Below are 56,655 nucleotides of genomic sequence, written 5' to 3' on the forward strand. Positions count from 1 at the left end.
GTCGATGCCGAACAGGCCCATGCCGAGCCGGTGGACCTTAACGCCCTGCTCGGCAGCGTGCGCAAGGATGCCCAGCTCAGCGCACCGGAGCAGGATGTGCGCCTGGAGGCTCAGCCGGGGTTGACCTTGCAAGGTTGGCCAACGCTGATCGAGCGTGCCGTGGACAACCTGCTGCGCAACGCCCTGCGCTTCAACCCGCAGGGCCAGCCGATCGAAGTCAGCGCCGTGCGCGAGCAGGACCGTATCCTGATCAGCGTGCGTGACCATGGGCCGGGGGCGGCGTCGGAGCACCTTGCACAGTTGGGGGAACCGTTCTTCCGTGCGCCGGGGCAGGAAGCGCCGGGGCATGGGCTGGGGTTGGCGATTGCACGCAAGGCGGCGGAGCGCCATGGTGGCAGCCTGGTACTGGAGAACCATCCACAGGGGGGCTTCGTGGCGCGGCTGGAGTTGCCTGTGACTGAAGCGACAGGCAGTTGATTTGATGTAAATGCATCCGGCCTCTTCGCGGGTAAACCCGCTCCCACAGGTAACCGTGCAAGGCCTGAAACTTGCGCCACACCTGTGGGAGCGGGTTTACCCGCGAAAGGGCCGGATGCCTTGATACTGCAATCAGCTCAAGGCTGCGTTACTCGCCCCAGGCACTGACGAAATCAGCAGTTTCCAGAATCGGCGCGGTGCGCGGCTCGGTCAGCGGCGTACCCACATACAGGTAACCGATCAGCTCCTCGTTCGCGGCCAGCCCCAGGCCCTTGTGCACATGGGCATCGAAAGCCATGTCCCCGGTGCGCCATACCGCACCGATACCTTGCGCATGCGCCGCAATCAGGATGCCGTGCGCGGCACAGCCCGCCGCCAGCCGCTGTTCGGACTTGGGCACCTTGAAGTGGTCCTGCAGCTTGGCAATCACCACGATCAGCAACGGCGCCCGCAGGGGCATGGCGCGGGCCTTGTCCAGGGCTGCCTGGGTGGCATCCCCCTTGTGCTGCAGCGCTTCGGCGAACAGCTCACCCAGCTTCTCGCGGCCCTGGCCTTCGATGGTGAGAAAGCGCCACGGCCGCAGCTGGCCGTGGTCCGGGGCGCGCAGGGCGGCCTGGAACAGCGCCTCGCGCTGGGCGGCATTGGGCGCCGGGTCGGTCAGGCGTGGCACGGAAACACGGTTGAGCAATGCGTCGAGAGCCTCCATCGGCTACCCTCCTGGCAGGTAAATGTGCGGCCATTCTAGCGTTTACATCACCAGACCCATAGGTAGAATGGCGCCCTTCCGTTTAGAGTCAGAGCAGATCACATGGCGTTGCCGACCTTAAGGATCATTGGTTTCATCATCGGCATCTTCCTGATTACCCTCGCCGTCAGCATGGCCGTGCCCATGGCGACCCTGGTGATCTTCGAACGCACCCGTGACATGCCGTCGTTCCTCTGGTCGAGCCTGATCACCTTCATTGCCGGCCTGGCCCTGGTGCTTCAGGGTCGCCCCGAGCATGTGCACCTGCGCCCGCGCGACATGTACCTGCTGACCGTCAGCAGCTGGCTGGTGGTGTGCGTGTTCGCCGCCCTGCCTTTCCTGCTGACCCAGCACATCAGCTACACCGACGCCTTCTTTTCGAAAGCATGTCGGGCATCACCGCCACCGGCGCCACGGTGCTCAGCGGGCTGGACAACATGTCACCGGGCATCCTGATGTGGCGGTCGATGCTGCACTGGCTCGGCGGCATCGGCTTCATCGGCATGGCGGTAGCGATCCTGCCGCTGCTGCGCATCGGTGGCATGCGCCTGTTCCAGACCGAATCGTCCGACCGTTCGGAGAAGGTAATGCCGCGCTCGCACATGGTCGCCAAGTCGATCGTGGGGGTATACGTCGGCTTCTCGATCCTGGGCGCGCTGGGCTTCTGGTGGGCCGGCATGAGCCCGTTCGATGCGATCAACCACGCCATGTCGGCGATTTCCACTGGCGGGTTTTCCACCTCCGACCAGTCGCTTGCCAAGTGGGATATCCCGGCCGTGCACTGGGTCGCGGTGGTGGTAATGATCCTCGGCAGCCTGCCCTTCACCCTTTACGTGGCGACCCTGCGCGGCAACCGCAAGGCACTGATCCGCGACCAGCAGGTGCAGGGTTTGCTGGGCATGCTGGTGGTTACCTGGCTGGTGCTCGGCACCTGGTACTGGGCCACCACCAACCTGCACTGGCTCGACGCCCTGCGCCACGTGGCGCTGAACGTGACCTCGGTGGTCACCACCACCGGCTTCGCCCTGGGTGACTACAGCCTGTGGGGCAACTTCTCGCTGATGCTGTTCTTTTACCTGGGCTTCGTCGGCGGCTGCTCCGGCTCGACGGCTGGTGGTATCAAGATCTTCCGCTTCCAGGTCGCCTACATCCTGCTCAAGGCCAGCCTCAATCAGCTGATCCACCCACGCGCGGTGATCAAGCAGAAGTACAACGGCCACCGCCTCGACGAAGAAATCGTGCGCTCGATCCTGACCTTCTCGTTCTTCTTCGCCATCACCATCTGCGTCATGGCGCTGCTGCTGTCTTTGCTTGGTGTGGACTGGATGACCGCCCTGACCGGCGCTGCGGGTACGGTTTCGGGTGTGGGGCCGGGCCTGGGTGAAGTGATCGGCCCATCGGGCAACTACGCCACGCTGCCGGATGCTGCCAAGTGGATTCTCGCCAGCGGCATGTTGCTCGGCCGATTGGAAATCATCACCGTGCTAGTGTTGTGCATGCCGGCGTTCTGGCGCCACTGACCACCTCGGGCTCGGCGCCCAGGCGGGCGCGGTACTCGCTGGGCGTGACATGGAACCAGCGGCGAAACGCACGGTAGAAATTGCTGGGGTCGGCAAAACCCAGCAGGTAGGCGGTTTCCAGCAGGGTCATGCCCGGCTGCGCCAGGTACTGTTCGGCCAGTTCGCGGCGGGTGTCGTCAAGCAAGGTCTGGAAGCTGGTGCCCTCCTCCTGCAGCCGCCGCTGCAAGGTGCGCTGCGACAGGTGCAGGGCCTGGGCCAGGGTTTCGCGCTTGGGCTCGCCCTGCGGCAGGATGCGGCACAATACCTGGCGCACCCGGTGGGTGACCCGGCTTTCCGAGAAACGCGCCAGGTATTCGCCGGCAAAACGGTCATGCAGTATCGCCATGGCTTCATTGGCGGTGGGCAGCGGTGCCTCCATGTCGGCGCGCTCGAACACCAACGCATCGTGCGGCGCACCGAACACCAGCGGCGAATGGAACGCCACCTTGTAGGGTTCGATATTCTTTGGCTGCGGCCCCTGTACCAGCACCCGGCGCGGTTGCACCGGCCGACCGCTGAGCCAGCTGCACAGCGCCAGCGCACAGGCCAGCGATGCTTCGGCGCTGTGCCGGGTCGGTGGCAGGTGGTCGCCGTGTACGGTCAGGATCAGCGAATAGCCCTCGGGGCCGAGGACGAAGCTGAGGTCGGAGCTTTCGGCAATGATGCGCTGGTAACGCACCAGGCGCTCGAAGCCTTCGGCCAGGGTGCGGCTGGACATCAACGCATAACCCACCACATGGAACGATGCCGGGCGCACCACCCGCGCCATGTTCAGGCCTATGGCCTCGTTGCCCGACAGCTCTACCGCCAGTTGCCACAGCCGGGTCATGGAGTCCTGGGGGAAGCGCGCGTCGGGGTCGTCGAGGGCAGCGAAATCCAGCCCCAGCTGCTTGAACATGGCCCGGCAGTCCAGCCCTTCCAGTTCGAGTGCCTTCACGATCCCTGATGCCCAGCTGGCTGACGTGGTTCTTTCGCTCATGACAGGCTTCTTATGCTGACCGCTCCTGCGGTGAACCCCAAGGATATTCAATTGGCGCCTATTGTCACTGATAGGCTTCGCCAGTCACTCTAGACTCGAATCAGGCTCCACGCCGTGCATCTTGTCCAGAAGTGTTAATCCCGGAGCACAGCCATGAACCGCACAGCGCAGTTTCGCAGTTTTGCCGAGTTCTATCCTTACTACCTGGGGGAACACAGCAACCCCACCTGCCGCCGCCTGCACTTCGTCGGCACCAGCCTGGTGATTGCCCTGCTGGCCTACACCATCGGCAGTGGCAAATGGTTGCTGCTGCTGGCCTTGCCGGTATTCGGCTACGGCTTTGCCTGGGTCGGGCATTTCTTTTTCGAAAGGAACCGACCTGCGACCTTTACCCATCCGCTGTACAGCCTGATCGGGGATTTCGTGATGTTCAGGGATATCCTTCTGGGCAAGATCAGCCTGTAGATCTTTTGGGGCTGCTTTGCAGCCCCTGGGCTATCAAGCCCTACGCCGGTTCGCGCAACGCCGCTGCTGCCTTCACCTCTCGCGCCTGTGCTTCCGCCAGCCGATAAAGCTCGATCGTGCCATCCCAATGCTCGATCAGCGCCGTGCACGACTCCACCCAATCCCCGCAATTGAGGTACTCCACCTCCCCCACCTGGCGAATCTCGGCATGGTGGATATGCCCGCACACCACCCCATGAAAACCGCGGCGGGTGCACTCGTGGGCAATGGCATCTTCGAAGTCGCTGATGAAGTTCACCGCGCCTTTGACCTTGTGCTTCAGGTACGCCGACAGCGACCAATAGCCGTATCCATAGCGGGCACGCCAGTGGTTGAGCCAGCGGTTGAGCACCAGGGTGAACTCGTAGGCACGGTCACCGAGGAACGCCAGCCAGCGGTGGTAGCGGGTAATCACGTCGAACTGGTCGCCATGGATCACCAGCAGGCGGCGGCCATCGGCGGTCAGGTGCTCGGCCTCGTCCACCAGCTGGATGTTGCCGAGGATCAGCCTGGAGTAACGGCGCAGGAATTCGTCATGGTTGCCGGTGACGTAGATCACTTCGGTGCCACGCTTGCTCATGGTCAGCAGGCGGCGAATCACGTTGGTGTGGGCTTGAGGCCAGTAGATACCACCGCGCAGCTTCCAGCCATCGATGATATCGCCCACCAGGTAGATACGGTCGGCCTGGTAGCCCTTGAGGAACTGCGACAGGTGTTCGGCCTGGCAGTCGCGGGTGCCCAGATGCACATCGGAAATCCACAGAGTACGCACGCGTTGCTTGCGCGAGGGACGTGACAGTTCGGCATGGGTCATGGGCAGGCTCCGGCGCAGTTTGCTGGAGACTGGCAGGCGCGGATGACAGATCGGTGGCAAAACCGTTACGAGTGATGGACCGCGGGGAATGAGGCACAATGCGCCTCTGCTCTGCGAGGACGCCTCTCCCCATGACCGCCGGCCCGATCCTCTCGCTGCGCCATTACCGCGACAGCCTGATCGCCCACAGCCACGAACACCCACAACTGGTGTTCGGCCTGCGCGGTCGCCTGGACTTCGAGGTGCAGGGGCATGGCGCAGGGATCGATCGACAGGGGTTGATCGTGGTACCGGCGGGCGCCCATCACACCTGCGCCAGCGATGGCGGCAGCGATTGCCTGGTGCTGGATGTACCAGGGGACCATTGGTTGCGCGAGCAACTGGGCGAACATGCAGATGCCAGCCGCCGCCTGCTCGACCGCCCCGCCGCACTGGGCCTGGATGAGCGCCAGCAACAGTTGGTGGACTGGCTGGCGACCAGCCCCATGCACGACCCGCTGATTGCCCGACAAGGGGCAGCGCTGCTGCTGGCCAGCCTCAACCCCACGGCGGCCGCCAGCGTCACAACCAGCCAGCGCCTGCCCTATGCCGCCTTCGATGCACATATCGAGCGGCATGCCGCCTACCCGCTGCAAGTGGCTGACCTGGCGCGCATCGCCGGGTTGTCCAGTGCCCGCCTGCATGCGCGCTTTACTGCGGAATGCGGGATGACGCCGATGGACTACATTCGCCAGCGGCGCTTGCTCAAGGCGCGACGGCTGGTGATGCAGACCTTGCTACCGATGGGAGAGATTGCGGCGCAGGTGGGGTACAGCTCGCAGAGTGCGTTTTCGGCGGCGATGTTGCGGGCGTTCGGGTGTACGCCGTTGGCTTTGCGGCGAGAGTCTGGCGACAAACCACACTAGCCTTGCGACAGAATGCATTCTCCTGAGCCTATACACTTGGCCTGTGCCGGCCCTTTCGCGGGTAAACCCGCTCCCACAGGTACTGCGCAGGCTTCGAAAGCGGTGCAGTAGCTGTGGGAGCGGGTTTACCCGCGAAGAGGCCGACACAGCCAGTAGAGATCTTGAGCAAGGACCACCCATGAACCACCGCACCGCCCTCGGCGCCCTGCACATCGGCGCGCTGTTCTTCGGCCTCACCGGCGTCTTCGGCAAACTGGCCGCCAGCGCCAGCCCGGTGATCATCGTCTTCGGCCGCGCCGCCTTCGCCGTGCTCGCCCTGGCCCTGTTCGCCAGCCTGGCCGGCCCGGGCTGGCAACGCCTGAGCGGCCAGGACGCCCGCCGCCTGCTGCTCGGTGGCGTGCTGCTGGCCGGCCACTGGGTCAGCTTCTTCATCGCGGTAAAGGTTGCCGGTGTGGCCATCGCCACCCTCGGCTTCGCCAGCTTCCCGGCCTTTACCGTGATCCTCGAGGGCCTGCTGTTCCGCGAACGCATCCGCCGCAATGAGGCTTTGCTGGTACTGCTGGTCAGCATCGGCCTGGTACTGGTCACGCCGGCATTCGACCTGGCGAGTGAAGCCACCGGTGGCCTGCTCTGGTCATTGCTGTCGGGGCTGCTGTTCTCCCTGCTGTCACTCACCAACCGCGCCGGCTCCGGCCGCCTGCCTGCAGTGCAGGCGGCGCTGTGGCAGAACCTGGTGGTGGGCCTGTGCCTGCTGCCGTTCGCGGTGCCGGACCTGGCCGGCGTAGCCACCATGGACTGGCTGTGGATCGCCCTGCTCGGCATCTTCTGCACCGGCGTGGCGCACAGCCTGTTCGTCGCCAGCCTGTCGGTGATCAAGGCGCGCACCGCCGCCGTGGTGTTCGGCATGGAACCGGTCTACGGCATCGCCGTGGCCTGGGTGGTGTTCGCCGAAACCCCCACCCTGCGCATGCTGCTGGGCGGTGCACTGATCATCTTCGCCATCGTGCTTTCCAGCCGCCTGGCCGCCGAACAACCGCCCAGGCAGCGGCCACTGGCCGAAAGCGCCTGACTCAGCGGTCGTTGTGACCCAGGTCACGCTGCGGGTCGATCTGGTCGCGCACCCGCTGCTTCAGCACCTTGGCTTCGGGGAAGCCACCGTCGGCTTTGCGCTCCCAGATCTGCACGCCATTGCAGGTAATGCGGAAGATACCGCCGGTGCCAGGCTCCAGGGCCACTCGGCCGAGGTCGTCGGCAAAGGTGCTGAGCAGTTCCTGGGCCAGCCAGGCGGCCCTCAGCAGCCATTGGCACTGGGTGCAATACGTGATGACAATTTCCGGTTTGCTGTCGGCCATGGTGAGGCATCTCCAGATGAGGGGCCGCTTATACTAGCGGTCTTTAGCCCACGGTTTGAGACTCACGATGCGCCGTTTGCTGTTCTGTTTCCTGCTCACCCTCTCCTCCTTCACAGCATTCGCCGCCGAACCGGCCAGGCCCAAGGTTGGACTGGTGCTGTCGGGGGGCGCGGCCCGCGGCCTGGCCCATATCGGTGTGCTCAAGGCCCTGGAGGAACAGGGGGTACGCATCGACGCTATCGCAGGCACCAGCATGGGGGCGGTGATAGGCGGCCTGTATGCCTCTGGCTACAGCGTCGAAGAGCTGGAAAAGCTTGCCACCACCCTCGACTGGCAACAGGCGTTGTCCGATGCCCCGCCGCGCAAGGACGTGCCGTTCCGGCGCAAGCAGGATGACCGCGACTTTCTGGTCAAACAGAAGCTCAGCTTTCGCGACGACGGCAGCCTGGGCCTGCCGCTGGGGGTGATCCAGGGCCAGAACCTGGCACTGCTGCTGGAAAGCAAGCTGGCGCACACCGCCGACACCCGTGACTTCGACAAGCTGCCAATCCCCTTCCGCGCAGTGGCCACCGACATTGCCAGTGGCGAAAAGGTGGTGTTTCGCCGTGGCCACCTGCCCCAGGTGATCCGCGCCAGCATGTCGATCCCGGCGGTGTTCGCCCCGGTCGAGCTGGACGGCCGGCTGCTGGTGGACGGCGGCATGGTCGACAACATCCCGGTCGACGTCGCCCGCGAAATGGGTGTGGACCTGGCCATCGTGGTCGACATCGGCACGCCGCTGCGTGACCGCAAGCAGCTGGCCACGGTAGTCGACGTGCTCAACCAGTCGATCACCCTGATGACCCGGCGCAACTCGGAAGAACAACTGGCCAGCCTGCACCGTGACGACATTCTCATCCAGCCACCGCTGACCGCCTTTGGCGTCACCGACTTTGGCCGCGCCAGGGAAATGATCGAGGCCGGCTACCGCGCCACCCGCCTGCTCGACCCGCGCCTTGTCGCCCTGCGCCAGCCCGAAGGTGACAGCAGCCTGGCCGTGGCCCGCTCGCCGCGCCAACGCACGCCGACGATCACCGCGATCAGGATCGAGAACGACTCCAAGGTCAGCGTCGAGGTCATCCGCTCGTACATCCGCCAGCCGATCGGTGCGCCGCTGGAGCTAGGTCGCCTGCAGACTGACATGGGCACGCTGTACGGCCTGGACTACTTCGACCGGGTGCAGTACCGCGTGGTACACAAGGGCGACGACAACACCTTGGTGATCAACGCTCGGGGCCGACGCGGTGGCACCGACTAGCTGCGCCTGGGCCTGAACCTGTCGGACGACCTGCGCGGCGACAGCGCCTTCAATCTGGGCGCCAGCTACCGGGTAAACGGCATCAACAGCCTCGGCGCCGAATGGCTGACCCGTGGCCAGATCGGCGACCAGCAGGAGTTGTACAGCGAGTTCTACCAGCCGCTGGACGTGGGCTCGCGCTACTTCATCGCACCGTACCTGGACTTCATCTCGCAGAACATCGAAGCCACCCTGGACAACGACCCGGTGGCCGAGTACCGCCTGGAGCGTTACGGCTTTGGCCTTAACGTGGGGCGGCAGATCGGTACCAACGGTGAAGTGCGCCTGGGCGTGGGCAAGGCCTGGGGAGAGGCCGAGGTGCGCATCGGCGACCAGGACCTGCCCAAGGTCAGTTTCAACGAAGGTTTCTACGAGCTGAAGTACTCGTTCGACACCCTGGACAACGTGTACTTCCCGCACAGCGGCGAGGACATCGGCCTGACCTTGCGCAAGTATGACCAGTCGCTGGATTCCGACCAGGATTACCGGCAGTGGATGTTCAACCTGGACAAGGCCATCAGCAGCGGGCCGAACACCTTCGTGCTGGGCGGGCGCTACGGGCGCACGCTGGATGATACCGAGGTGGTGACGTCGAGCTTCGTGCTGGGTGGCGCGCGGGAGCTGTCAGGCTTCCGCCAGGACTCGGTGTCAGGGCAGAACGTGAGCCTGATGCGCATGGTCTACTACCGCCGCCTGACGCCACGGGCCTACGTACCGCTGGACTTCCCGCTGTACATCGGCGGGTCGCTGGAGCGAGGGCGGGCGTGGAACAACGACAACGAGTTCGACAGTGGGTACATCAATGCAGCGAGCATCTTCCTGGGACTGGAGACGCCGCTGGGGCCCTTGAACTTCACTTATGGTGCCAACAGTGCGCATGAGCAGGCGGTGTACCTGAACCTTGGGCATACCTTCTAGGTGCCGGACACATTGTGGGAGCGGCTTTAGCCGCGAACACCGGCAAAGCCGGTGCCATACACCGCGTTGCATTCTTCGCGGGTAAACCCGCTCCCACAAGCCGCAAAGCGGCCCCAGCCCCCCTCAGGATTTCTCCAGGTTGGCCAGAATCTTGGCATGCACCCGCATGCACACCTGCAGCTCCGCCTCATCCACCCCGGTGAACAGCTCTACCCGCAGTTGATTGGCAATGGTCTCGATCTGGTCGATCAGCGGCTTGGCCGGCGGGCACAGCACTATCTTCTTCGCCCGCCGGTCCTCCAGCACCGCCTGCCGGCGTACCAGCCCCTGCGCTTCCAGGCTATCGAGCAGGCCTGCCAGGGTTGGACCTTCGACGCCCACGCTCTGGGCCAGCTCACGCTGGGTCGGGGCCTCTTCGAAACGGGCCAGGTGCAGCAACACCAGCCAGCGCGCCTGTGAAAGGTTGAGCCCGGCCAGGCGGCGGTCCAGCTCGGCACGCCAACCCCGGGACATCTGGGCCAGCTGCATGCCGAAGCGGTGTTGGTTGTCGGTCAGGGGCATAAGCAACTCATTGAATAGATCTAATTATTAGGCAGCTAACCATGGCCCGTCCCACGAGGCAAGGCTCGGGCACTCTGGAATGTTCGATAATCGTCAAAAAACATGACAAAGGTCAGCAGATGGCAGTTCTGCCTCCGATCCTGTCACCACTTACAGCTCGAACTCGGCCGCCAGCGCAGCCCGCACGCAGTACAGCACGCCCTCCGGCACCCGTCCCCCGAACAGCGGCGCAATCGCAGACACCGGTGGCAGCTCGCCCTCGCCATCGAGGAAGGCATCCTGCACTTCCATCAACAGGTCTTGCGGGAGGTCCAGGGCCTGTTCCAGGCTCAGTTCCTGGCGCCCCAGCGCCTCGGCCAGCAGGCTGTAGACGTTCTTCTCGCTGCAGTTGAGCTGGCCGGCGATCTGCGCCGGGGTCATGCCGGCGCGTGCCAGGCTGACCAGTTCGTGGCGCAGGTCGAGCACTACTTTCGGTGCTTCGTCAGTGCCACCGCTATTGTTCAGCACCTCGAGGAAGGCCTGGCCATAACGCTCCAGCTTGCGCGCGCCCACGCCGCTGACCTGGGCCATGTCGCTGAGGCTGACCGGCTGGCTACGCAGCATCTCCAGCAGCGTCGAGTCGGGGAAGATGACATAGGGCGGCACGCTGTGCTCCTCGGCCAGCTTGCGCCGCAGGGTACGCAGTGCTTCCCACAGCTCGCGCTCTTCGGCACGCACCAGCTGGCTGGCCGGGCTGCCGCCACTGGACGACGAGGTCCTGGCGGTGGTCTGCGGCTTGAGGTCACGGCGCAGCTGCAAGGTCACCTCGCCCCGCAGCAGCGGCCGGCAGCTGTCGGACAGGCGCAGGCCACCGTAGCCTTCCAGGTCGATATCGACCAGGCCGCGCGCCACCAGCTGACGGAACAGCGAACGCCACTCGACCTCGGCCAGCCCCTTGCCGACGCCAAAAACCGAGAGTTTTTCGTGGCCGAAATTGCGCACCTTTTCGGTGTCCTTGCCCAGCAGCACGTCGACCAGGTGCCCGACGCCGTAGCGCTGGCCGGTGCGGAACACCGCCGACAGCGCCTGACGGGCAGGCTCGGTGGCATCCCAGGTCTGCACCTGGTCGACACAGTTGTCACAGTGCCCGCACGGTTGCTCGAGGGTTTCGTCGAAATAGGCCAGCAGTGACTGGCGGCGGCAGCGGGTTTCTTCGCACAGGGCCAGCATGGCGTCGAGCTTGTGCTGCTCGATGCGCTTGTGGCGCTCGTCACCTTCGGAGTTCTGCAGCATCTGCTTGAGCATGACCATGTCCTGCAGCCCGTAGGCCATCCAGGCATCGGACGGCAGCCCGTCACGGCCGGCACGGCCGGTCTCCTGGTAGTACGCCTCGAGCGACTTGGGCAGGTCAAGGTGGGCAACAAAACGCACGTTCGGCTTGTCGATGCCCATGCCGAAGGCAATGGTGGCGACCATGATCAGCCCTTCCTCGTTGAGGAAACGGTGCTGGTTGGCCGCGCGCGTCTCGGCTGCCAGGCCGGCATGATACGGCAGCGCCGGGAAGCCCTGGTCACAGAGGAAGGCAGCGGTTTCGTCGACCTTCTTGCGTGACAGGCAATAAACGATACCGGCGTTGCCGCGGCGCTCGCCGAGGAAAGCCATCAGCTGCTTGCGCGGCGCCTCCTTGGGCACGATGCGGTAGAAGATGTTGGGCCGGTCGAAACTCGACAGGAAGCGTTCGGCGCCTTGCAGGTGCAGGCGCTGGACGATCTCTTCACGGGTGCGCATGTCGGCGGTGGCGGTCAGCGCTATGCGCGGCACATGCGGGAACAGCTCGGCCAACTGGCCCAGTTGCAGGTATTCGGGGCGGAAATCGTGGCCCCATTGCGACACGCAGTGGGCCTCGTCGATGGCGAACAGCGAGATATCCAGGTCGCGCAGGAAGTCGAGCATGCGCGGCTGCACCAGGCGTTCCGGCGCCAGGTACAGCATCTTCACTTCGCCACGGCGCAGGCGCCCGGCCAGGTCACGCTGCTGCTCCGGGGTCAGCGTGGAGTTCAGCGCGGCGGCCGGCACACCCAGTTCGTCGAGCGTGGCGACCTGGTCATCCATCAGCGCGATCAGCGGCGAGACCACCACTGTCAGGCCCGGACGCAGCAGCCCCGGTACCTGGAAACACAACGACTTGCCGCCGCCGGTGGGCATCAGCACCAGGGCATCACCGCCATTGGCCACGCAGTCGATGATCGCTGCCTGGCGCCCGCGGAAACTGTCGTAGCCAAAGACGTCCTTGAGAACGCGCTGAGCCTGTTCGAGCATGTGCAACTCCACAAATCGCCGTACCATCCCGGATACAGGCTGGACGAAAAACCCGCCCCGCACACGCCAAATGCGTAAGCGGTTTTTGCCAGGCGGCCGGCAAATCCTGCCCCTGGATGAAAAATCGCGGAGTATACCGCAGCACCGCCCCGCGCAGGGCACCACGGCGATAGACGTTCCCTTTACCCCGCTGCCGTCGCAAGGTGCTAGAATTCGTTATCGTTTATTCCCCAAGGTAGCCCTGTAATGTCCTTCGCCGAGCAACTGACCCGCCTGCAAGCCTTCCTCGACGCCGACGAGCTGCACGAAGAAGCGCTGGACTATGTCGCCGCCCACGGCTACCTCACCGCCCTGTCGATCAATGCCGAGGAAGTGCCCGAGCGCGAATGGATCGACGCCCTGTTCGCCGAAGAGCCGCACTACGCCAGCGACGCTCAGCGCACCGAGATCGAGGCCACCCTGGTGGCGCTGAAAGCGCACATCGCCCGCCAGCTGGCCAGCGACGACGAATTCGAGCTGCCGTGCGACCTCGACCTGACCGAAGAGCCAGACGATTCCGACCTGCGCGGCTGGTGCATCGGCTTCATGGAAGGCGTATTCCTGCGTGAAGAGGCCTGGTTCGAGAACGCCGAGGAAGAAGTCAGCGAGATGCTGCTGCCAATCATGGTCGGCTCGGGCCTGTTCGACGAACAGCCGGAGTTCGCCGACATCGCCAGCAACGCTAACCTGCAGGACGACATGATCGTACAGATCCCCGAAGCACTGACAGCGCTGTTCCTGCTGCTGCATGCCCCTGACGAAAAGCCGGCACTGCTCAAGCCACGTCACCACTAAGTCGCCTGTGCGCTACCTGCTGCTGGCCACCGGCTGGCTCAGCGTCGCGTTGGGGGTGTTGGGGATATTCCTGCCGGTATTGCCCACCACCCCGTTCCTGCTATTGGCGGCTGCCTGCTTTGCCCGCAGCTCGCCGCGCTTTCACCACTGGCTGGTCCATCACCCCAAGCTCGGGCCATGGATCCGTGACTACCTCAGTGGTGAAGGCATCCCCCTCAAGGGCAAGGTCTACGCCATCGGCCTGATGTGGGCCAGCATCGGTCTGTCGTGCTATCTGGTGCCCCTGTTCTGGGCACGTATCTTCATGTTGTCCAGTGCCGTCCTGGTAAGCCTGTATATCCTCAGACAGAAAACCCTGCACAAGCCAAAGTGACAATATTTTGTCGCCAAATATCACTTTCGCCTAATTCGTGCTTCCCTTAGCCGAAATGATTCTGGAACTCGGTTAAAGCCCTGTATTCATTGGCCTTAATGGAGTTTTTCGCCGCCATTTCCAGTGTTCATCTGCGAGCCTGTTAGATGATTTATTTATGTTATGGCAATTTTTTATGAATAAATCTTCTTGTCTATCGCGTTGAATGTACTTAGCTGTGTTATTAAAAACCTGCAACACTATATGAAATAACTTTATCGTCATTTTTTTGGCGATTAGCAGGATCAATTCCAAGATCAGGGAGATGTACCATGCGCGTTTTGAACCCCATCACCAGTGCATTATTGTTGGCCCTGGCGAGTGCCAACGTACAGGCGATGTCGATCACAGAGGCTGTCCAGAGCGCCGTGGACTACCACCCGCAGGTCAGCTCCAACCGCAACAGCAAGCTGTCTGCCGATGAAGATGTGAAGTTTGCGCGTGGTGGCTACTACCCTTCCGTGGATCTGGTTGCCGGCTATGGCCGCCAGCGTTCTGACAACACCACGACTCGTGCCGAGGGCAACCACAACAAGGAAACCCTCAACTACACCCAGTCCGAGCTGCGCCTGCGGCAGATGATCTTCGACGGCTTCAACACCTCGAATGAAGTGGGCCGCACCGAAGCGGTCTCCACCTCCCGCGCCTACTACACCCAGGCCGTTGCCCAGGATGTCGCTCTGCGCGCAGTCGAGGTGTACCTGGAAGTGCTCAAGCGCCGTGAACTGGTGACTCTGGCCAAGAACAACCTGCAAGCCCACCTGCGCGTCAACGACCAGATCGGCTTGCGCAGCGAGCGCGGCGTCGGCAGCACCGCCGACCTTGACCAGTCCCGCGCACGTCGCGCCCTGGCGGAAAACAACCTGGACACCGCCGAAGTCGACCTGGCCGATGCCGAGGCCAACTTCTTCAGCGTCGTCGGCCGCATGCCGGACGAGCTGGAAAGCCCGCAGTCCATCAAGGGCGAGGTGCCTGGCACCCTCGATGAAGCCCGCGACGGCATGCGTCAGAACAACCCGTACATCAAGTCTGCGCAGGCTGACGTCAATGCTGCCGAGCAGCAATACGAAGTGGCCAAGTCGACCTTCTACCCACGCTTCGACGCCATTCTGGCTACCGGTGCCAACAACAACACCGGTGGCGAGAAAGGCCACAACAATAACGACTGGCAAGCCGGCGTGGAGATGAACTACAACCTGTTCCGCGGTGGCAGCGACAAGGCTCGCCTGCAGTCCGACGCGCACAAGATCAACCAGGCCCTGGACATCCGCAACAACGCCCTGCGTGAGCTGACCGAAAACCTGAGCCTGGCGTGGAACGCCATGAACAACGCCAGCAAGCAGCTGCCGACTGCGCGTGAATACGCCGAGACCACCAAGCGCGTGCGTGCCGCCTATCAGGACCAGTTCGGCCTGGGTCAGCGCACCCTGCTTGACGTGCTGGACAGTGAAAACGAGCTGTACAACGCCGATCGTCGCTACACCGAGGTGCGTTATACCGAGGAGTTCTCGCGCTACCGCGTGCTGGCGACCATGGGCGAGCTGTTGACCAAGCAACGTATTTCGCTGCCGCCGGAAGCGCTGGCTACCACCGAAGTACGCACCGAGGCGCGTTTGCCTGATATGCGTTGATCGGGTTCGAGATAGCCGGGGCCGCTTTGCGGCCCCCTGCCCTCACTCACTACCATGGTTACGCTGGAACGTCTCCAAACCCATGGCCCTGATCTGCCCCTCGATCAACGCCTCGAACGGTGCCAGCAGCGCATCGAAACAGGCAGGCTGCTCCAACGCGTTCAGCGCTCCCACCACCGCCTCGATAGTCGATAACGCCCCCGCCTCCGGCGCCTTGCGCAAGCGGTAGCGTGAAGGCGCGACAGCCCCCAGGGTGACTCGCGGCAACGCCTCCAGCAACGGGTTCAGGTAGAGCAGCTTGCGCGCCTTGCGCCAGGTGCCGTCGGGCACGATCAACAGCAAGGGTTTGTCGTCCGTCTCGCCATAGGCAACCAACTCCTGGGCGTCGCCGCCCGGGAACAGCAGGGCCGGCCGGTAACCGGAAGTCGCCAGCAATTCGTTCAAGTCCTCGAACACCTCGCCTACCCGCAACTCGGCGTTGTTCAGGCCAAGGGCGGCCAAGCGGGCGGTATTCAGGGCATGGGCGGTTTCACTGGGGTGCTGCAGCAGGATGACGCGGGTACGGCTGTCGAGCGCAGGGATCAGTGAACAGAGGCAATGGTCGAGCGGGCGCTGGCAGCGCTCGCAGCGGGGTCTGGGCATGGGGTTCTCCTTGGCGGGAACAGTTTGCCACAGAACCGGGGCCCGCTTTGCGGGCCATTCGCCGGCAAGCCAGCTCCCACAGGATCACCACAGACCTGGGCCTTGTGCAATACCTGTGGGAGCTGGCTTGCCGGCGAAAGGGCCGCAAAGCGGCCCCGGCGATCTCAACGGTTGAACCGCTCTGCCAGGCTATGCAGGTATTCCGCCATGCGTTCCAGGTCCTGGCTGATTTCCGCGCCCTGCCTGGCCTGCCCGGCACTCTGGTCGCACAGGTGAGCTATGCGCACGATCTGCTGGTTGATGTCCTCGGCCACATGGCTCTGCTGCTCCGACGCCGTCGCCATCTGCTGGCTCATGCCGGTGATGCGGCTGACCGCCTGGGCAATCCCGCTCAACGCTGCCTGCACCGCCTCTACACTGTGCACGCTGTCCCGCGAGATCTGTTCGCCGCGGCTGGCGGTGCTGACCGCGCGCTCTGCCCCGGCGCGCAACGAGGCGATGATCTGGTGGATCTCCTCGGTCGAGGCACGGGTGCGCTGGGCCAGCGAACGCACCTCGTCGGCCACCACGGCAAACCCGCGCCCCTGTTCGCCGGCACGCGCCGCCTCGATGGCTGCGTTGAGAGCCAGCAGGTTGGTCTGCTCGGCGATCGAGGTAATCACATCGACCACGCTGCCGATCGACTGGGTCTGCTCGGCCAGGGCATTGACCGCCTGGCCGATGTCGTTGACCGCATTGCTCATGCTGCCCATGGCTTGCAGGCTCTGCATCGCCAGCTCGCTGCCCTGTTGCGCCAGCTGGTCGGCATCGCCCGCTGCGTGCGCCGTGCTCTGCACGTTGTGGGTAACCTGCTGGATGGTCGCCGCCATCTGCGCGATGGCGGCGGCGGACTGGTCGGTCTCGTTGCGCTGGCGGTCGAGCATCTGTGCCTGGGCATCGGACAAGTCGGACGACTGCGCTGCCCGCGACTTCACCCCGACCCCGGCATCCACCAGGCGGGTCAAGGCCGTTTGCAGGCGTGCTTCTTCACTGATGATGGCAAGATCCAGCTGGCCTTGCAGGCCTGGGTTATCACTGTAGGTCAGTGCCACCAGCGGGCTGGTGAAGGCCTTGGGATGCTCGGCCAGCGTGCGGCGGACCGCCTGGTTCTGCCGGTGCTCGACCAGATACCAGGCCAGCAGCAGGCTGGCCATCAGCACCCCGAGCGCCGCGTAGGGCGGTAGCCACAGGTAGCCCGCCGCCGACAGCAGGCCCGCACTTATCAATGGCCAACCGTGGCCCAGGCCATGCAGCAGGCGGGCCGCCCACGGCACCGGTGTGCGGCCGGCCCGCAGGCGCGCATACAACGCCTCGGCGCGACGGATCTGCTCGCGAGTGGGCACCGAGCGCACCGACTCGTAACCACTGATGCGGCCCTGCTCATAGATGGCCGTGACGTAGGCGCTGACCCAGTAGTAATCACCGTTCTTTGCCCGGTTCTTGACGACCCCCATCCACGGTTTGCCTTGCTTGATGGTTTCCCACATGTGGCCGAACACTGCCGGCGGCATGTCCGGGTGGCGCACCAGGTTGTGGGGTTGGCCGACCAGCTCGTCGTAGGTGAACCCGCTGATCGCCACGAAAGCGTCGTTGCAGTAGGTGATGCGGCTGTTGAGGTCAGTGGTGGAAATCAGGCGTTGATCGTTGGGAAAGGTTCTTTCGTGCTCAGTGACGGGCAAATTCATGCGCATCTTGGGCAATCCTTGCAGGATGAAAGGGAGGTAGACAGCAGCACACGCAAATTTGATATATAGCAGGACGCCATTATGTTGTCGGTCGACAGCACCAACAATTTAACGGGTGCCGACGAAATACAGCATATGCCGGGCTTCAGCCCACGTTGAGCTGGCTTTTGAGGAGGTCGCGGAAGGTCTGGATCAATGGCTCGCGGCTGCGCCCGCGGCGAATGATCAGCGAGAACGGTGCCTGGTAGCCGAAGGTCGACGGCGACAGCACGCGCAAGTCGCCCTTGTCGACCCAGGCCTGGGCATAGTGCTCGGGCAGGTAGCCGATGTAGGCCCCGGACAGAATCAGGATCAACTGCGCCTCCATGCTCTCCACCGTCGCCGCGCTGTGCTTGAAGCCATGCCGGGCCAGTTCGGCCTGGCTCCAGTAGCCACGCCCGACCATGCGCTGCTGGGTCACCACCTGCTCGGGGATGCGCCGTTCGGCATACAACGGGTGGCGGCTGCTGCAGTACAGCCAGTGCTGCTCACGGTACAGCGGCTGGTAGAGCAGCCCGCTCATGCGCGAGGAGAACGCCCCGATCGCCAGGTCCAGACGGTTGTCCTGCACGCCCAGTTGCAGCTCGTAAGGGCTGGATACCGACAAGTGAAGGTGTACCGCCGGGTGTTCCTGGCTGTAGGCGCCGATGGCTTCGGCCAGCGGCAAGGCCCTGTCACCGACCGTGGAGTCGATCACCCCCAGGTTGAGGGTGCCACGCAACTCGCCCTTGAGGGCGGCGGCGTACTGTTCGAAGCCGTCCAGCTCGGCCAGCAGGCGCAGGGTTTCCTGATGGAACAGCTCGCCCTTGCTGGTCAGGCTGAAGCCACCACGGCCACGATGGCACAGCACGATCCCCAGGGCACCTTCCAGCTGGCTCATGTAGGTGCTGATGGCCGAGGTCGACAGGTTCAGCTCGCGCTGGGCATTGGCAAAGCCCTGGTGGCGCACCACGCTGACGAAGATGCGCAGCAGTTTCAGGTCGGGCAAGGTCGAGGCCATGGTGCAACGGTTCCGCAGGGGGTATTAGCGCGCAGTCTAACCGCTCTGCCGCCTTTAGTTCAGAAATTCCTGAACTAAGTATTTGCCGGTAGCGATTTTTCCCCGGCACTACCTTCAGCAGACTTGGCCGAAATGTCCCTGCCCGCCGGCAAGACCACACCTGGAAGGCGCGCGGCGGCACAGGTTCGAACAAACAGAACAATCGACCGACTGATGAGGCCCACCGTGGACAAGATCCTCCACCAACCACTGGGCGGCAACGAAATGCCGCGTTTCGGCGGCATCGCCACCATGCTCCGTCTCCCCCACCTGCAAAGTGCCCAAGGCCTGGACGCCGCCTTCATCGGCGTGCCACTGGACATCGGTACTTCGCTGCGCTCCGGCACCCGTTTCGGCCCGCGTCAGATCCGCGCCGAATCGGTGATGATCCGCCCGTACAACATGGCCACGGGAGCTGCACCGTTCGACTCGCTGTCGGTGGCCGACATCGGTGACGTGGCGATCAACACCTTCAACCTGCTGGACGCCGTGCGCATCATCGAAGAAGCGTATGACGAGATCCTCGAGCACAACATCATCCCGCTGACCCTGGGTGGCGACCACACCATCACCCTGCCGATCCTGCGCGCGCTGCACAAGAAGCACGGCAAGATCGGCCTGGTGCACATCGATGCCCACGCCGACGTCAACGATCACATGTTCGGCGAGAAGATCGCCCATGGCACCACCTTCCGTCGTGCCGTGGAAGAAGGCCTGCTCGATTGCGAGCGCGTGGTGCAGATCGGCCTGCGCGCCCAGGGCTACACCGCCGATGACTTCAACTGGAGCCGCCGCCAGGGCTTCCGTGTGGTCCAGGCCGAAGAGTGCTGGCACAAGTCGCTGGAACCGCTGATGGCCGAAGTGCGCGAAAAGGTCGGCGGTGGTCCGGTGTACCTGTCGTTCGACATCGATGGCATCGACCCGGCCTGGGCTCCCGGTACCGGCACCCCGGAAATCGGCGGCTTGACCACCATCCAGGCGATGGAGATCATTCGCGGCTGCCACGGCCTGGACCTGATCGGCTGTGACCTCGTCGAAGTCTCCCCGCCTTACGACACCACCGGCAACACCTCGCTGCTCGGTGCCAACCTGCTGTTCGAGATGCTCTGCGTGCTACCGGGCGTAGTGCGTCGTTAATACCGCTATACCCCGGCAGGAGCCATGAGGGAGGGCCACAGAGGCCCGCCAACAACACGACAAGACCGCCGGGCGCCGTGAACCCGCCCGCGTGGTCGATCTCGCCATAATAAAGATAATCGGGAGACCCCCAATGGCCTTGGACATCATTGTTGTAATGATCTATACCGCCGGCATGCTCGGGCTTGGCTGGTACGGCATGCGGCGCGCGAAAACCCATGAGGACTACCTGGTGGCCGGGCGCAACCTCGGCCCGGTCCTGTACATGGGCACCATGGCCACCACCGTACTCGGTGGCGCTTCCACCGTCGGCACCGTACGCCTGGGCTACGTCCACGGCATCTCCGGCTTCTGGCTGTGCGCAGCCCTGGGCCTGGGCATCATCGCCCTCAACCTGTTGCTGGCCAAACCCTTGCTGCGCCTGCGCATCTTCACCGTGACCCAGGTGCTGGAACAGCGCTACAACCCGGCCGCACGCCAGGCCAGCGCCGTGATCATGCTGGCCTACGCACTGATGATCGGCGTCACCTCGACCCTGGCCATGGCCACCGTATTGCAGGTGCTGCTCGACCTGCCGTTCTGGGCCTCGCTGCTGCTGGGCGGTGGTGTGGTGGTGCTGTACTCGACCATTGGTGGCATGTGGTCGCTGACGCTGACCGACATCGTCCAGTTCGTGATCAAGACAGTCGGCCTGATGTTCATCCTGCTGCCGGTGTGCCTGTACAAGGCCGGTGGCTGGGACACCTTGGTGGCCAAGCTGCCGGCGGCCAGCTTCCAGCTGACCACCATTGGCTGGGACACCATCATCACCTACTTCCTGATCTACTTCTTCGGCATCCTCATCGGCCAGGACATCTGGCAGCGGGTGTTCACTGCCCGTGATGAGAAGGTCTGCCAGCGTGCCGGCACCACCGCCGGTGTGTACTGCATACTGTACGGCCTGGCCTGCGCCGCGATCGGCATGGCTGCGCATGTGCTGATGCCCGACCTGGCCAACCCGAATAATGCCTTTGCCGAGATGATCAAGACCACGCTGCCGGATGGCATCCGTGGCCTGCTGATGGCAGCGGCGCTGGCCGCCATGATGTCCACCGCCAGCGCCGGCCTGCTGGCTGCGTCCACCACCCTGACCGAAGACCTGCTGCCCAAGCTGCGTGGCGGCAAGGCGTCGAGCCTGGGCGTCAGCCGCCTGTTCACCCTGCTCACCGGCCTGGTGGTGCTGGGCATTGCGCTGGTGGTGAACGATGTGATCAACGCCCTGACCCTGGCCTACAACCTGCTGGTCGGCGGTATGCTGATCCCGCTGATCGGGGCGATCTTCTGGAAGCGCGCTACCACCGCCGGGGCTATCGCCAGCATGTCGCTGGGCTTTGCCACCGCGCTGCTGTTCATGTTCAAGGATGGGCTGGAGGCCAATACGCCGATCTACTACAGCCTGGCAGTTGGTCTGGTCAGCTTTGTGGTGGTCAGCCTGATGTCGCGTAAATCGGTAGCGGCGGTTAAGCTGGCCTGATAGGTCCCGGTTGCCTGTACTGGCCCTTTCGCGGGTAAACCCGCTCCTACAGGAATATCACAGGCCTCGAGTGCTGTGGGTTACCTGTGGGAGCGGGCAAGCCCGCGAAGAGGCGGTACAGGCAACACACAACTGGCAGACACAAAAAGGCCGCTGCACCCACCCAGGTGCAGCGGCCTTTGTCTGTATCAGCGACGACGCGGTTGGCGTTTGCGCTGCTCTTCATCAGTCGGGATCGGCACCGGCTGCAAGGGTGGTGGAATCAGCCCCAAGGCGACAGCCAGGTCATGGAGCCAGTTGGACAGTGGTTTATTCATAATGCCCCCTTGACGGGTCAGCCTCACGGCAATTCAATCCTGCGATGTTTCATACAGATCATAGCCCTATGTCCTGTATTACGCATGCCTCTAAAGCTACAGATACGGGCCATTTTGATACGGATCAAGCCGTAACGGCGCATTCCGACGACTGGTTAATCGTTTCGCTTTGTTGCAGGTCGATCCAGGCCTGCAAATTTGCCCCGCGCATGCCCTGGGGCCACATCAACCAGGTGACCGCCTGATCGAACGGTGCCTGCAGGTGGTGCACCCGCACCCGGTCGCGCCCGAGCAGACTGTCGAGCATCGACCTGGCCATCATCGCCACACCCGCGCCGGCGATCACGCAGGCCAGCATGCTCTGGTACGACTCGATCTCCATCACCCGGCCCATGGGCGTATGGGCATGGGCATACCAGGCCTCCAGGCGCATGCGGTACGAGCAGCCCTGGCGGAAGGTGAACACCGCCTTGCCGGCCACATCCTTGGCAGTGTGTACCGCCGGGTGCTCGGGGCTGGTGATCAGCACCAACTGCTCATCGCAAAGCGGCACGCCATCCAGCCCGGCCAGGCTCGGTGGCCCATCCACCAGGGCCGCGTCCAAGGTGTGGTTGAGCAGGCCTTCCAGCAACTCACCACTGGGCGCCGCACGCACCTGCAAGTTAACCGCCGGGTAGGCCTGATGATAACGCGCCAGCAACCCCGGCAAATGGGTCGCCGCCGTGCTGTACATGGTCCCCAGCACGAAGTCCCCGGCCGGTTGGCCGCCCCGCACGGCGGCCAGCGCCTCGTCGCGCAAGGCTGACAGGCGGTTGGCGTAATCCAGCAGCACCTTGCCCGCGGGCGACAGCTGCAGGCGCTGGCGCTCGCGCAGGAACAGCTCGACACCCAGTTGCTCTTCGAGCTGGCGCAAGCGCGTCGACAGGTTCGACGGCACCCGATGCAGGCGCTCTGCGGCGCGGGTGACCGAACCTTCCTCGGCCACGGCCTGGAAGATACGCAGTTGGCTGAATTCCACGGCATTCTCCAAAACAGAACAACTTGATCATCATTATTCAATTCTATTGAAAAAGAAACCGACCTAACCTGCCAGCCATCGCTTACATCCGCGCAGGAGACTTGTCATGTCGCCACTCATTCAACTGCTGGCCAGCGCCGTGGCGCTGATGATGGCCATGGGCATCGGCCGTTTCGCCCTGACCCCGCAGCTGCCGCAACTGATCGCCGAAGGCCAGTTCGACCTGACGGTCGCCGGGCTGGTGGCCGCGGCCAACTACCTGGGTTACTTCATCGGCGCGGTCGATGCCATGTTCGCCCGCTCGCCGGGCCAGGTGCGCCTGCGCCTGCACGGTGGGCTGTGGCTGTGCGTACTGCTGACCCTGGCCTCATGGGCCGCAGACGGGTTCTGGAGCCACCTGCTGCTGCGCTTCGGCACCGGCGTGGCCAGCGCCTGGGTGCTGGTGATGATAACCAGCCTCAGCCAACAGGTGGCCAATGCCGACAACCGCCAGCGCCTGGGCGCCCTGGTGTTCGCGGGGCCCGGCCTGGGCATTGCGCTGACTGGTTTGTTGGCGCTGGTGGCGCATTTGTGGGGGCTCGGCTCGGCAGCACTGTGGCTGATCTATGCCGTGGCCGCGCTGGTGATGCTGCTGGCGGTGCGGCCTTGGCTGCCCAGGGCGCTGCAAGCCGCGCCGGTATCGCCCGCTACACACCTGGGCCCGACCCGCAGTGTCGGCATCGGTCGCCTGGGGCTGGTATATGCGCTGTATGGCGTAGGTTACATCCTGCCGGCCACCTTCCTGTCGCAGATGGCCAACCAGCAGTTCCACGGGCAGTGGCTCGCAGACCTGTTCTGGCCGGCATTCGGCCTGGCGGCGGCGCTGGGGGTTCTGCTCGTGAGCCTGCGGCGTGGCGGCCGAACCGCGACCTGGCTCACCGCCACCCTGTGGCTGCAGGGGCTGGGTGTGCTGGCCTGCCTGATGGGCGGAGGTGTCGGGCTGGCGTTGGGCGTGATGCTGTGTGGCGGGCCGTTCCTGGCCTGCATGCAGCTGGTGATGCAACGTTCGCGGGAGCTGGCGCCGCATGCCACGCAGCGCAATGCCGGGCTGCTGACAGCCTGCTTTGCCCTGGGGCAGTTGAGCGGGCCGCTGCTGGCAGCGGTCAGCAGCCATTACAGCGGCGGGCTGCAGCCGGCGCTGATGGTGGCCGCGGGTGGGTTGGTGGTGGCTGGGGGGCTGGTGCTGTTTGGCAGCGCTGCACAGCAGGCCAACGCCTGTCAGGCCAAGGCTGCATCCTGAATCGTAGCTGCCTGTGCCGGCCTCTTCGCGGGTAAACCCGCTCCCACAGGTACTGCACAGGCCTTGAAGATTGTGCGGCCCCTGTGGGAGCGGGTTTACCCGCGAAGAGGCCGTAACAGGCTAGAACTCACCCCACAAACTTACGCAACTGCTGCTTCACCCAAGGCTCGGCACTCACCAGCACCACCCCCAGCAGCACCATCAACGCGCCAACCACAAAGTTCAGGCTAAGCGGCTCATCCAGCAACAACACGCCAAAGGTCACCCCGAACAGCGGGGTGATGAACGAGAACACTGCCAGGTTCGACGCCAGGTATTTGCGCAGCAACCAGAACCAGGTCAGGTAGCTGATGAACGACACCACAATCCCCTGGAACAGCACGCTGCCCATCGCCAGCGGCGTCAGCGTCACCGCGCCGATCTGGCCGCTGAGCAAGGCAATCAGCAGCAAGCCGGCAAAGCCCACCGCCAGCTGATAGAACAGGGTCAGGGTCGCCGGTGCTTCCGACAGCCGCGAGCAGCGCACCACCACCGTAGTCGCCCCCCAGGCCAGCCCGGCGATCACGCCAAAGGCATCCCCCAGCAGAGTGCGGCCATCCATGTGCTCGAACGACATACCGCCGGCAAACGCCATGGCAATGCCGCCGAACGCCAGCAGGATCCCAAGCCATTGCAGCAGCCGCAGGCGTTCGCTGGGCAGCCTGAAATGCAGGCCCAACGCGGTAAACACCGGCGCTGTATAGAGAAACACCGACATGTGCGCCGCCGACGTCAGCTTCAGCCCCTCGGCAATGAACAGGAACTCCAGGCCGAACAATCCGCCCGCCACCACCCCGGCACGCCAGGTGCTGCCGACCTGCTCCCAGCCCCCGCGCCAGCACAGCATCAGGCCCACCAGCACGGCGGCGATGCCGTTGCGCAGGGCCGCCTGCATCACCGGCGCGATATCGATGGCAGCAGTCTTGATCAGGACCTGCTGGCAGCCCCAGATCAGGCACAGCCCCAGCATCACCTGGAAGGCAAAGGCGTCAGGGTTCTTGCGGGCCGCGCTCATGAGCGGGCCTCTGCGATGGTCATTGGCATGGGCGAGGGCTCGGCAGTTATTCAGGAACTACCGATTATCGGGTTTCCATGGCCACCCTTGCCAGCCTCAAAACGACCTCAGGCGATCTGTGCCTTCGCCGACACCTGCTCGAAGGTGGTTTCATCCAGCGCATCCTCCTGCTCGTCCAGCACCTGGCGCGGGTGCTCGAAGCCGGGGATGGTGCTGTCGATCAGGCTCATCAACCGCGAGCCTCGTTCGGTCAGCACGAAATTCTCGCCATTACCACCATCTTCTTCGGGTCGGGTTTCGATGAAACCACGCTCGAACAACAGCCTCTCGTACTCGCAGGCACGGGTTTTCAGGTGGTCCAGGTCGCCCACCGGCTCCCCCTTGGCAGCCAGTGCCGCAGCGTGCTGCTCGGCATAGGGGCGTGGCGTGAAGCTGTGACCGGCGCCGTTCTGCACCTCGTGCAGCAAACGCTCGATCAGGTCCCAGTCGTAGGCGATGCTCATGGCTACGGGCTCCTGCTGTGGACGGAAGGGGTACACAGGTTGGGACCTGCCGAGGTTGCCCGGCGTTCCGAAATATCTCAGCGCTGGCGTTTTTGCGCTTGCATGTACTGGCGCAGCAACTGGTTGATCCGGGTCTGGTAGCCGCTACCCTGCTCTTTGAACCAGGCGAGGACATCGGAATCGAGGCGAATGGTCACCGTCTGCTTGGCTGGAACACGCAGCTCAGCCTCGCGGAAGAAATTTTCATCCAGCTCAGGAATATCCGAGGTATCAATAGCCTGGTCGTCCTGTCGAGCCAGGCGACTCCAGTCAGTTTTCGATGCTTTGGTCATAATGTCTGGCCTCCCATTTGGTCCGTATTTACACCTGTACATACGACACCTCCTGATCCAGGCCAAAGCTAGGGAGCGATCGCACACTCTTCAATAGCTTCAGGAGGTTTTGGGAAAGGGATTACAACCTGGAGGGAAGTGGCCTGGCCAAATGGCTCACAAGGCTAGGTCAGATGCCCAGCTGGGGACAGGCTGACCATGAAGTGCCACCGGTCGAAGGCGCTGAACTAACGGCCAGGCACATGCCTCCACCGGGCATCACCACCGCCGGAGGTAGGAAGGATGAAACTGCTGCTGCCCATTGCCTGTGCCACTGCCCTGTCCTGCGCCCTGCCCGCCTGGGCCTGCACACCGGAAGAAGCAACGCAGAAACGCGAAGAGCTGGCCGGGTTGGTCACCCAGTTGACCGAGCAGAACCCGCAGAAGGCCAAGGAGATCAATGACGAACTTCAAGGGATGGAGCTGGGGACGGCGAGCAAGGATTTGCCCGACAAGTGTCAGCTGATCGACAAGCGGATCAAGGAGTTGAAAGAGGCGGAGAAAAAGGCTGAATAGTGGTCGCCTGTGCTGGCCTCTTCGCGGGTAAACCCGCTCCCACAGGGATCGCACAGGCCTGGAAGCCTGTGGGGTCGCTGTGGGAGCGGGTTCACCCGCGAAGAAGCTAACACCGTTACCGAGCGTTACTCAGCCGCAGGCCTGCGCTTCTTCAGCGGCGCCAGGCCGTCAGCGCTGGCCAGCGGTGCATTGGCCTTCGGCTTGGCGGTTGGCTTGCGCTTGGCGGCCGCCTTCTTGTCACCGGTCTTCTTCTCGACCTTTTTCTTCTTGCTGCCAGCCGCCTTGCCCGAGGCCTTGACCTTCTTAGGCCCGTTGTAGGTGCCCTTCACTTCCTTGATCACCCGGCGCTCGAACTGCTGCTTGAGGTAGCGCTCGATGCTCGACATCAGGTTCCAGTCGTTGTGGGTGATCAGCGAGATCGCCAGGCCTTCGCCACCGGCACGGCCGGTACGGCCCACGCGGTGCACGTACTCGTCACCGCTGCGCGGCATGTCGAAGTTGATCACCAGGTCCAGGCCGTCGATGTCCAGGCCACGGGCCGCAACGTCGGTAGCCACCAGCACCTTGGAGCTGCCCTGCTTGAAGCGGTCCAGGGCCAGCTTGCGGTCCTTCTGGTCCTTCTCGCCGTGCAGCACGAAGGCCTTCACGTCCTTGGCCACCAGGTGGCCGTAGATGCGGTCGGCCAGCGCGCGGGTGTTGGTGAAGATGATCGCCTTGTCGAAGGTTTCGTTGGCCAGCAGCCACTGCACGATCTGCTCTTTGTGCTGGTCGTGGTCGGCGGTGATGATCTGCTGGCGGGTGCCTTCGGCCAACTGCGAGACGCTGTTGAGCATCAGGTGCTCTGGGTCTTTCAGCACCTTGCCGATGATGTCGCGCAGGGCCGCACCACCGGTGGTGGCGGAGAACAGCAGGGTCTGCTGGCGGTTCTCGCACTCCTTGCACAGGCGCTCCATGTCCTCGGCAAAGCCCATGTCGAGCATGCGGTCGGCTTCGTCGAGGATCAGCACCTGCACGTGGGACAGGTCGAGGTTGCCGGCATTGAGCTGCTCGAGCAGGCGGCCCGGGGTGCCGATCAGCACGTCCGGCACCTTGCGCAGCATGGCGGCCTGTTCCTTGAAGTCTTCACCGCCGGTAACCAGGCCCGACTTGATGTAGGTGAACTGCGAGAACAGCTGTACCTGCTTGAGGGTCTGCTGGGCCAGCTCACGGGTCGGCAGCAGGATCAGCGCGCGGATCTCGACGCGGCGTTCGCGCAGGTCGACCAGGCGGTTGAGCAGCGGCAGCACGAAGGCCGCGGTCTTGCCGCTGCCGGTCTGCGCGGTCACGCGCAGGTCACGCCCTTGCAGGGCCAGGGGGATGGCCGCGGCCTGCACCGGGGTTGGCTCGACAAAGTTAAGCTCGGCCACGGCTTTAAGCAGGCGTTCATGCAGGGCGAATTGGGAGAACACGGAGGTAACCTCAGGCAAGTGCGGAAAATTCAGTTGCATAGGGTAACGTTTTCTGCCGCCTTAGCCGAATTTCTTTTGGCAACTTTGTCGCCATCCGCGCTCTAATGGCGCTTCGTTTGGCAACAAAGACTGTACGCAAGCCCATGGATATCCAACGAATCTGGCGTGACTCCCTCGACCTGTGGGGCACCCTTGACCAACATCCGATGCTGCACGCGGCCATCGGCCTGGCGGTGCTGCTGCTGGTTTCCCTGGTCATCGGCCGCCTGGCACGCTTCCTGGTGTTGCACGGCGCCCGCCTGCTCGCCCGCCAGCCAGCGCTGAAGTGGCTGGACGACCTGCGCAACAACAAGGTTTTCCACCGCCTGGCACAGACCACGCCGTCACTGGTGCTGCAGTTCGGCCTGAAACTGGTGCCCGAGCTGTCCGACACCGCCCAGCACTTCCTCGGCAATGTCGCCCTGGCCTTTACCCTGCTGTTCATGACCATGGCGTTGTCGTGCCTGCTGGATGCCCTGCTCGACATCTACGCCCGCACCGAACACGCCCGCACCCGCTCGATCAAGGGTTACGTGCAACTGGCCAAGATGATGCTGTGGATCTTCGCCTCCATCGTCATCGTCGCCACCCTGATCGACCGCTCGCCACTGTTGCTGCTGTCGGGTCTGGGTGCCATGTCGGCGGTGCTGCTGTTGGTGTACAAGGACACCCTGCTGTCGTTCGTCGCCAGTGTGCAGCTGACCAGCAACGACATGCTGCACGTGGGCGACTGGATCGAAATGCCCCAGGTGGGCGCCGATGGCGATGTGGTGGACATCACCCTGCACACCGTGAAAGTGCAAAACTTCGACAAGACCATTGTCTCCATCCCCACCTGGCGCCTGATGAGCGAGTCGTTCCGCAACTACCGCGGCATGCAGCAGTCCGGTGGCCGACGCATCAAGCGCAGCCTGTTCATCGACGCGGCCGGCGTGCGGTTCCTGACTCGCGAGGAAGAACAGCGGCTGAGCCAGGTGCACTTGCTGGCCGACTACCTGGCCGGCAAGCGCCAGGAGCTGCAGCGCTGGAACGAGGCCATGGGGCCGGTGGCCGAGCTGTCGGCCAATCGCCGCAAGCTCACCAACATCGGCACCTTCCGAGCGTTTGCCCTGGCCTATCTGAAGAATCATCCCAACGTGCACCCGAACATGACCTGCATAGTGCGGCAGATGCAGACCACCGCCGAGGGCGTGCCGCTGGAGATCTACTGCTTTACCACCACCACGGTGTGGGCGGATTACGAGCGGATTCAGGGGGATATCTTCGACTACCTGCTGGCGGTGTTGCCGGAGTTTGGCTTGAGCCTGTATCAGCAGCCGAGTGGCAACGACATGCGGGCGGGGTTGAGCGGGCGTGTATCGCAAGAGCCTGTGCCGCGTCGGCTGGAAGACATGAGCGAGGCTTGATATTGCCGGGGCTGCTTCGCAGCCCATCGCCTGCAAGCCAGCTCCCACAGAGGTCACGCAGATCGTGAGATCTTCGTTGTACCTGTGGGAGCGGCTTTAGCCGCGAAGAATCCAACGCGGTGCATGGCACCGGCTGCGCCGGTGTTCGCGGCTAAAGCCGCTCCCACAGGGCCCCTGCTAATTCAATGAGTTATGTGCAGTTCGATGAGAGCTGGCTTGCCGGCGATGGGCCGCAAAGCGGCCCCAAATTGTTTGACTGACAGGCATTACGAGGGTGGTGTTTAAGCAGCCCTTTTCGTGCCAGGGCCGAGTCAGGTGTGCGCATTCATGGTTGTCGAAAGCCGGTTGCTCCCGCGCCCATGGACCATGCAGTACAGCGCACCGGCCAGGATCAACCCCATCGCCCAACTGATATCCGCCCCCAGCCACTCAGCCACGAACCCCGTGTAGAACGACAGCTTCATGAACGGGATGGTACCGATGATCGACACGGCGTACACCGCCAGGCTTCGACGATTGAAGCATCCATAACGCCCCTTGGAGTCATACAGCGCCCCCACATCATAGCGGCCCCTGCATACCCAGTAGTAATCCACCAGGTTGATGGCGCTCCATGGGATCAACAGGTACAGCTGGCCGATCAGGATGTCGGCAAAGAACGTATCGAAATTGTATTGGGTGGCGATGGCGATCAGCGTTGCCGCTGCGGTCAGGCCAGCCATTACCAAGGCCTTGGCCGTCGCTGTCACACGCCGGATGGCCTTGAAGGCACCAAAGATCGTGACCGACGACATGTAGGCGCTGTACAGGCACAGCACGTTGTACTGGATCACCCCCAGCGCTATCACTGCCAGCGCCAACGGCGCCCACGGGCCGAACAACGCGGCAATGGCTGTGGCCGGGTCATGCCCCAGTGCCGACGGCAATGCCACTGCCACCAGCGCGCCGAGTGCCATCATGGCGAAGGAGCCCAGCGCACAACCGCAGTAGGTGGCCCAGAACGTGGCGCGTGGGTTGACGTTGGCCGGCAGGTAGCGCGAGTAATCGGCTACATAGGGGCCATACCCCAGCGTCCAGGAGGCCGACTGGGCCACGATCAGGTTGAAGGCGGTGAACGAGAAGCCGGTACTCACTGCCGTCGTGGTTGCCATGTCGCCGGGGTGCAGCAGGATCAGCACCAGGGCGCCCGCAAAAACCAGCGTGGACAACAGGCTCATCCACGCGCCCAGGCGGTGGATCAGCTCGTAGCCGACAAAGCCGATAACAAAGGTCAGCAAGCCGACCACCACGATCGCCTGGTCATCGCTCATGGGCACCAGCGCCTGCAAGGCACTGCGCATCAGCACGCCGCTGGCGGCGAGGAACAGGACTGCGGCCGTGACCATCACCAGCAGAGGGAGCGCGGCACCATGGACACCGAACTGGGCCCGGCTCTGGATCATCTGTGGCACGCCCAGGTGAGGCCCTTGGGCAGAATGCGCGGCCATGAACACGGTGCCGATGAGGTTACCGACCAACAGGCCCAACAAGGTCCAGCCAAGGCTTAGCCCCGATGCAATGCCCAGGGTGCCGACCATCAGCGCGGTTATCTGGAAATTGGAGCTGAACCAGATGGTGAACAATCGTTTAGGCGTGCCATAACGCTCTGCGTGTGGGACAAATTCGATACTTCGCGTTTCTAGCTTCACGCCGGTCTCCCGATTTTGTTTTCCGGATTATCGGGTAGGGACCGGCGGAATTTGGGTTCAGTAACGAACGCGTCATAGCTGACTGCGCCATGGCTTGCTTGATAACGTCAGGGTACCCAGGCGGCTCATCCACACCGACGCCAGGATCACTGCCCCGCCGATGAACAGCCTGCCCAATGGCTCGTCCTGGTTCCAGATCAGTAGATTGAGCAGCAACCCTACCGGCACATGCAGGTTGTTCATCACCGCCAGCGTCCCGCCCGAAACCATGCAGGCGCCCTTGTTCCACCAGTACAGCCCCAGCGCCGTCGGGCACAGGCCCAGGAACAGCAGCACCAGCCACTGCACATCGGTGGTCGGCAGGTGCTGGGCGTTGCCGAACAGCAGGAAGGCCGGCAACACCACGAGCAAAGCCCCCAGGTAGAAATAGCCGAAGCGCTTGTAGTGCGGCAGGTCGCTGGGGTGGCGTGCAACCAGATGGCGGTACAGCACCTGGCCGGCGGCGTAGGTGAAGTTGGCCAGTTGCAGCAGCAGGAAGCCGATGAAGAACTCGCCGCTGATGGTGTCGAAGCGGATCACCGCCGCGCCGGCCACCGCCACCAGCGCTGCCAGCAGCGCCCACGGGTTGAAGCGCCGGTTCATGGCGTCTTCGATCAGCGTCACGTGCAACGGCGTGAGAATGGTGAACAGCAGCACCTCCGGCACGGTGAGCACGCGAAAGCTCAGGTACAGGCAGACGTAGGTGATGCCGTACTGCAACGCGCCGATCAGCAGCATAGAGCGCATGAAGCGCGGCTCGACCTGGCGCCAGCGGGTCAGCGGCAGGAACACCAGGCCAGCCAGCACCACGCGCGCGAGCACGGCAAAGTAGCTGTCGACGTGCCCGGCCAGGTACTCGCCGATCAGGCTGAAGGAAAACGCCTGGATCAGCGCGACGATTATCAGGTAGCCCATGGTTGCCTCTCGTGGATCAAGGCCGCGACCTTAGCGGGTTGCGGCAAATGAGTTCAACCATGAGGAATGTAAGGGCTGTGCCGGCCTCTTCGCGGGTAAACCCGCTCCCACAGGGACACCACAGGCCTCAGGTGCCGTGATATCCCTGTGGGAGCGGGTTTACCCGCGAAGAGGCCGGCACAGGCACCCATGAGATTCCAGGCATAAAAAAAAAGCCCGGCCATGCAGGCCGGGCAGGTACACCCAAAGGAGCAACAACAGGTGTCAGGGTTGGGAATTCGCTAAGCCTCAGGCCACCGCCGCCAGCTTGGCCTTGGCCTGGTTGACGCCCTTCTCGTGGAAGTCAGCGCTCATGTTCAGGCCTTCGGCATGGATGAAGTCGACATCGTGAATGCCGATGAAGGCCATTACCTGGCGCAGGTACGGTTCCTGGTGGTCGCTGGTGGCGCCGGCGTGGATGCCGCCACGGGCAGTCAGGACGATGGCGCGCTTGCCGGTCAGCAAACCCTGCGGGCCGGTGGGGGTGTACTTGAAGGTGATGCCGGCACGCAGCACATGGTCCAGCCAGGCCTTCAGGGTGCTGGGGATGGTGAAGTTGTACATCGGCGCAGCCATCACCAGCACGTCGGCGGCGAGCAGTTCATCGGTCAGTTCGTTGGAGCGGGCCAAGGCGTCCAGTTCCGCCGCACTGCGCTGTTCTTCGGGCTTCATCCAGCCACCCAGCAGGTTGGCGTCCAGGTGCGGCACCGGGTTCACGGCCAGGTCGCGCACACTGATCTGATCGGCCGGGTGGGCGGCCTGCCACTGCTGGATGAAATCACGGGTCAGCTGACGGGAAACGGAATCCTGCTGGCGGGCGCTGCTTTCGATGATCAGTACGCGGGACATTGGGGTGCCTCCATCGGCAAAAAGGGTTGCGATTCGATGGAGGTGAGATTACGGGTTGACCTATCGATAAAAAAGCGTAAAAAATGGGTTCAATCTATCGATTTATCAGTTTATTCTGCACTGCAGTTCAAGGCGATCCGTAGTTTGATGATCTGCCGGTTGAACTTGGCAGTGACATCGACGCTTTTACCGGCCGGTACGTTCACCCGGCGCACCCTTGGTGCCTCGGGGCCATTGCGGAAGGTCACCTTGCACGCGGCCGGTACCTGCCCATAGTTGTTGAGGGTGATGGCGCCAATGTCATAGGCCGTGTCATAGGCGGTGTAGTCGAGCTTTACCCCGGTCAGTTCCTTCTCAACGTCGATGGGATAAGCCATGGCCCCGAGGGGCAGGCACATCAGTATTGCCGCACAACATTTCTTCATTGGCCGCTCTCCTTGAAAGAGCGCAGCTTAGGACAACAGGAGCGAAAGATGAAAGCGCCGCGCGTAACCCTTGACCAGTGGCGAACCCTGCAGGCAGTGGTCGATCACGGTGGGTTTGCCCAGGCCGCCGAGGCACTGCACCGCTCGCAGTCATCGGTCAGCTACACCGTGGCCCGCATGCAGGAGCAACTGGGCGTGCCGCTGCTGCGCATCGACGGCCGCAAGGCGGTGCTCACCGAGGCCGGCAGTGTGCTGCTGCGCCGTTCGCGCCACCTGGTCAAGCAGGCCAGCCAGCTCGAAGACCTTGCCCACCACATGGAACAGGGCTGGGAGGCCGAGGTACGCCTGGTGGTGGATGCCGCCTACCCCAGTGCCCGCCTGGTCCGCGCCCTGGCCGCGTTCATGCCGCAGAGCCGTGGCTGCCGGGTGCGCCTGCGTGAAGAAGTGCTGTCTGGCGTCGAGGAAGTGATGCACGAAGGCATCGCCGACCTGGCCATCAGCAGCTACAGCATCGGCGGCTACCTGGGCGCCGAACTGAGCGCGGTGGAGTTCGTCGCCGTCGCCCACCCCGAACACAGCCTGCACCGCCTGGGCCGCGAACTGACCTTCCAGGACCTGGAGAGCCAGTTGCAGGTGGTAATCCGCGACTCGGGCCGCGCCCAGCCGCGCGATGTCGGCTGGCTGGGTGCCGAGCAACGCTGGACCGTCGGCAGCCTGGGCACCGCCGCTACCTTTGTCAGCAGTGGCCTGGGCTTTGCCTGGCTGCCCCGCCACATGATCGAGCGCGAGCTACGCGAAGGCGTGCTCAAGCCGTTGCCGCTGGATCAGGGTGGCAGCCGCCACCCACTGTTCTACCTTTATTCGAGCAAAGAGAAGACCTTGGGCCCGGCTACGCAGATTCTCATCGACCTGCTGCGCAATTTCGACACCGCGCCATTGGACGTGCCCTTCGCAGCCCCCCCGCAAGCCTGAGAGGACCGCGCCCATGGCCTATTTCGAACACGAAGGATGCACACTGCATTACGAGGAATACGGCCAGGGCGAACCCCTGGTATTGCTGCATGGCCTGGGCTCCAGCTGCCAGGACTGGGAGCTGCAGGTGCCGGTGCTCAGCCGCCATTACCGGGTAATCCTCATGGACATCCGCGGCCACGGCCGCTCCGACAAGCCACGCGACGGTTACCAGATCGCCACCTTCAGTGCCGACCTGCTGGCCCTGCTCGAACACCTGCACACCGGCCCCGTGCACATCGTCGGCCTGTCCATGGGTGGCATGGTCGCCTTCCAGTTCGCTGTCGACCACCCGCAGTGGCTGCGCAGCCTGTGCATCGTCAACAGCGCCCCCGAGGTCAAGCGTCGCACCCGCAGTGACTGGGTGTGGTGGCTCAAGCGCTGGGGCCTGGCGCGCCTGCTCAGTGTCGAAACCGTCGGCAAGGGCCTGGCCGAGCGGCTGTTCCCCAAACCGCAGCAGGCCGAACTGCGGCACAAGATGGCCCAGCGCTGGGCACGCAACGACAAGCGCGCCTACCTCAAGAGTTTCGACGCCATCGTCGACTGGGGTGTGCAGGAACGCATCGGCCAGGTTCACTGTCCTACCCTGGTGATCGCAGCCGACCAGGATTACACCCCGATACAACTGAAAGAACGCTACGTTGCCCTGATGCCTCACGCCAGGCTGGTGGTCATCGACGATTCCCGGCACGCTACACCCCTCGACCAACCCGAGGTCTTCAACCAGACCCTGCTGCAGTTCCTTGCAGCCGCTTCCACCTCTCAAGGATCTTTGAGCCCATGCTGAAAAAACTCCTGCTCACCGCCTGCTCGGTCGCCTTCGCCACCAGCGTCATGGCCTCCGACAAGACCCCGCACGTACTGCTGGACACCAGCTTCGGCCAGGTCGAGATCGAGCTCAACGCCGAGAAGGCACCGATCAGTACCAAGAACTTCCTGCAGTACGTCGACAGCGGCTTTTACAACAACACCATCTTCCACCGCGTGATCCCGGGCTTCATGGTCCAGGGTGGCGGTTTCACCGAGCAGATGGTGCAGAAAGAAACCCAGGACCCGATCAAGAACGAGGCCGGCAACGGCCTGCAGAACACCCGTGGCACGCTGTCGATGGCGCGCACATCCAACCCGAACTCGGCCACCAGCCAGTTCTTCATCAACGTCGCCGACAACGATTTTCTCAATCCGGGCCGCGACGCCGGTTACGCCGTATTCGGCAAAGTGACCAAGGGCATGGAGGTGGTAGACCAGATCGTCAATTCACCGACCACCGTCAAGAAAGGCATGCGCGATGTGCCAGCCGATCCGGTCTACATCAAGTCCGCCAAACGCATCGACTGACCGCAGGTTTCACAGGGACGTGAAAACCTTCCGGGGTCGGGTAGCACAGGAGTCTTGTCACCCATGCTGTACCGCCGTTTCGAGCAACTGATCGACATCTTCCGCGACGCGCCCAGCGAGTCGCCACCTGGCCAGGTGTGGCCGTTCTACCTGTACTACCTGCGCCAGGTGTGGCCGAGCTTTCTCGCCCTGCTGGTGGTGGGCCTGTTCGCCTCGCTGATCGAGGTGGCGATGTTCAGCTACCTCAGCCGCATCATCGACCTGGCACAGGGCACGCCCAATGCCAGTTTCTTCAGCGAACACAGCGGCGAACTGATCTGGATGCTGGTGGTGATCCTGCTGTTGCGCCCGATATTCTTCGGCCTGCACGACCTGCTGGTGCACCAGACCATCAACCCCGGCATGACCAGCCTGATCCGCTGGCAAAACCACACCTATGTACTCAAGCAGAGCCTGAACTTCTTCCAGAGCGACTTCGCCGGGCGCATCGCCCAGCGCATCATGCAGACCGGCAACTCACTGCGAGACTCTGCGGTGCAGGCGGTGGATGCGCTATGGCACGTGCTGATCTACGCCATTACCTCGCTGGTGCTGTTCGCCGAGGCCGACTGGCGCCTGATGCTGCCGCTGCTGCTATGGATCGCAGGCTACATCGCCGCGCTGTTCTACTTCGTCCCCCGGGTGAAGGAGCGTTCGGTGATTTCCTCCGACGCCCGCTCCAAGCTGATGGGCCGCATAGTCGACGGCTACACCAACATCGCCACCCTCAAGCTGTTCGCCCACACCGACTTCGAACAGCAGTACGCGCGCGAAGCGATCCGCGAACAGACAGAGAAAACCCAGCTGGCCGCACGCGTGGTCACCAGCATGGACGTGGTCATCACCACCCTCAATGGCTTGCTGGTGGTCGCCACCACAGGCCTGGCGCTGTGGCTGTGGAGCCAGTCGCTGATCACCGTCGGCGCCATCGCCCTGGCCACCGGCCTGGTGATCCGCATCGTCAACATGTCGGGCTGGATCATGTGGGTGGTCAACGGCATCTTCGAGAACATCGGCATGGTCCAGGACGGCCTGCAGACCATCGCCCAGCCGGTCACCGTCACCGACCGGCCCAACGCACCGGCGCTCAAGGTCAGCCGCGGTGCGGTGCGTTTCGATGATGTGGACTTCCATTACGGCAAGGCCGCCAACGTGATCGAAGGGCTCAGCCTGGACATACGCCCGGGCGAGAAGATCGGCCTGATCGGCCCCTCGGGGGCAGGCAAGTCGACCCTGGTCAACCTGCTGCTGCGGCTGTATGACGTGCAGGGCGGGCGCATTCTCATCGACGGCCAGGACATTGCCGAGGTAAGCCAGGCCAGCCTGCGCGCGCAGATCGGCATGATCACCCAGGACACCTCGCTGCTGCACCGCTCGATCCGTGACAACCTGCTGTATGGCCGCCCCGATGCCAGCGAGGCCGCGCTTCATGAAGCGGTGCGCCGGGCCCGCGCCGACGAGTTCATCCCGCAGCTGTCGGACGCTCAGGGGCGCACCGGTTTCGATGCCCATGTGGGCGAGCGCGGGGTCAAGCTGTCGGGTGGCCAGCGCCAGCGCATCGCCATTGCCCGGGTGCTGCTGAAGAATGCACCGATCCTGATCATGGACGAGGCCACTTCGGCGCTGGACTCGGAGGTAGAGGCAGCAATCCAGGAAAGCCTGGAGACGCTGATGCAGGGCAAGACGGTGATCGCCATTGCCCACCGGCTTTCCACCATCGCCCGGATGGACCGGCTGGTAGTGCTGGACAAGGGGCGGATTGTCGAGAGTGGCAGCCACAGTGAACTGCTGGAGCAGCAAGGCTTGTATGCCCGGTTGTGGCATCACCAGACCGGGGGGTTTGTCGGGGTCGACTGATTCCTGTACTGGCCTCTTCGCGGGTGAACCCGCTCCCACAGGGACCGCACAAATTTCACGGTCTGTGCAGTACCTGTGGGAGCGGGTTCACCCGCGAAAGGGCCGGCACAGGCAATATGAATGGATCAGTCCCGGCGATAGGGCAACATTCCCCTGGCCTCCTCGGCATACGCCCGCACCCCTTCCCGCTCCTGCGCCAGAAAATCCTCTACCGCCCGCCGCAGCCCCGGGTGCAGCAGGTAGTGCCACGACCGCGTCAGCACCGGCTCGAAGCCGCGAATCAGCTTGTGCTCCCCCTGTGCCCCGGCATCGAAACGCTGCAGCCCTTCGGCAATGGCAAAGTCCATGCCCTGGTAGAAACAGGTTTCGAAATGCAGCCGGTCGAATTCGTCCAGGCACCCCCAATAACGGCCAAACAGGCTGTCGCCCCCCACCAGGCTCAGGGCCATGGCCACATCACGGCCACCCTGCCGCGCCATCACCACGCGCAACGCTTCGGGCATGCGCTCGGCAAGCAGGCTGAAGAACTCGCGTGTCAGGTAAGGCGCACGGCGGCGCACCGCGTAGGTATTGGCGTAGCAGCGGTAGACGAAATCCCACTGCGCCTCATCCAGTTCAGCCCCACGGTACCAGCGGAATTCAATACCGTGCCCGGCCACCTGTTCACGCTCCTTGCGCATCTGCTTGCGCTTGCGCGAACTCAGACTGTCGAGAAAATCCTGGAAGTCACGGTAGCCGTGGTTGCGCCAATGAAACTGGCAGCCCAGGCGCTCCATCCAGCCCGGCTGGCCGGCCAGCTGTTCGTCCAGCGCCGGCTCGGTGAAATTGATGTGCGCGCCAGACAGCCCGCCCTTGGCCAGGTACTCCGGCAACGCCTGCAGCACCAGCAGGCCATCGGCTGGGTCGGCGGCGAGCAGGCGTGGGCCGCTGACCGGGCTGAACGGCACGGCACCGAGCAGCTTGGGGTAGTAGGCAATGCCGGCCCGCTCACAGGCATCGGCCCAGCCATGGTCGAACACGTACTCGCCAAACGAGTGCCATTTGCGGTACGCCGGCAGCAGCGCCCGTACCCGCCCGTCACGTTCCAGCACCAGGTGTTCGGCGGCCCAGCCGGTGTTGCGCGCGACGCTGCCGCTGTCCTCCATGGCGCTTAGAAACGCATGGCGTAGAAACGGTTGGCCAGCGGGCACCAGGGCATCCCAGGTGGCCGCCGGAAGATCACGCAAATGAGCAAGGCTGTACAGGCTGGTCACGGTTTCGGCTCGCTGTTTCAAGGTACCCAGTATCCCCAAGGAAGGCCCACCACTCAAATCACGATAGCCGGGACAGATCCTTTTATTCTCAATTACTTAACCGCAGTGCCACCAATTCGACATTAATCTGTCATTCGCCCCCGCAATACTTGCGCCTGTTTTCCGGAACCCCAGAACCTGTCTATTCAGGCCCTTTCCGAAGACATGCCAACACAGGGGCGGGCGCTTGAGCCTCCCCATCTTATTCAACAGGGAGAACCTTATGCGTCTTGTTTCTACACTTACCGGAGTGAGCCTCACCGGCATGATGCTGGCTCTGAGTACTCCGGCCAGTGCAGCTGTCGACGCCAAGCTGCTCGAAATGCTCCGCGCCAATGGCTCGATCAACCAGGCGCAGTACAACGAACTGCAGGCGGACCTGGCTCAAGAAACCAAGGAAAAGGCCGCTCAGAAAGCTCAGTCCGAACGGATGAGCTCCTTTGAACAGAAAGTGGCATGGGCCGCCAAGACCCAGGTCAAGGGTGATTTGCGCCTGCGTTACGAAGACGTCAACGTCGACGACCCGAACAGCAGCAGCGGCAACCAGGACCGCCAGCGCGTGCGTGCCCGTGTCGGCTTCTACAGCGAAATCAACCCGCAGGTCGACGCGGGCATCCGTATCGCCACCGGCAGCAGTGCCGACCGCCGTTCGACCAACCAGAGCTTCGACAACTACTTCGACAAGAAGTCGCTGTGGGTCGACCAGGCCTACCTCGACTGGCACCCGACTGCAGTTCCCAACCTGCACCTGATTGGCGGCAAGATGGCGCAGCCATGGGTGAGCATGGGCGACATCATCTGGGACAGCGACATCAACCCGGAAGGCGTGGCAGCCACCTACAAGACCGACCTGGGCGGGGCCGAAGTGTTCGCCAGCGCCGGTCAGTACACCCTCAAGGACAACGTCGATGGCGACGGCGTGCAATACAAGCATGACGCACAGGTCTATCACGGCCAGTTGGGCGCCAAATTCGCCCCGGCAGACGTGCTCAAGCTGACCGTAGGTGCCAGTATCTATGGCTACGACAACGACAAGGAAGCCACCATCCTGCAGTCGTTCGGCAACACCACCAACGAGTTCAACCTCGTGGAAGGCTTCGGCCAGCTGGACTTCACCGGCTTTGCCATCCCGCTCTCTGCTTACGGTCAGTATGTGAAAAACACCGAGAGCACCGATGGCGAAGACCAGGCCTGGTTGGCAGGCCTGAAAACCAAGGTCGGCGCCTGGAGCCTGGACTACAACTACCGCGACGTGCAGCGTAACGCCGTGGTCAGCCTGTTCACCGACTCTGACTTCGGCAACGGCTTTACCGGTTCGCGCGGGCACAAGTTCAAGGTCGGATATGAAATCGACAAGAACTTCTCCCTGGGCGCTGCCTACCTGATGGCCAAGACCGACCTGTCGCAGTTGCCCAACAGCGATGCCGATGTAGATACCCTGCAGGTAGACTTGGAAGCCAAGTTCTAAGCAAAACCCTGCACTGCTTCACCTGAAGCGGGAAATGCCGACCCCATCCGGCATTTCCCGCTTTTTTTGCCTGTGAAAAATGCACCGGCCTCTTCGCGGGTAAACCCCACAGGGCCCCCACAGATCTCAGGGCCTGTGGAGTACCTGTGGGAGCGGGTTCACCCGCGAAGAGGCCGATACTGGCTTGCGCTCAATCAGCGCTTGCGCAGAACCACGCTACCTATCGAATACCCCGCACCAAACGAGCTCAACACGCCCAGCGAGCCCTTGGCCAGGTCGTCCTGGTAAAGGTGGAAGGCAATCACCGACCCCGCCGAACTGGTGTTGGCATAACGGTCGAGAATCACCGGTGCATCTTCTTCGGCCACTTCACGCCCCAGCAGCTTCTTGACGATCAGGTGGTTCATGCTGAGGTTGGCCTGGTGCAGCCAGAAGCGTTTCACATCGCTGGGTTGCAGCCCGTTTTCCTGCAGGTGCTCACCGATCAGCTCGGCCACCTTCGGGCACACCTCGCGGAACACCTTGCGGCCTTCCTGGATGAACAACTTGTCCGCCGCGCCCTCGCCCTCTTCCGCCGCGCGGTTGAGGAAGCCGAAGTTGTTACGGATGTTGTTGGAAAACTCGGTCCACAGCTTGCTGCTGACGATGTCGAACTGGTGCGCCGAGGTGGCCTTGTCGGCACGTTCGAGCAACACCGCAGTGGCAGCATCACCAAAGATGAAGTGGCTGTCGCGGTCACGGAAGTTCAGGTGGCCGGTGCACACCTCCGGGTTGACCATCAGCACCGCGCGCGCCTGGCCCAGGGCCACGCTGTTGGCGGCGGTCTGGATGCCGAAAGTGGCCGACGAGCAGGCCACGTTCATGTCGAAGGCAAAGCCCTGGATGCCCAGCGCCTGCTGCACTTCGATGGCGATGGCCGGGTACGGGCGCTGCAGGTTGGAGCAGGCGACGATCACCCCGTCGACATCGGCCGCCGTGCGACCGGCGCGCTCCAGGGCCTGGCGGGCGGCGGCCACGGCCATTTCGCAGAGCACCGACGGTTCGTCGTTGGAGCGCTCGGGCAGACGCGGTTTCATGCGCTGCGGGTCGAGAATGCCGGCCTTGTCCATGACGAAGCGGCTCTTGATGCCCGAGGCCTTTTCGATGAACGCCGCATCGGACAGCGGCGCCGCCTCGACTTCACCGCGCTCGATGGCGGCGGCGTTGTCCTGGTTGAACTGCTGCGACCAGGTGTTGAAGGACGCCACCAGTTCTTCGTTGGAAATGCTCTGGGCCGGGGTGTACAGGCCGGTGCCGCTGATCACGACGTTATGCACGGTCGTTCCTCTGGTCAAAGGCCATCGCCACGGGGCGCTGGCTGGAAACATGACAGGTTAATGGCACTTTAGTACCAATTTATAGGCGAGGGCTGCGCCCTCGTTCGCGGGCACGCCCGCTCCCACAGGGGTTGCGCCGCTCCCGAGGACACTGCTGTACCTGTGGGAGCGGGTTTACCCGCGAAGGGGCCGCCAGGTGGCCCCAAATTGCATCAATATTGCCACAACTGCGGAAGTTTAGCCCTCCACCTGGCTCCATTGCTTGCTCAATCGCTTGTCGGAAATCGGCACCTTGGTCCCCAATTGCTGGGCAAACAGCGAAACCCGATATTCCTCCAGCCACCAGCGGTACACCGTCAGTTGCTCATCACGCTTGCCTTCCTGGGCATGCTTGTCGGCACGTGCCTTGTACTGCGCCCACAGGTTGGCCAGCTCACCGCTCCACACCCGGTCCTTCTGCACCTGCGAACCCAGCTTCTCCAGGCGCAGTTCCACCGCCTTGAGGTAACGCGGCAGCTCCTTGAACCAGGCCCCGGGGGTTTCACGCACGAAGCCTGAGTACACCAGGTTGCCGAGCTGTTGCTTGATATCGTTAAGCGCCACTGCCTGGCTCAGGTCGATCTTGCCCTTGAAGCGCTTCTGCAGCCCATGCCACAGCTTCAGCACTTCCAGGGTCTGCCGTGCCAGGCGCTCGGCATGCTCGGCCCAGCTGCCGCGCTTGCGCTCGGCCAGGCCAGCCAGGGCCGCCCCATCGCGTGGCAGCGGCTGTTCGCCTTCAAGGATGCAGCTGTCCAGGCTGGCCAGCAAAATGTCCTCGACCAGCGCCTCGACCCGGCCCATTTCACGGTACAGCAGGCCCAGCTCGGTCAGCCCCGGCAGCTTGCCGCGCAGGTACTTGGCCGGCTCGGCCAGCTGCTGCAGCAACAGGCGCTGCAAGGCGCGGCGGTGCTGGAATTCGGCCTCGGCCTGGGTCGAGAAGCGCCCTTCGCGCACGGTGCCGCCCTCTTCCACCAGTGCCGGGTACACAGTCATCGACAGGCCGGCGATCTTCTGCTGCGCGGTCTGCTTCACCTCGCTGAAAGCCTTGGCCTGCACCGGCTGCTCGCTCTTGGCGTCACGCGGCACGGCCAACGCTGCCTGGCTGGCTGCTGCAAAGCGCGCGGTCAGCTCGGCCAGGTCGCGACCTTCACCCAGAAACTTGCCCTGGCCATCGACCACTTCGATGTTCATGCGCAGGTGGCCTTCGACCAGGTTGACCGACTCGTCCCATGCCTCGTCGGGCACACGGGCGCCGGTCATGCGCAGCAGTTCCTGGCCCAGGGCCTGCGGCAATGCGCCCTGGCCGAAGGTCATGCGCGCCAGCGAGGCCTTGACGAAGTCCGGCACCGGCACAAAGTTCTTGCGCAGCGCCTTGGGCAGGTTGCGCACCAGCGCCACGCACTTGGCTTCCAGCAGGCCGGGCACAAGCCATTCCAGGCGCTCACCCGGCAAGCTCGGCAGCAGCGGCGCCGGTACCCGCACGGTCACGCCATCGCGGGGGTGCCCGGGCTCGAAGTGGTAACTCAGCGGCAGGCGCAGTTCGCCCACCTGCAGGCTGTCGGGGTACTGCGCGGCGGTGACCTCGCTGGCCTCACGGGCCAGCACGTCTTCCTCGCGCATGATCAGCAGGTTGGCGTCCTTCTGGCTGCCCATGCGGTACCAGCTGTCGAAGGTCGCCGTCTGGTGGATTTCCGCCGGCAGACGCGCTTCGTAGAAGGCATATAGCGTCTCTTCGTCGGCCAGGATGTCACGGCGACGGGCCTTGGCCTCCAGCTCGTCGAGCTCTTCCAGCAAGCGCTTATTGGCCGCCAGGCACTTGGCCCGCGACTGGATTTCGCCACCCACCAGGCCTTCGCGGATGAACAGCTCGCGCGAGGTGACCGGGTCGATCGGGCCGAAATGCACCGGCCGACGGCCGACCAGGATCAGCCCGTACAGAGTGATCTGCTCGTAGGCCACGACCTGCCCGCGCTTCTTCTCCCAATGCGGTTCGAAGTGGTTCTTCTTGACCAGGTGGCCGGCCAGCGGCTCGATCCAGTCCGGCTCGATCCTGGCCACCATGCGGGCGTACAGCTTGGTGGTTTCGACCAGTTCGGCCGCCATCACCCACTGTGGGCGCTTGCGCCCCAGGCCCGACGACGGGTGCACCCAGAAGCGCCGCTGGCGGGCGCCCTGGTAGTCGCCCTCTTCGGTCTTCTGGCCGATCTGGCTGAGCAGGCCACTGAGAATGGCCTTGTGCATTTTCGGGTAGTCGGACGGGTCCTTGTTCACTGTCAGCTGCAGGTCACGGCAGATCAGTGCCAGCTGGCGATGGGCATCGCGCCATTCGCGCAGGCGCAGGTAGTTCAGGAAGTTCTTGCGGCACCAGTTGCGCAGCGGGTTGGCGGTCAACGCCTGGCGCTGTTCCTCGAAGCCACGCCACAGGTTGACCAGCGCGGCGAAGTCGGAATCCACGTCCTTCCATTGCGCGTGCGCCTGGTCGGCGGCCTGCTGGCGCTCCGGCGGGCGTTCGCGCGGGTCTTGCACCGACAGCGCACTGGTGACGATCAGCACTTCCTGCAGGCTGCCCAGGCGGGCGCCTTCGAGCAGCATGCGGCCCAGCCGCGGGTCGATCGGCAGGCGCGCCAGTTGGCGACCGATCGGCGTCAGCTGGTTTTCGCGATTGACCGCCGACAGCTCCTGCAGCAGGTTGAAACCATCGCTGATGGCCTTGCCATCCGGCGGCTCGATGAACGGGAAGGCGTCGATTGCGCCCAGGCGCAGGTGCAGCATCTGCAGGATCACTGCCGCCAGGTTGGTGCGCAGGATCTCCGGGTCGGTGAACGCCGGCCGGCTGTTGAAATCCTCTTCGCTGTACAGGCGCACGCAGATACCCGGCTCGACCCGGCCGCAGCGGCCCTTGCGCTGGTTGGCACTGGCCTGCGACACGGCCTCGATGGGCAGGCGCTGCACCTTGGCGCGGTAGCTGTAGCGGCTGATGCGTGCGGTACCGGTATCGATCACGTAGCGGATGCCCGGCACGGTCAGCGAGGTTTCCGCAACGTTGGTGGCCAGCACCACACGGCGCCCGGTGTGTGGCTGGAAGATGCGCTGCTGCTCGGCCGGCGACAGGCGCGCGTACAACGGCAGGATCTCGGTGTGGCGCAGTTGCGCCTTGCGCAAGATCTCGGCGGCATCACGGATCTCGCGCTCGCCCGGCAGGAAGATCAGCACATCGCCGGGGCCCTTGCCCTCACTCCGCTCGTGGTGCGCCAACTCGTCCAGCGTGGCGAGGATGGCCTGGTCGACGGTGAGGTCGTCCTCGATCTGGTTGCCCTCCTCGTCCTGCTCGCTGGTTAGCGGGCGGTACCAGGTTTCCACCGGGAAAGTACGCCCGGACACCTCGATGATCGGCGCGCCGTCGAAGTGTTTGGAGAAGCGCTCCAGGTCGATGGTCGCCGAGGTGATGATCAGCTTCAGGTCCGGGCGCCGGTGCAGCAGGGTCTTCAGGTAGCCGAGCAGGAAGTCGATGTTGAGGCTGCGCTCGTGGGCCTCGTCGACGATGATCGTGTCGTAGCGCTCGAGGAAACGGTCGTGTTGGGTTTCGGCCAGCAGGATGCCGTCGGTCATCAGCTTGACCAGGGTGTTGGCGTCGCTCTGGTCTTCGAAACGCACCTGGTAGCCGACCAGCCCGCCCAGCGGCGTGCCCAGTTCTTCGGCGACCCGCGCGGCAACGCTGCGGGCGGCGATCCGGCGTGGCTGGGTGTGGGCGATCAGGCCATGGCTGCCACGGCCCAGTTCGAGACAGATCTTCGGCAACTGGGTGGTCTTGCCCGAGCCGGTTTCGCCGGCGATAACCAGCACCTGGTGCTCGGCCAGGGCCTTCTTGATTTCGTCACGCTTGGCAGCGATTGGCAGGCTGTCGTCGTAGCGCACGGTCGGCACGCTCTGCTGGCGCGCGGTGACCTGGGCGCAGGACGCCTGGACCTTTTCCACCCACTGCGCCAGCTTCGCCTCGTCGGGGCGCTTGCGCAGTTCGTGCAATTGCCGGCGCAGGCGATGGCGGTCGGCGATCATGGCGTGGTCGAGGTTTTGCAGCAGTTTGTCGATGGCGTGGTCAGTCATGGGGCTTTTTAGTGATGCAGGTGGGCCTGCTTTTTCATGATCGGCATTCGGAAAGTTGGGCGATTGTCGCAGATTTGCCGGTTCTCTGCTGCCTGTGACGGCCTCTTCGCGGGTAAACCCGCTCCTACAGGGACCGCACAACACCCAGCCTTGATGCAATCCTGTAGGAGCGGGTTTACCCGCGAAGAGGCCAGGTGCAACGGCACAAATGTTTAGCCAGGTGCGATGTAAAGGTTGCCATTCACTGCTTTAATCAACCTTACGCCGCATGTGAGTATCAAAGGCATGACTCCCGTCCAGCCCATCGCCCCACCGTCGTCCCGCCCTTCGCAAGCGAAGGCCCGGCGCCGTGCCGGTGAGAATCCGCTGGTCCACATCATCCTCGCCTTCTGGGCCCTGTGGCACTGCCGTCACGCACGCCCACCGGATTTCTCGCTCACGCCGTTGTGACCAGACCCGGCCGTCTTCCGGCCGTTTGACTCAGCCGGGCCGCCAGCATGCGCGGTGGCCCGTGCGCCCGTGAGCGAATCCATCATGCACTTTGCACCTGTAGAGCAGGCCAGCCGTTTTCTGGCCGACAACCCCGATATCGAACTGTTCGAACTGTTCATCCTCGACGCCAATGGCGTGCCGCGCGGCAAGCTGCTGCACCGCGACGAACTGTTGGCCGTGTACCAGACCGGCCGGCCGCTGCCCAGCACCATTCTCGGCCTGACCCTGAACGGCGACGACGTGGAAAACTCCGGCCTGGTGTGGGACGTGGGCGATATCGACTGCCGCGCCTACCCGCTTGAAGGCAGCCTGGTGCGCCTGCCCTGGCGCCGGGTGCCGACCGCCGCGGTGCAGGTGAGCATGCACCCGAACGAGGGCCTGCCAGCCAGCATCGCCGACCCGCGCCATGTGCTGCTGCGTACCATCGAGGCGTTGAAGGCCGACGGCTACCATCCGGTGATGGCCTGCGAGCTGGAGTTCTACCTGCTGGACCAGCAACCTGATGCCCAGGGCCGCCCGCAACCGGCACTGGACAATGACGGCGGCCGCCCACGCACCACCCAGGTGTATGGCCTGCGCGAACTGGAGCAGATCGAGCCGTTCCTTGCCGACCTCTACGCCGCCTGCAAGGCCCAGGGCATCCCGGCGCGCACGGCGATTTCGGAATACGCCCCCGGCCAGGTGGAAATCACCCTCGAGCACGGCGACGCTCTGCAGGCGATGGACCAGGCCGTGCGCTACAAGCGCCTGGTCAAAGGCATTGCCCATGCCCATGGCATGCAGGCCTGCTTCATGGCCAAGCCGTTCGCGCAACTGGCCGGCACCGGCATGCACATGCACCTGAGCCTGGCCGACAGCGCCGGCAACAACCTGTTCGCCAGTGAAGACAAAGCCGGTACCCCGCTGCTGCGCCAGGCCGTGGCAGGCATGCTGCGACACCTGCGCGACTCGCTGCTGCTGTTCTGCCCCAACGCCAACTCGTTCCGCCGCTTCCAGGCCAACAGCTATGCCCCGCTGGCGCCAACCTGGGGCGTCGACAACCGCACCGTGAGCCTGCGCATACCGGGCGGTCCGGCCAACAGCCGGCACGTGGAGCACCGCATCTGCGGCGCCGATGCCAACCCCTACCTGGCCGCTGCGGCGATCCTTGCCGCCAGCCACTGGGGCATTCGCCAACAGCTGGACCCGGGGGCACCGGTGGAAGGCAATGGCTATGCCCAGGCCACCGAACACCTGCCCACCGACTGGCTGACTGCCCTCGACGCCCTGCAGCATTCGAGCTGGGCTCGCGAAGCACTGGGCGAGGACTTCCTTGGCGTATACCTGAAGGTCAAGCGCGCCGAGTACCGCCAGTTCATGGCCGAAGTCAGTGAGCAGGACTGGCGCTGGTACCTGCACCAGGCCTGATCCCCGGATAACAAGGAACACCCATGAATGCAGCATTGAACAAAGGGCCGGCGCAACGCGCGCCGTCCTACTACAGCGCCACCCTCAACGACCACACCGAGTACCCGCAGCTCAAGGGCACGGTACAAGTGGATGTGGCGATCATCGGCGGCGGTTTCACCGGCGTGGCCACGGCGGTGGAGCTGGCCGAGCGTGGCCTGAAGGTGGCCATCGTCGAAACCAACCGCATCGGCTGGGGTGCCAGCGGGCGCAACGGCGGCCAGGTCACCGGCAGCCTGTCGGGCGACGAAGCCATGCGCACGCAGATGCGCAACCGCCAGGGTGCCGAGGTCGATGACTTCATCTGGCACTTGCGCTGGCGCGGGCACCAGGTGATCGAGCAGCGCGTGGCACGCTACAACATCGACTGCGACCTCAAGCGCGGCCACCTGCACGCGGCCATGAAGCCCTCGCACATGGACGAGCTGCGCGCATTCGAAGCCGAGGCCCGGCGGCGCGGCATGGGCGAGCAGGTGCAACTGCTGGACCGCGATGGCGTGGCCGAGCACCTGCAAAGCCCGCTGTACCTGGGCGCGCTGAAAAACCTGCGCAACCTGCACCTGCACCCGCTCAACCTGTGCCTGGGCGAGGCCCGTGCCGCCCATGGCCTGGGGGCGCTGATTTTCGAAAACTCCGAAGTGCTGGACATCGTCCACGGCCCGCGCCCGGCGGTAGTCACTGCCCACGGGCGGGTCGAGGCGCGCCAGGTGATGCTGGCCGGCGATGTGTACCACAAACTGGAAAAGCGCCAGCTCAAGGGCAAGATCTTCCCGGCCATGGGCGGCATCGTCACTACCGCACCGCTGGGGGAACTGGCCGAACAGATCAACCCGCAGGACCTGGCGGTGTACGACTGCCGCTTCGTCCTCGACTACTACCGGCTGACCGCCGACAAGCGTCTGCTGTTTGGCGGTGGCGCCAACTATTCCGGCCGTGATTCACGGGATATCGAAGGCGAACTGCGCCCGTGCATCGAGCGCACCTTCCCGGCGTTGAAAGGCGTGCCGATCGAGTTCCAGTGGAGCTGCGCCATGGGCATCGTGGTCAACCGCATCCCGCAGCTGGGCAAGCTGTCGGACAACGTTTGGTATTGCCAGGGTTATTCGGGGCACGGCATTGCCACCAGCCACATCATGGGCGAGATCATGGCCGAGGCGTTGACCGGGACGCTGGAGAAGTTCGACACCTTTGCCCAGTGCAAGCATGTGCGGGTGCCAATGGGGGAACTGCTGGGGAACCCGCTGTTGGCGGCAGGGATGTGGTATTACCAGATGCTGGAGAAATTGCGCTGATTTTACCGGCCTCTTCGCGGGTAAACCCGCTCCCACAGGTATTGCACAACCCTTGAGAGTTGCACAGAACCTGTGGGAGCGGGTTTACCCGCGAAGAGGTCGGTAAAGCCAGCAGAGATTCAGAAGATCAGGCGATCTTCTTCAGGCCCTGCTTCTTCAGCTCTTCATCACGCAGCTCACGGCGCAGGATCTTGCCCACGTTGGTGGTCGGCAGCGCGTCGCGGAACTCGATCTGGCGCGGTACCTTGTAGCCGGTAACGTTGGCGCGCATGTGCTCCATTACCTGTTCCTTGGTCAGGGTCATGCCCGGCTTGACCACGATGAACACCTTGATCACTTCACCGGACTTCTCGTCCGGCACGCCGATGGCCGCGCACTGAAGCACGCCCGGCAGGGCCGCCAGCACATCCTCCAGCTCGTTGGGGTAAACGTTGAAGCCCGAGACCAGGATCATGTCCTTCTTGCGGTCGACGATGCGCATGTAACCATCCGGCTGGATCACGGCGATGTCGCCGGTCTTCAGCCAGCCATCGCTGTCGAGGATCTCGGCAGTGGCCTCCTCACGCTGCCAGTAGCCCTTCATCACCTGCGGGCCCTTGACGCACAACTCGCCCACCTCGCCCAGCGGCAGCTCGTTGCCGTTGTCGTCGATGACCTTGCACAGGGTGGACGGCACCGGAATACCGATGGTGCCGACCTGGTTGGCCTCAGCCGGGTTCACCGCAGCCACCGGGCTGGTCTCGGTCATGCCATAGCCTTCGCAGATGGCGCAGCCGGTCACGGCCTTCCAGCGCTCGGCCACGCTCAGTTGCAGGGCCATGCCGCCAGAAAGGGTGATCTTCAGCGCCGAAAAGTCCAGGGCACGGAACGCCTCGTTGTTGCACAAGGCAACGAACAGGGTGTTGAGGCCGACGAAGCCGCTGAACTTCCACTTGCCCAGTTCCTTGACCATGGCTGGCAGGTCACGCGGGTTGCTGATCAGCACGTTGTGGTTGCCGATCAGCATCATTGCCATGCAATGGAAGGTAAAGGCGTAGATGTGGTACAGCGGCAGCGGGGTGATGAGGATTTCGCAGCCTTCATGCAGGTTGGAGCCCATCAGCGCCCGGCACTGCAGCATGTTGGCCACAAGGTTGCGGTGGGTAAGCATCGCGCCCTTGGCCACGCCGGTGGTGCCACCGGTGTACTGCAGCACCGCCACGTCGTTGGCCTGCGGGTTGGCCTCGGTCACCGGCTGGCCCTTGCCCTGCGCCAGAGCGTCGTTGAAGCGTACGGCACGCGGCAGGTTGTAGGCCGGCACCATCTTCTTCACGTACTTGATCACGCTGTTGATCAGCAGGCGCTTGAGCGGCGGCAGCAGGTCGGCCACTTCGGTGACGATGACGTGCCTGACCTGGGTCTTGGGCACTACCTTCTCGGCCAGGTGGGCCATGTTGGCCAGGCACACCAAGGCCTTGGCGCCGGAGTCGTTGAACTGGTGTTCCATTTCCCGTGCGGTGTACAGCGGGTTGGTGTTGACCACGATCAGCCCGGCACGCATGGCACCGAATACCGCTACCGGGTATTGCAGTACGTTAGGCAGCTGCACGGCAATGCGGTCACCCGGCTTGAGGTCGGTATGCTGCTGCAACCAGGCGGCAAACGCTCCCGACAGCGCATACAGCTCGCCATAAGTGATAGTCTTGCCCAGGTTGCTAAAGGCCGGTTTGTCGGCAAAGCGTTGGCAGGATTGCTTGAGTACCGCCTGGATATTGGGGAATTCGTCAGGATTGATTTCCGCCGTAATCCCGGCTGGGTACTTATCCTTCCAAAAATTTTCGATCATGGAAGCCCACTCCTTCAGCAACAGCGAAGTTCGATTCACGCGTCGATGCGCTTATTATTGATATGGGATGACGGCTCGTTGCAAACCGGATCATCTGAAAGCGGGCCGAGAGTAACAGCTTTGCCTGGGGTCGCCTAGAGGCCAAAATAGGCCTCACGGTCATAAAAATGACTCAATGAACAATACAGGTCATTTTTAGAGTAATTATCCAAAATGTCGCAGATCGGGCTGTGATCAGCCTGTTAGAGCGGCTTTAAGGCATTCGCGGGTGAACCCGCGAAGAAGCCAACCCGGTATCAAGCTATGTCGCGCAGCTCCCGCCGCAGGATCTTGCCCACCGGCGTCATCGGCAACGACTCGCGCAGCACGATGTGCTTGGGCACCTTGTAGCCGGTGAAGTTGGCCTTGCAGTAGGCCTTCAGCTCATCCACGCTCAGCCCGCCCTCGCGCGGCACAACGAACAGCTTCACCGCCTCGCCGGAGCGCTCGTCCGGTACGCCGATGGCCGCGCAGTTGGCGACCTTGGGATGGCCCATCACCACATCCTCGATCTCGTTGGGGTACACGTTGAAACCCGAGACGATGATCATGTCCTTCTTGCGGTCGACAATGCGGGTGAAGCCGTCCGGGTCGATCACCGCGATGTCGCCGGTCTTGAACCAGCCCTCCGCATCCAGGGCCTGGGCCGTGGCCTCGGGCTGCTGCCAGTAGCCTTTCATCACCTGCGGGCCCTTGATGCACAGCTCGCCCCGCTCGCCCAGCGGCAGCTCGTTGCCGCCATCGTCGATCACCTTGAAGGCGGTGCCCGCCACCGGGATGCCCACCGTACCCAGACGCGCCAGCTGGCCATAGGGGTTGGTGCTGGCCACCGGCGAGGTTTCGGTCAGGCCGTAGCCTTCGACGATGCGGCAACCGGTAAGCGCCTCCCAGCGTTCGGCGGTGGCCTTGACCAGTGCGGTGCCGCCGGAGTTGGTGACCTTCAGCGCCGAAAAGTCGAGCTGGCGGAAGCCCGGGTGGTCCATCAGTGCGACGAACAGCGTGTTCAGGCCCAGCAAGGCGGAGAAACGCCATTTGCCCAGCTCCTTGATGAAGCCGGAAATATCACGCGGGTTGGTGATCAGCACGTTGTGGTTGCCGGTGACCATCATGCACATGCAATTCGCGGTAAACGCATAGATGTGGTAAAGCGGCAACGGCGCGATCATCACCTCCTGGCCGTCCTTGATCAGCTTCTGCCCGTCCGGCCCGTGCTGCGAGAAGCAGGCCAGCACCTGCAGCATGTTGGCCACCAGGTTGCCGTGGGTGAGCATGGCGCCCTTGGCCAGGCCGGTGGTGCCACCGGTGTATTGCAGCACGGCAGTGTCGTCCAGGCTGAGCGGCACCGGCTTGTGCGACAGCTCGCGGCCCTGGCGCAGCACCTGCTTGAACGACACAGCCTGGGGCAGCTGGTAGGCCGGCACCATCTTCTTGACCTTGTCGACCACGGTGTTGACCAGCCAGCCCTTGGCGGTGGGTAGCAGGTCGCCCATCCTCGCCTCGATCAGGTACTCGATGCCGGTATCGGGCAACACCTCCTGCACGCGCTTGCCGAACATGTTCAGGTACACCAGCGCACGCGCGCCGCTGTCCTTGAACTGGTGGCGCATCTCGCGCTCGGTATACAGCGGGTTGGTGTTGACCACGATCAGGCCAGCGCGCAGGGCACCGAACACAGCGATGGGGTATTGCAGCACATTGGGCATCTGCACCGCGATGCGGTCGCCCGGCTTGAGGTCGGTGTGCTGCTGCAGCCAGGCGGCGAAGGCCGCCGAATGGCGTTCCAGGTCCGCGTAGGTCAGGGTCACGCCCAAATTGCTGAAGGCCGGGCGGTCGGCGAAGCGTTTGCAGGAGCGCTCGAACACCTCGACGACCGAGGTGTAGGCATTGATGTCGATGGTGGAAGGCACGCCCGCCGGGCGCTTGTCATTCCAGAAGTCGGCTTGCATTTATTATTGTTCCTCTGCCTGGACCTGCTGTGAGTCCTGTAATCCTTTCACCTGCCCGCCCGAAAGCGAAAAGGCGTTGATCCGACGTTAGCAGGTAAGACCAAGGTGGCATATACGCCAAGTGCCGCCATTAACATTGTGAATCTTATTTGTGCCCTTCCTGCAATCCGGTCGGTTGTGCATACACTGTTCGGGTACCTGTGCGCACAAGGACCCGCCATGCCTCACGACGCCTTCTGGCTACCCGCCAGCGAGCACTGCAGCCTGTATGTGCACCAATGGTTGCCGGCCACACCGGTAAAAGCCGTGGTGCTGCTGGCCCATGGCATGGCCGAGCACGCCGGGCGCTACCAGCACCTGGGCCATGCCTTGAGCGAGGCCGGCTTCGCCCTGTTCGCCCCCGACCAGCGCGGCCATGGACGCACGGCCGAGCTGGGCAGCCTCGGCCTGTTCGCCCGCCATCATGGCTGGAATGCCGTGGTCAACGACATCGGGCTGCTGGCCCAGCACATCGGCCAGCAATACCCGTGCACGCCGCTGTTCCTGTTCGGCCACAGCATGGGCAGCTACATCGCCCAGGCCTACCTGCTGCACCACAGTGGCAGCCTGCACGGGGCGATCCTTAGTGGTTCCAACTACCAGCCGGCAGCGCTCTACTGTGTGGCGCGCCTGATTGCCCGGCTGGAGGCCTGGCGCCAAGGGCCGCTGGGAAAGAGCGCGCTCATAGAGTGGTTGTCGTTCGGCTCGTTCAACAAGGCCTTCAAGCCCAACCGCACGGCGTTCGACTGGCTCAGCCGCGACCCGGCGCAGGTCGACCTGTACGTCAACGACCCGCTCTGCGGCTTTCGCTGCAGCAACCAGTTGTGGCTTGACCTGCTGCAAGGCTTGGCGCAGATCAGCCAGCCGAGTAATCTCGCGCAGATCGATCCTAACCTGCCGCTGCTGGTGATAGGTGGTGAATGTGATCCGGTCAGCGCCGGCAAGCGTCTCACCCACCTGGCCGACGCTTTGCGCGCGACCGGCAATCGACATGTACAGCTGCGCGTCTATCCTGAGGCGCGGCACGAAGTACTCAACGAAACCAACCGTAACGAGGTCACCGCCGATATTCTCGGCTGGCTTGAACAGGCGCTGGCTCTTGGCCGCCCTGTGCGCAGTGAATGATAGCCGCCCTCGCCTACCGCTTAAGGAAGCCCCGATGTCCCAGGTCACCAACACGCCTTACGAAGCCCTCGAAGTCGGCCAGAAGGCCGAGTACAAGAAGTCCGTCGAAGAACGCGACATCCAGTTGTTCGCCGCGATGTCCGGTGACCACAACCCGGTACACCTGGACGCCGAGTTCGCTGCCAAGAGCATGTTCCGCGAGCGCATCGCCCACGGCATGTTCAGCGGCGCGCTGATCAGTGCTGCAGTGGCCTGCACCCTGCCTGGCCCTGGCACCATCTACCTGGGCCAGCAAATGAGCTTCCAGAAGCCGGTGAAAATTGGCGATACCCTGACCGTGCGCCTGGAAATCCTGGAGAAGCTGCCCAAGTTCAAGGTGCGCATCGCCACCAATGTGTACAACCAGAACGATGAGCTGGTGGTCCAGGGTGAGGCCGAGATCCTGGCACCGCGCAAGCAGCAGACCGTCGAGCTGGTGTCGCCGCCGAATTTTGTGGCTAGCTGAAGATTGATGCAGGCAGTACCGGCCCTTTCGCGGGTAAACCCGCTCCCACATGGACCTCACAGCATCAAGCCGTGACGCAATCCTGTGGGAGCGGGTTTACCCGCGAAGAGGCCGGCGCAGCCAACATCATTCGATAGCCTGCAACCGCCGCTCGATATGCCTGCGCTCCGGTTCCTGCCGGGTCAACGCCAGCGCCTGCCGCCAGGCCGCCCGGGCCTCTTCCATATGCCCCAGCTGGTAATGCAGCTCACCCCGCGTCGCATGCGCCAGGTGATAGTCCAGCAACTCTCCCCGCGCCAGAATCCCTTCGACCTCCCGCAGGCCAACCTCCGGCCCATCCCGCTTCGCCAGCGCCACGGCCCTGTTCAGTTCAACCACAGCTGACGGCCAATGCCGCTGCAGCACGTCATACAGCCCGACGATCTCCGCCCAGTCGGTCGCTTCGGCTGTCGCCGCTTCGGCATGCACCGCCGCAATCGCCGCCTGCACGGTATAGGCACCGAACGCCCGGCTTTGCAGGGCCTGGCGCACCAGTTCGCAACCTTCGGCAATGCGTTGCCGGTCCCACAGGCTACGATCCTGCTGCTCGAGCAATACCAGGTTACCCCGGCCATCGGTACGCGCCCGCTGCCGGGATGCCTGCAGCAACATCAAGGCCAGCAGGCCGACCGCCTCCGGGTCGGGCAGCAACTGCACCAGCAGGCGCGCCAGGCGAATGGCTTCATCGCTCAGCTCCTGCTGCAACAGCGCCTCGCCCGACGACGCCGAATAGCCCTCGTTGAACACCAGGTAGATCACCCGCAGCACACTCTCCAGGCGCTCGGGCAGTTCGTTCAGCTCCGGCACCTGATAAGGGATGCCGGCATCGCGGATCTTGGCCTTGGCACGCACGATACGCTGGGCGATGGTGGCCGGACTCTGCAGGAAAGCACGGGCGATCTGCTCGGTGGTCAGGTCGCAGACTTCACGCAGGGTCAGCGGCACCTGGGCATCGGCGGACAAGGCCGGGTGGCAGCAGGTGAAGATCAGCCGCAAGCGGTCGTCGGCCAGCAGCTCTTCTTCGCTGGGGTCCTGCGCCTGGCCGTCGAGCAGCATGCTCAGGTCCGCCTGGGAACGGTCGAACCGGGCGCGCCGGCGCAGTGCATCGATGGCCTTGAAGCGGCCGGTGGACACCAGCCACGCCCGCGGGTTATCGGGGATACCGTCGCGCTGCCAGCGCTCGACGGCGATGAAGAAGGCATCGTGCATGGCCTCCTCGGCCAGGTCGAAATCACCCAGCAGGCGGATCAGCGTCGCCAGGATGCGCCGTGACTCGCTCCGGTAGACCGCCTCGACCTCGGCGCGCACCTGCGCCAGTGCCGTCATCAGTCGGGCATCCGCTGGGTCACCACCTCCACCAGGCGGTCCAGGCTCTCTCCCCAACCCTGGTGGAAGCCCATTTCCTCATGGGCGCGGCAGTCGGCGGCATTCCAGTGCCAGGCGCGGGCGGTGTAGCGGGTTTTGCCTTGTTCCTCGTCAAAACTGATCACGGCAGTCATGAACGCCTTGTCCGAAGGCACCCAGCCTGGGCCGAAGGCATCGGTGAACACCAGCCGTCGCGGCGCAGCAATCTCCAGGAATACGCCCTGGTTCGGGTAATCGCTGCCATCCGGCGCCCGCATCACGGTGCGGAACAGGCCACCGATCCACAACTGCATCTCACATTCCGGGGTGGTCATGCCGTGCGGCCCCCACCATTGCATCAGCCACTGAGGGTCGGTCCAGGCGCGGAACACCTTGGACGGCGGTGCGTCGATCAGGCGACTGATGGACAACTCGTGTTGCACTTGCGCGGGGTGTGCCAGGCTCATGCTGGGAAGTCTCCATTGCTGTCAGGGTTGCAGTTCGCGCACCGGTCGCACCTCGACACTGCCGACCCGCGCGGCGGGGATGCCCTTGGCGATGTTCAGCGCCTCGTTCAGGTCGCGGGCTTCCACCAGGTAGAAGCCCGCCAACTGCTCCTTGGTCTCGGCGAACGGGCCGTCGGTCAGGCTCATGTGCCCGTTGCGCATGCGCACTGTGGTGGCGGTCTGCACCGGCTTCAGCGCCTCGGCCGCCAGCATTCGCCCAGAGCCTTGGATGGATTCGGCATACGCCATGCATTCGGCGTCTTCCGGG

The 56,655-nt window shown here is 63.7% G+C and carries 48 protein-coding genes and 2 pseudogenes (2 of these 50 only partly in view); 23 read left to right on the top strand and 27 right to left on the bottom strand.

What is annotated here, in order from left to right; all coding sequences use genetic code 11:
• Nucleotides 1–477, top strand: partial view of a HAMP domain-containing sensor histidine kinase gene (locus KDB76_RS21350; protein ID WP_013973675.1) — the end only. Its footprint begins 864 nt before the window's first position; 477 of the gene's 1,341 nt are visible here — the last part of the coding sequence; the start codon falls outside the window, past its left edge; it ends in the stop codon at nt 475–477.
• Nucleotides 478–625: 148 nt separating this feature from the next.
• Here the strand turns inward: KDB76_RS21350 and KDB76_RS21355 are convergent, their stop codons facing one another.
• Entirely contained in the window at nt 626–1,183 is a 558-nt protein-coding gene (locus KDB76_RS21355; RefSeq protein ID WP_013973676.1) for a nitroreductase family protein, read from the bottom strand.
• A gap of 102 nt (nt 1,184–1,285) precedes the next feature.
• On the opposite strand from KDB76_RS21355, the pseudogene KDB76_RS21360 reads away from it, so the two are divergent.
• Nucleotides 1,286–2,742, top strand: a pseudogene (locus KDB76_RS21360) (TrkH family potassium uptake protein).
• Here KDB76_RS21360 and KDB76_RS21365 read toward each other — a convergent pair.
• On the bottom strand, nt 2,699–3,760 hold the full coding sequence (locus tag KDB76_RS21365; protein ID WP_023662138.1) for an AraC family transcriptional regulator: 1,062 nt from the start codon (nt 3,758–3,760) through the stop codon (nt 2,699–2,701). The pseudogene KDB76_RS21360 and the gene KDB76_RS21365 sit on opposite strands and share 44 nt — an antisense overlap.
• A 153-nt stretch (nt 3,761–3,913) precedes the next feature.
• Between KDB76_RS21365 and KDB76_RS21370 the strand changes: the two genes are divergently transcribed.
• Nucleotides 3,914–4,225, top strand: a complete 312-nt coding sequence (locus KDB76_RS21370; protein WP_013973679.1) for a DUF962 domain-containing protein — start codon at nt 3,914–3,916, stop codon at nt 4,223–4,225.
• 40 nt (nt 4,226–4,265) lie between these two features.
• On the opposite strand, the gene KDB76_RS21375 is transcribed toward KDB76_RS21370, so the two are convergent.
• The gene (locus tag KDB76_RS21375; RefSeq protein ID WP_013973680.1) at nt 4,266–5,078 is read right to left on the bottom strand and encodes a UDP-2,3-diacylglucosamine diphosphatase; all 813 of its coding nucleotides are present in this window, start codon (nt 5,076–5,078) and stop codon (nt 4,266–4,268) included.
• A gap of 131 nt (nt 5,079–5,209) precedes the next feature.
• Between KDB76_RS21375 and KDB76_RS21380 the strand changes: the two genes are divergently transcribed.
• Complete coding sequence (locus tag KDB76_RS21380) at nt 5,210–5,983, top strand: AraC family transcriptional regulator (RefSeq protein ID WP_013973681.1); 774 nt, start codon at nt 5,210–5,212, stop codon at nt 5,981–5,983.
• Between the two features lie 178 nt (nt 5,984–6,161).
• Complete coding sequence (locus KDB76_RS21385; RefSeq protein WP_013973683.1) at nt 6,162–7,052, top strand: DMT family transporter; 891 nt, start codon at nt 6,162–6,164, stop codon at nt 7,050–7,052.
• A 1-nt stretch (nt 7,053) separates the two neighbouring features.
• Here KDB76_RS21385 and KDB76_RS21390 read toward each other — a convergent pair whose 3' ends face one another.
• Nucleotides 7,054–7,335, bottom strand: coding sequence for a SelT/SelW/SelH family protein (locus tag KDB76_RS21390; protein ID WP_003259082.1), 282 nt, complete (start codon nt 7,333–7,335; stop codon nt 7,054–7,056).
• A 67-nt stretch (nt 7,336–7,402) separates the two neighbouring features.
• Between KDB76_RS21390 and KDB76_RS21395 the strand changes: the two are divergent.
• Nucleotides 7,403–9,589: pseudogene (locus KDB76_RS21395) on the top strand (patatin-like phospholipase family protein).
• 123 nt (nt 9,590–9,712) lie between these two features.
• On the opposite strand, the gene KDB76_RS21400 reads toward KDB76_RS21395, so the two are convergent.
• Nucleotides 9,713–10,150 (bottom strand): MarR family transcriptional regulator, encoded by a 438-nt coding sequence (locus KDB76_RS21400; RefSeq protein ID WP_038410070.1) that lies wholly within the window; start codon nt 10,148–10,150, stop codon nt 9,713–9,715.
• A gap of 150 nt (nt 10,151–10,300) precedes the next feature.
• The gene (gene recQ, locus KDB76_RS21405; RefSeq protein ID WP_023662314.1) at nt 10,301–12,448 is read right to left on the bottom strand and encodes a DNA helicase RecQ; all 2,148 of its coding nucleotides are present in this window, start codon (nt 12,446–12,448) and stop codon (nt 10,301–10,303) included.
• 246 nt (nt 12,449–12,694) lie between these two features.
• Between recQ and KDB76_RS21410 the strand changes: the two genes are divergently transcribed.
• From KDB76_RS21410 to KDB76_RS21420, 3 genes are all read left to right on the top strand, one after another.
• Nucleotides 12,695–13,282 carry a YecA family protein gene (locus tag KDB76_RS21410; RefSeq protein ID WP_013973687.1) on the top strand — a complete coding sequence of 196 codons (588 nt, stop codon included), beginning with the start codon at nt 12,695–12,697 and terminating at the stop codon, nt 13,280–13,282.
• Complete coding sequence (locus KDB76_RS21415) at nt 13,236–13,655, top strand: YbaN family protein (protein ID WP_162097110.1); 420 nt, start codon at nt 13,236–13,238, stop codon at nt 13,653–13,655. Before KDB76_RS21410 ends, KDB76_RS21415 begins: the two co-directional genes overlap by 47 nt.
• 311 nt (nt 13,656–13,966) lie before the next feature.
• On the top strand, nt 13,967–15,325 hold the full coding sequence (locus tag KDB76_RS21420) for a TolC family outer membrane protein (protein WP_024087551.1): 1,359 nt from the start codon (nt 13,967–13,969) through the stop codon (nt 15,323–15,325).
• Between the two features lie 42 nt (nt 15,326–15,367).
• Here the strand turns inward: KDB76_RS21420 and KDB76_RS21425 are convergent, their stop codons facing one another.
• From KDB76_RS21425 to KDB76_RS21435, 3 genes are all read right to left on the bottom strand, one after another.
• Nucleotides 15,368–15,967: a DTW domain-containing protein gene (locus KDB76_RS21425; RefSeq protein WP_013973690.1), complete on the bottom strand. Its 600-nt coding sequence runs from the start codon at nt 15,965–15,967 to the stop codon at nt 15,368–15,370.
• Between the two features lie 164 nt (nt 15,968–16,131).
• Nucleotides 16,132–17,697 (bottom strand): PAS domain-containing methyl-accepting chemotaxis protein, encoded by a 1,566-nt coding sequence (locus tag KDB76_RS21430; RefSeq protein WP_013973691.1) that lies wholly within the window; start codon nt 17,695–17,697, stop codon nt 16,132–16,134.
• A 139-nt stretch (nt 17,698–17,836) separates the two neighbouring features.
• Nucleotides 17,837–18,730 (bottom strand): LysR family transcriptional regulator, encoded by an 894-nt coding sequence (locus KDB76_RS21435; RefSeq protein ID WP_013973692.1) that lies wholly within the window; start codon nt 18,728–18,730, stop codon nt 17,837–17,839.
• A gap of 225 nt (nt 18,731–18,955) precedes the next feature.
• Between KDB76_RS21435 and speB the strand changes: the two genes are divergently transcribed.
• On the top strand, nt 18,956–19,906 hold the full coding sequence (gene speB / locus KDB76_RS21440) for an agmatinase (RefSeq protein ID WP_013973693.1): 951 nt from the start codon (nt 18,956–18,958) through the stop codon (nt 19,904–19,906).
• 133 nt (nt 19,907–20,039) lie between these two features.
• The gene (locus KDB76_RS21445) at nt 20,040–21,419 is read left to right on the top strand and encodes a sodium:solute symporter (RefSeq protein WP_013973694.1); all 1,380 of its coding nucleotides are present in this window, start codon (nt 20,040–20,042) and stop codon (nt 21,417–21,419) included.
• A 188-nt stretch (nt 21,420–21,607) separates the two neighbouring features.
• Here the strand turns inward: KDB76_RS21445 and KDB76_RS30095 are convergent, their stop codons facing one another.
• Both KDB76_RS30095 and KDB76_RS21450 read right to left on the bottom strand, forming a co-directional pair.
• Nucleotides 21,608–21,736 (bottom strand): PA1414 family protein, encoded by a 129-nt coding sequence (locus KDB76_RS30095; protein ID WP_009683677.1) that lies wholly within the window; start codon nt 21,734–21,736, stop codon nt 21,608–21,610.
• 124 nt (nt 21,737–21,860) lie between these two features.
• Entirely contained in the window at nt 21,861–22,754 is an 894-nt protein-coding gene (locus tag KDB76_RS21450) for a LysR family transcriptional regulator (RefSeq protein WP_038410071.1), read from the bottom strand.
• A gap of 106 nt (nt 22,755–22,860) precedes the next feature.
• Between KDB76_RS21450 and KDB76_RS21455 the strand changes: the two genes are divergently transcribed.
• Complete coding sequence (locus tag KDB76_RS21455) at nt 22,861–24,033, top strand: MFS transporter (protein WP_013973696.1); 1,173 nt, start codon at nt 22,861–22,863, stop codon at nt 24,031–24,033.
• A gap of 127 nt (nt 24,034–24,160) precedes the next feature.
• On the opposite strand, the gene KDB76_RS21460 is transcribed toward KDB76_RS21455, so the two are convergent.
• From KDB76_RS21460 to KDB76_RS21470, 3 genes are all read right to left on the bottom strand, one after another.
• Complete coding sequence (locus KDB76_RS21460; protein WP_013973697.1) at nt 24,161–25,087, bottom strand: DMT family transporter; 927 nt, start codon at nt 25,085–25,087, stop codon at nt 24,161–24,163.
• Nucleotides 25,088–25,194: 107 nt separating this feature from the next.
• Complete coding sequence (locus tag KDB76_RS21465) at nt 25,195–25,590, bottom strand: hypothetical protein (protein WP_038410072.1); 396 nt, start codon at nt 25,588–25,590, stop codon at nt 25,195–25,197.
• Nucleotides 25,591–25,667: 77 nt separating this feature from the next.
• The gene (locus KDB76_RS21470; protein ID WP_013973699.1) at nt 25,668–25,922 is read right to left on the bottom strand and encodes a BrnA antitoxin family protein; all 255 of its coding nucleotides are present in this window, start codon (nt 25,920–25,922) and stop codon (nt 25,668–25,670) included.
• Nucleotides 25,923–26,204: 282 nt separating this feature from the next.
• On the opposite strand from KDB76_RS21470, the gene KDB76_RS21475 reads away from it, so the two are divergent.
• Entirely contained in the window at nt 26,205–26,477 is a 273-nt protein-coding gene (locus tag KDB76_RS21475; protein WP_013973700.1) for a hypothetical protein, read from the top strand.
• Between the two features lie 125 nt (nt 26,478–26,602).
• On the opposite strand, the gene KDB76_RS21480 is transcribed toward KDB76_RS21475, so the two are convergent.
• The gene (locus KDB76_RS21480) at nt 26,603–27,964 is read right to left on the bottom strand and encodes a DEAD/DEAH box helicase (RefSeq protein WP_038410073.1); all 1,362 of its coding nucleotides are present in this window, start codon (nt 27,962–27,964) and stop codon (nt 26,603–26,605) included.
• A gap of 104 nt (nt 27,965–28,068) precedes the next feature.
• Here KDB76_RS21480 and KDB76_RS21485 point away from each other — a divergent pair, with 104 nt between their 5' ends.
• Complete coding sequence (locus tag KDB76_RS21485; RefSeq protein ID WP_024087553.1) at nt 28,069–29,370, top strand: mechanosensitive ion channel family protein; 1,302 nt, start codon at nt 28,069–28,071, stop codon at nt 29,368–29,370.
• A 311-nt stretch (nt 29,371–29,681) separates the two neighbouring features.
• On the opposite strand, the gene KDB76_RS21490 is transcribed toward KDB76_RS21485, so the two are convergent.
• The 4 genes from KDB76_RS21490 to KDB76_RS21505 form a co-directional block, all read right to left on the bottom strand.
• A complete protein-coding gene (locus tag KDB76_RS21490) occupies nt 29,682–31,058 on the bottom strand; it encodes a cytosine permease (RefSeq protein WP_038410074.1) in 1,377 nt (458 codons plus the stop codon).
• A gap of 72 nt (nt 31,059–31,130) precedes the next feature.
• Nucleotides 31,131–32,012, bottom strand: a complete 882-nt coding sequence (locus tag KDB76_RS21495) for a carboxylate/amino acid/amine transporter (protein ID WP_013973704.1) — start codon at nt 32,010–32,012, stop codon at nt 31,131–31,133.
• A 288-nt stretch (nt 32,013–32,300) separates the two neighbouring features.
• Nucleotides 32,301–32,900: an FMN-dependent NADH-azoreductase gene (locus KDB76_RS21500; RefSeq protein ID WP_013973705.1), complete on the bottom strand. Its 600-nt coding sequence runs from the start codon at nt 32,898–32,900 to the stop codon at nt 32,301–32,303.
• 110 nt (nt 32,901–33,010) lie between these two features.
• Nucleotides 33,011–33,325, bottom strand: coding sequence for a hypothetical protein (locus KDB76_RS21505; protein WP_012051530.1), 315 nt, complete (start codon nt 33,323–33,325; stop codon nt 33,011–33,013).
• A gap of 48 nt (nt 33,326–33,373) precedes the next feature.
• Between KDB76_RS21505 and KDB76_RS21510 the strand changes: the two genes are divergently transcribed.
• From KDB76_RS21510 to KDB76_RS21525, 4 genes are all read left to right on the top strand, one after another.
• On the top strand, nt 33,374–34,297 hold the full coding sequence (locus KDB76_RS21510) for a LysR family transcriptional regulator (protein WP_009683100.1): 924 nt from the start codon (nt 33,374–33,376) through the stop codon (nt 34,295–34,297).
• Nucleotides 34,298–34,310: 13 nt separating this feature from the next.
• On the top strand, nt 34,311–35,123 hold the full coding sequence (locus KDB76_RS21515; protein ID WP_013973707.1) for an alpha/beta hydrolase: 813 nt from the start codon (nt 34,311–34,313) through the stop codon (nt 35,121–35,123).
• The gene (locus KDB76_RS21520) at nt 35,117–35,674 is read left to right on the top strand and encodes a peptidylprolyl isomerase A (protein WP_013973708.1); all 558 of its coding nucleotides are present in this window, start codon (nt 35,117–35,119) and stop codon (nt 35,672–35,674) included. The genes KDB76_RS21515 and KDB76_RS21520 overlap by 7 nt, the downstream gene beginning before the upstream one ends.
• A 63-nt stretch (nt 35,675–35,737) precedes the next feature.
• Nucleotides 35,738–37,570 carry an ABC transporter ATP-binding protein gene (locus KDB76_RS21525; protein ID WP_013973709.1) on the top strand — a complete coding sequence of 611 codons (1,833 nt, stop codon included), beginning with the start codon at nt 35,738–35,740 and terminating at the stop codon, nt 37,568–37,570.
• A 125-nt stretch (nt 37,571–37,695) separates the two neighbouring features.
• Here the strand turns inward: KDB76_RS21525 and KDB76_RS21530 are convergent, their stop codons facing one another.
• Nucleotides 37,696–38,823 (bottom strand): GNAT family N-acetyltransferase, encoded by a 1,128-nt coding sequence (locus KDB76_RS21530; protein WP_013973710.1) that lies wholly within the window; start codon nt 38,821–38,823, stop codon nt 37,696–37,698.
• A 262-nt stretch (nt 38,824–39,085) separates the two neighbouring features.
• On the opposite strand from KDB76_RS21530, the gene KDB76_RS21535 reads away from it, so the two are divergent.
• Nucleotides 39,086–40,330: a putative porin gene (locus KDB76_RS21535; protein ID WP_023660852.1), complete on the top strand. Its 1,245-nt coding sequence runs from the start codon at nt 39,086–39,088 to the stop codon at nt 40,328–40,330.
• A gap of 194 nt (nt 40,331–40,524) precedes the next feature.
• Here the strand turns inward: KDB76_RS21535 and KDB76_RS21540 are convergent, their stop codons facing one another.
• Together KDB76_RS21540 and hrpA are read right to left on the bottom strand one after the other, a co-directional pair.
• Nucleotides 40,525–41,646, bottom strand: coding sequence for a beta-ketoacyl-ACP synthase III (locus KDB76_RS21540; protein ID WP_024087555.1), 1,122 nt, complete (start codon nt 41,644–41,646; stop codon nt 40,525–40,527).
• 237 nt (nt 41,647–41,883) lie between these two features.
• Nucleotides 41,884–45,789 (bottom strand): ATP-dependent RNA helicase HrpA, encoded by a 3,906-nt coding sequence (gene hrpA, locus KDB76_RS21545; RefSeq protein ID WP_013973713.1) that lies wholly within the window; start codon nt 45,787–45,789, stop codon nt 41,884–41,886.
• Between the two features lie 534 nt (nt 45,790–46,323).
• Between hrpA and KDB76_RS21550 the strand changes: the two genes are divergently transcribed.
• Nucleotides 46,324–47,688 carry a glutamine synthetase family protein gene (locus KDB76_RS21550; protein WP_024087557.1) on the top strand — a complete coding sequence of 455 codons (1,365 nt, stop codon included), beginning with the start codon at nt 46,324–46,326 and terminating at the stop codon, nt 47,686–47,688.
• Between the two features lie 23 nt (nt 47,689–47,711).
• Nucleotides 47,712–49,019: an FAD-binding oxidoreductase gene (locus tag KDB76_RS21555; RefSeq protein ID WP_038410075.1), complete on the top strand. Its 1,308-nt coding sequence runs from the start codon at nt 47,712–47,714 to the stop codon at nt 49,017–49,019.
• A gap of 127 nt (nt 49,020–49,146) precedes the next feature.
• Here KDB76_RS21555 and fadD1 read toward each other — a convergent pair whose 3' ends face one another.
• A complete protein-coding gene (gene fadD1 / locus KDB76_RS21560; protein ID WP_023663600.1) occupies nt 49,147–50,844 on the bottom strand; it encodes a long-chain-fatty-acid--CoA ligase FadD1 in 1,698 nt (565 codons plus the stop codon).
• A 296-nt stretch (nt 50,845–51,140) separates the two neighbouring features.
• Nucleotides 51,141–52,829, bottom strand: a complete 1,689-nt coding sequence (gene fadD2 / locus KDB76_RS21565) for a long-chain-fatty-acid--CoA ligase FadD2 (protein ID WP_013973717.1) — start codon at nt 52,827–52,829, stop codon at nt 51,141–51,143.
• Nucleotides 52,830–53,048: 219 nt separating this feature from the next.
• Between fadD2 and KDB76_RS21570 the strand changes: the two genes are divergently transcribed.
• Together KDB76_RS21570 and KDB76_RS21575 are read left to right on the top strand one after the other, a co-directional pair.
• The gene (locus tag KDB76_RS21570) at nt 53,049–53,993 is read left to right on the top strand and encodes an alpha/beta hydrolase (protein WP_013973718.1); all 945 of its coding nucleotides are present in this window, start codon (nt 53,049–53,051) and stop codon (nt 53,991–53,993) included.
• Between the two features lie 34 nt (nt 53,994–54,027).
• Nucleotides 54,028–54,498, top strand: a complete 471-nt coding sequence (locus KDB76_RS21575; RefSeq protein WP_012273633.1) for a MaoC family dehydratase — start codon at nt 54,028–54,030, stop codon at nt 54,496–54,498.
• A gap of 126 nt (nt 54,499–54,624) precedes the next feature.
• Here the strand turns inward: KDB76_RS21575 and KDB76_RS21580 are convergent, their stop codons facing one another.
• The 3 genes in view from KDB76_RS21580 to KDB76_RS21590 are tightly spaced (at most 21 nt apart) and all read right to left on the bottom strand, a layout consistent with a single transcriptional unit that may run on beyond the window.
• Nucleotides 54,625–55,863, bottom strand: a complete 1,239-nt coding sequence (locus KDB76_RS21580) for an RNA polymerase sigma factor (RefSeq protein ID WP_038410076.1) — start codon at nt 55,861–55,863, stop codon at nt 54,625–54,627.
• The gene (locus KDB76_RS21585) at nt 55,863–56,348 is read right to left on the bottom strand and encodes an SRPBCC family protein (RefSeq protein WP_013973720.1); all 486 of its coding nucleotides are present in this window, start codon (nt 56,346–56,348) and stop codon (nt 55,863–55,865) included. Before KDB76_RS21585 ends, KDB76_RS21580 begins: the two co-directional genes overlap by 1 nt.
• Before the next feature lie 21 nt (nt 56,349–56,369).
• Nucleotides 56,370–56,655 carry the 3' portion of a YciI family protein gene (locus KDB76_RS21590; protein WP_013973721.1) on the bottom strand. It continues 59 nt past the right edge of the window, so only the last 286 of its 345 coding nucleotides appear in the window; its start codon lies beyond the right edge, outside the window — the gene reads right to left on this strand; the stop codon is at nt 56,370–56,372.

This window comes from Pseudomonas sp. JS425, assembly GCF_018223845.1.
In the GTDB taxonomy this organism is placed as follows: Bacteria; Pseudomonadota; Gammaproteobacteria; order Pseudomonadales; family Pseudomonadaceae; genus Aquipseudomonas; species Aquipseudomonas asiatica.

What these genes read in the sequence shown, in the direction of transcription:
- KDB76_RS21355 (WP_013973676.1), bottom strand. Translation starts at nt 1,183, where the DNA reads ATGGAGGCTCTCGACGCATTGCTCAACCGTGTTTCCGTGCCACGCCTG.
- KDB76_RS21365 (WP_023662138.1), bottom strand. Translation starts at nt 3,760, where the DNA reads ATGAGCGAAAGAACCACGTCAGCCAGCTGGGCATCAGGGATCGTGAAG.
- KDB76_RS21370 (WP_013973679.1), top strand. Translation starts at nt 3,914, where the DNA reads ATGAACCGCACAGCGCAGTTTCGCAGTTTTGCCGAGTTCTATCCTTAC.
- KDB76_RS21375 (WP_013973680.1), bottom strand. Translation starts at nt 5,078, where the DNA reads ATGACCCATGCCGAACTGTCACGTCCCTCGCGCAAGCAACGCGTGCGT.
- KDB76_RS21380 (WP_013973681.1), top strand. Translation starts at nt 5,210, where the DNA reads ATGACCGCCGGCCCGATCCTCTCGCTGCGCCATTACCGCGACAGCCTG.
- KDB76_RS21385 (WP_013973683.1), top strand. Translation starts at nt 6,162, where the DNA reads ATGAACCACCGCACCGCCCTCGGCGCCCTGCACATCGGCGCGCTGTTC.
- KDB76_RS21390 (WP_003259082.1), bottom strand. Translation starts at nt 7,335, where the DNA reads ATGGCCGACAGCAAACCGGAAATTGTCATCACGTATTGCACCCAGTGC.
- KDB76_RS21400 (WP_038410070.1), bottom strand. Translation starts at nt 10,150, where the DNA reads ATGCCCCTGACCGACAACCAACACCGCTTCGGCATGCAGCTGGCCCAG.
- recQ (WP_023662314.1), bottom strand. Translation starts at nt 12,448, where the DNA reads ATGCTCGAACAGGCTCAGCGCGTTCTCAAGGACGTCTTTGGCTACGAC.
- KDB76_RS21410 (WP_013973687.1), top strand. Translation starts at nt 12,695, where the DNA reads ATGTCCTTCGCCGAGCAACTGACCCGCCTGCAAGCCTTCCTCGACGCC.
- KDB76_RS21415 (WP_162097110.1), top strand. Translation starts at nt 13,236, where the DNA reads ATGCCCCTGACGAAAAGCCGGCACTGCTCAAGCCACGTCACCACTAAG.
- KDB76_RS21420 (WP_024087551.1), top strand. Translation starts at nt 13,967, where the DNA reads ATGCGCGTTTTGAACCCCATCACCAGTGCATTATTGTTGGCCCTGGCG.
- KDB76_RS21425 (WP_013973690.1), bottom strand. Translation starts at nt 15,967, where the DNA reads ATGCCCAGACCCCGCTGCGAGCGCTGCCAGCGCCCGCTCGACCATTGC.
- KDB76_RS21430 (WP_013973691.1), bottom strand. Translation starts at nt 17,697, where the DNA reads ATGCGCATGAATTTGCCCGTCACTGAGCACGAAAGAACCTTTCCCAAC.
- KDB76_RS21435 (WP_013973692.1), bottom strand. Translation starts at nt 18,730, where the DNA reads ATGGCCTCGACCTTGCCCGACCTGAAACTGCTGCGCATCTTCGTCAGC.
- KDB76_RS21445 (WP_013973694.1), top strand. Translation starts at nt 20,040, where the DNA reads ATGGCCTTGGACATCATTGTTGTAATGATCTATACCGCCGGCATGCTC.
- KDB76_RS30095 (WP_009683677.1), bottom strand. Translation starts at nt 21,736, where the DNA reads ATGAATAAACCACTGTCCAACTGGCTCCATGACCTGGCTGTCGCCTTG.
- KDB76_RS21455 (WP_013973696.1), top strand. Translation starts at nt 22,861, where the DNA reads ATGTCGCCACTCATTCAACTGCTGGCCAGCGCCGTGGCGCTGATGATG.
- KDB76_RS21460 (WP_013973697.1), bottom strand. Translation starts at nt 25,087, where the DNA reads ATGAGCGCGGCCCGCAAGAACCCTGACGCCTTTGCCTTCCAGGTGATG.
- KDB76_RS21465 (WP_038410072.1), bottom strand. Translation starts at nt 25,590, where the DNA reads ATGAGCATCGCCTACGACTGGGACCTGATCGAGCGTTTGCTGCACGAG.
- KDB76_RS21470 (WP_013973699.1), bottom strand. Translation starts at nt 25,922, where the DNA reads ATGACCAAAGCATCGAAAACTGACTGGAGTCGCCTGGCTCGACAGGAC.
- KDB76_RS21475 (WP_013973700.1), top strand. Translation starts at nt 26,205, where the DNA reads ATGAAACTGCTGCTGCCCATTGCCTGTGCCACTGCCCTGTCCTGCGCC.
- KDB76_RS21480 (WP_038410073.1), bottom strand. Translation starts at nt 27,964, where the DNA reads ATGCAACTGAATTTTCCGCACTTGCCTGAGGTTACCTCCGTGTTCTCC.
- KDB76_RS21485 (WP_024087553.1), top strand. Translation starts at nt 28,069, where the DNA reads ATGGATATCCAACGAATCTGGCGTGACTCCCTCGACCTGTGGGGCACC.
- KDB76_RS21495 (WP_013973704.1), bottom strand. Translation starts at nt 32,012, where the DNA reads ATGGGCTACCTGATAATCGTCGCGCTGATCCAGGCGTTTTCCTTCAGC.
- KDB76_RS21500 (WP_013973705.1), bottom strand. Translation starts at nt 32,900, where the DNA reads ATGTCCCGCGTACTGATCATCGAAAGCAGCGCCCGCCAGCAGGATTCC.
- KDB76_RS21505 (WP_012051530.1), bottom strand. Translation starts at nt 33,325, where the DNA reads ATGAAGAAATGTTGTGCGGCAATACTGATGTGCCTGCCCCTCGGGGCC.
- KDB76_RS21510 (WP_009683100.1), top strand. Translation starts at nt 33,374, where the DNA reads ATGAAAGCGCCGCGCGTAACCCTTGACCAGTGGCGAACCCTGCAGGCA.
- KDB76_RS21515 (WP_013973707.1), top strand. Translation starts at nt 34,311, where the DNA reads ATGGCCTATTTCGAACACGAAGGATGCACACTGCATTACGAGGAATAC.
- KDB76_RS21520 (WP_013973708.1), top strand. Translation starts at nt 35,117, where the DNA reads ATGCTGAAAAAACTCCTGCTCACCGCCTGCTCGGTCGCCTTCGCCACC.
- KDB76_RS21525 (WP_013973709.1), top strand. Translation starts at nt 35,738, where the DNA reads ATGCTGTACCGCCGTTTCGAGCAACTGATCGACATCTTCCGCGACGCG.
- KDB76_RS21535 (WP_023660852.1), top strand. Translation starts at nt 39,086, where the DNA reads ATGCGTCTTGTTTCTACACTTACCGGAGTGAGCCTCACCGGCATGATG.
- hrpA (WP_013973713.1), bottom strand. Translation starts at nt 45,789, where the DNA reads ATGACTGACCACGCCATCGACAAACTGCTGCAAAACCTCGACCACGCC.
- KDB76_RS21550 (WP_024087557.1), top strand. Translation starts at nt 46,324, where the DNA reads ATGCACTTTGCACCTGTAGAGCAGGCCAGCCGTTTTCTGGCCGACAAC.
- KDB76_RS21555 (WP_038410075.1), top strand. Translation starts at nt 47,712, where the DNA reads ATGAATGCAGCATTGAACAAAGGGCCGGCGCAACGCGCGCCGTCCTAC.
- fadD1 (WP_023663600.1), bottom strand. Translation starts at nt 50,844, where the DNA reads ATGATCGAAAATTTTTGGAAGGATAAGTACCCAGCCGGGATTACGGCG.
- fadD2 (WP_013973717.1), bottom strand. Translation starts at nt 52,829, where the DNA reads ATGCAAGCCGACTTCTGGAATGACAAGCGCCCGGCGGGCGTGCCTTCC.
- KDB76_RS21570 (WP_013973718.1), top strand. Translation starts at nt 53,049, where the DNA reads ATGCCTCACGACGCCTTCTGGCTACCCGCCAGCGAGCACTGCAGCCTG.
- KDB76_RS21575 (WP_012273633.1), top strand. Translation starts at nt 54,028, where the DNA reads ATGTCCCAGGTCACCAACACGCCTTACGAAGCCCTCGAAGTCGGCCAG.
- KDB76_RS21580 (WP_038410076.1), bottom strand. Translation starts at nt 55,863, where the DNA reads ATGACGGCACTGGCGCAGGTGCGCGCCGAGGTCGAGGCGGTCTACCGG.
- KDB76_RS21585 (WP_013973720.1), bottom strand. Translation starts at nt 56,348, where the DNA reads ATGAGCCTGGCACACCCCGCGCAAGTGCAACACGAGTTGTCCATCAGT.